This is a genomic window from Antribacter soli (assembly GCF_021568775.1).
Classification (GTDB): domain Bacteria; phylum Actinomycetota; class Actinomycetes; order Actinomycetales; family Cellulomonadaceae; genus Antribacter; species Antribacter soli.
Genome location: NZ_JAKGSG010000011.1, coordinates 57,672 through 114,381, shown reverse-complemented (window position 1 = coordinate 114,381; position 56,710 = coordinate 57,672). Strand labels below are relative to the sequence as shown.

Annotated in this window: 51 protein-coding genes and 1 tRNA gene (2 of these 52 only partly in view); 23 read left to right on the top strand and 29 right to left on the bottom strand. The window is 72.7% G+C overall.

Translation table 11 applies throughout. The annotated features are described in order from the left end of the window. Positions 1 to 330: the 3' end of an MFS transporter gene (locus tag L1785_RS03295; RefSeq protein ID WP_236087707.1), read on the top strand. 930 nt of this gene lie to the left of the window's left edge; the window shows 330 of its 1,260 coding nt (coding positions 931-1,260); the start codon falls outside the window, past its left edge; its stop codon occupies positions 328 to 330. Beyond that, positions 327 to 1,346, top strand: coding sequence for a hypothetical protein (locus L1785_RS03290; RefSeq protein WP_236087706.1), 1,020 nt, complete (start codon positions 327 to 329; stop codon positions 1,344 to 1,346). The genes L1785_RS03295 and L1785_RS03290 overlap by 4 nt, the downstream gene beginning before the upstream one ends. An 823-nt stretch (positions 1,347 to 2,169) precedes the next feature. On the opposite strand, the gene L1785_RS03285 is transcribed toward L1785_RS03290, so the two are convergent. Beyond that, a complete protein-coding gene (locus tag L1785_RS03285) occupies positions 2,170 to 3,519 on the bottom strand; it encodes an O-antigen ligase family protein (RefSeq protein ID WP_236087705.1) in 1,350 nt (449 codons plus the stop codon). After that, positions 3,516 to 4,604 (bottom strand): hypothetical protein, encoded by a 1,089-nt coding sequence (locus tag L1785_RS03280; protein WP_236087704.1) that lies wholly within the window; start codon positions 4,602 to 4,604, stop codon positions 3,516 to 3,518. Before L1785_RS03280 ends, L1785_RS03285 begins: the two co-directional genes overlap by 4 nt. A 177-nt stretch (positions 4,605 to 4,781) precedes the next feature. Between L1785_RS03280 and L1785_RS03275 the strand changes: the two genes are divergently transcribed. The 5 genes from L1785_RS03275 to L1785_RS03255 all read left to right on the top strand — a co-directional run bounded on the left by L1785_RS03275 (position 4,782) and on the right by L1785_RS03255 (position 8,860). Continuing rightward, positions 4,782 to 5,474 (top strand): hypothetical protein, encoded by a 693-nt coding sequence (locus L1785_RS03275; protein ID WP_236087703.1) that lies wholly within the window; start codon positions 4,782 to 4,784, stop codon positions 5,472 to 5,474. A gap of 146 nt (positions 5,475 to 5,620) precedes the next feature. Beyond that, complete coding sequence (locus tag L1785_RS03270) at positions 5,621 to 6,484, top strand: glycosyltransferase family 2 protein (protein WP_236087702.1); 864 nt, start codon at positions 5,621 to 5,623, stop codon at positions 6,482 to 6,484. Next, positions 6,481 to 7,017 (top strand): acyltransferase, encoded by a 537-nt coding sequence (locus tag L1785_RS23045; RefSeq protein ID WP_308113241.1) that lies wholly within the window; start codon positions 6,481 to 6,483, stop codon positions 7,015 to 7,017. The genes L1785_RS03270 and L1785_RS23045 overlap by 4 nt, the downstream gene beginning before the upstream one ends. After that, entirely contained in the window at positions 7,014 to 7,991 is a 978-nt protein-coding gene (locus tag L1785_RS03260; RefSeq protein ID WP_236087701.1) for a glycosyltransferase family 2 protein, read from the top strand. The genes L1785_RS23045 and L1785_RS03260 overlap by 4 nt, the downstream gene beginning before the upstream one ends. After that, complete coding sequence (locus tag L1785_RS03255; protein ID WP_236087700.1) at positions 7,988 to 8,860, top strand: glycosyltransferase; 873 nt, start codon at positions 7,988 to 7,990, stop codon at positions 8,858 to 8,860. The genes L1785_RS03260 and L1785_RS03255 overlap by 4 nt, the downstream gene beginning before the upstream one ends. 56 nt (positions 8,861 to 8,916) lie before the next feature. On the opposite strand, the gene L1785_RS03250 is transcribed toward L1785_RS03255, so the two are convergent. Then, entirely contained in the window at positions 8,917 to 10,062 is a 1,146-nt protein-coding gene (locus L1785_RS03250) for a hypothetical protein (protein ID WP_236087699.1), read from the bottom strand. A gap of 302 nt (positions 10,063 to 10,364) precedes the next feature. Here L1785_RS03250 and asnB point away from each other — a divergent pair, with 302 nt between their 5' ends. Continuing rightward, on the top strand, positions 10,365 to 12,242 hold the full coding sequence (gene asnB, locus L1785_RS03245) for an asparagine synthase (glutamine-hydrolyzing) (protein WP_236087698.1): 1,878 nt from the start codon (positions 10,365 to 10,367) through the stop codon (positions 12,240 to 12,242). Between the two features lies 1 nt (position 12,243). Next, complete coding sequence (locus tag L1785_RS03240) at positions 12,244 to 13,488, top strand: rhamnosyltransferase WsaF family glycosyltransferase (RefSeq protein ID WP_236087697.1); 1,245 nt, start codon at positions 12,244 to 12,246, stop codon at positions 13,486 to 13,488. Here L1785_RS03240 and L1785_RS03235 read toward each other — a convergent pair whose 3' ends face one another. From L1785_RS03235 to L1785_RS03200, 8 genes are read right to left on the bottom strand one after another with little or no spacing between them, the layout of a single operon-like run. After that, a complete protein-coding gene (locus L1785_RS03235) occupies positions 13,489 to 14,964 on the bottom strand; it encodes an oligosaccharide flippase family protein (protein WP_236087696.1) in 1,476 nt (491 codons plus the stop codon). Next, a complete protein-coding gene (locus L1785_RS03230; RefSeq protein ID WP_236087695.1) occupies positions 14,961 to 16,409 on the bottom strand; it encodes a glycosyltransferase in 1,449 nt (482 codons plus the stop codon). Before L1785_RS03230 ends, L1785_RS03235 begins: the two co-directional genes overlap by 4 nt. After that, positions 16,406 to 17,605 carry a glycosyltransferase family 4 protein gene (locus L1785_RS03225; protein WP_236087694.1) on the bottom strand — a complete coding sequence of 400 codons (1,200 nt, stop codon included), beginning with the start codon at positions 17,603 to 17,605 and terminating at the stop codon, positions 16,406 to 16,408. Before L1785_RS03225 ends, L1785_RS03230 begins: the two co-directional genes overlap by 4 nt. Next, a complete protein-coding gene (locus L1785_RS03220) occupies positions 17,602 to 18,735 on the bottom strand; it encodes a DegT/DnrJ/EryC1/StrS family aminotransferase (RefSeq protein ID WP_236087693.1) in 1,134 nt (377 codons plus the stop codon). The genes L1785_RS03225 and L1785_RS03220 overlap by 4 nt, the downstream gene beginning before the upstream one ends. Further along, positions 18,732 to 19,415: a NeuD/PglB/VioB family sugar acetyltransferase gene (locus tag L1785_RS03215; protein WP_236087692.1), complete on the bottom strand. Its 684-nt coding sequence runs from the start codon at positions 19,413 to 19,415 to the stop codon at positions 18,732 to 18,734. Before L1785_RS03215 ends, L1785_RS03220 begins: the two co-directional genes overlap by 4 nt. Position 19,416: 1 nt before the next feature. Further along, positions 19,417 to 20,571 (bottom strand): DegT/DnrJ/EryC1/StrS family aminotransferase, encoded by a 1,155-nt coding sequence (locus L1785_RS03210; RefSeq protein ID WP_236087691.1) that lies wholly within the window; start codon positions 20,569 to 20,571, stop codon positions 19,417 to 19,419. Beyond that, positions 20,568 to 21,578, bottom strand: coding sequence for an NAD-dependent epimerase/dehydratase family protein (locus tag L1785_RS03205; protein WP_236087690.1), 1,011 nt, complete (start codon positions 21,576 to 21,578; stop codon positions 20,568 to 20,570). Before L1785_RS03205 ends, L1785_RS03210 begins: the two co-directional genes overlap by 4 nt. Further along, a complete protein-coding gene (locus L1785_RS03200; RefSeq protein WP_236087689.1) occupies positions 21,575 to 22,645 on the bottom strand; it encodes a Gfo/Idh/MocA family protein in 1,071 nt (356 codons plus the stop codon). The genes L1785_RS03205 and L1785_RS03200 overlap by 4 nt, the downstream gene beginning before the upstream one ends. A gap of 199 nt (positions 22,646 to 22,844) precedes the next feature. Here L1785_RS03200 and L1785_RS03195 point away from each other — a divergent pair, with 199 nt between their 5' ends. After that, the gene (locus L1785_RS03195) at positions 22,845 to 23,483 is read left to right on the top strand and encodes a hypothetical protein (protein ID WP_236087688.1); all 639 of its coding nucleotides are present in this window, start codon (positions 22,845 to 22,847) and stop codon (positions 23,481 to 23,483) included. Positions 23,484 to 23,642: 159 nt separating this feature from the next. On the opposite strand, the gene L1785_RS03190 is transcribed toward L1785_RS03195, so the two are convergent. From L1785_RS03190 to L1785_RS03160, 7 genes are all read right to left on the bottom strand, one after another. Next, positions 23,643 to 28,289: a DUF4082 domain-containing protein gene (locus tag L1785_RS03190; protein WP_236087687.1), complete on the bottom strand. Its 4,647-nt coding sequence runs from the start codon at positions 28,287 to 28,289 to the stop codon at positions 23,643 to 23,645. Positions 28,290 to 28,424: 135 nt separating this feature from the next. After that, the gene (locus L1785_RS03185) at positions 28,425 to 29,696 is read right to left on the bottom strand and encodes a glycosyltransferase family 4 protein (RefSeq protein ID WP_236087686.1); all 1,272 of its coding nucleotides are present in this window, start codon (positions 29,694 to 29,696) and stop codon (positions 28,425 to 28,427) included. A 160-nt stretch (positions 29,697 to 29,856) separates the two neighbouring features. Then, positions 29,857 to 30,462, bottom strand: coding sequence for an aminoacyl-tRNA hydrolase (pth, locus tag L1785_RS03180; protein WP_236087685.1), 606 nt, complete (start codon positions 30,460 to 30,462; stop codon positions 29,857 to 29,859). A 132-nt stretch (positions 30,463 to 30,594) separates the two neighbouring features. After that, a complete protein-coding gene (locus tag L1785_RS03175) occupies positions 30,595 to 31,194 on the bottom strand; it encodes a 50S ribosomal protein L25/general stress protein Ctc (RefSeq protein WP_236087684.1) in 600 nt (199 codons plus the stop codon). 304 nt (positions 31,195 to 31,498) lie between these two features. Further along, entirely contained in the window at positions 31,499 to 32,644 is a 1,146-nt protein-coding gene (locus L1785_RS23130) for a glycosyltransferase (RefSeq protein WP_236087683.1), read from the bottom strand. A 662-nt stretch (positions 32,645 to 33,306) separates the two neighbouring features. Next, positions 33,307 to 33,885: an HD domain-containing protein gene (locus L1785_RS03165; RefSeq protein ID WP_236087682.1), complete on the bottom strand. Its 579-nt coding sequence runs from the start codon at positions 33,883 to 33,885 to the stop codon at positions 33,307 to 33,309. A gap of 16 nt (positions 33,886 to 33,901) precedes the next feature. Continuing rightward, positions 33,902 to 34,993 (bottom strand): helix-turn-helix domain-containing protein, encoded by a 1,092-nt coding sequence (locus L1785_RS03160; RefSeq protein ID WP_236087681.1) that lies wholly within the window; start codon positions 34,991 to 34,993, stop codon positions 33,902 to 33,904. A gap of 196 nt (positions 34,994 to 35,189) precedes the next feature. Between L1785_RS03160 and L1785_RS03155 the strand changes: the two genes are divergently transcribed. The 9 genes from L1785_RS03155 to L1785_RS03115 all read left to right on the top strand — a co-directional run bounded on the left by L1785_RS03155 (position 35,190) and on the right by L1785_RS03115 (position 41,066). Further along, positions 35,190 to 35,462: a hypothetical protein gene (locus L1785_RS03155; RefSeq protein ID WP_236087680.1), complete on the top strand. Its 273-nt coding sequence runs from the start codon at positions 35,190 to 35,192 to the stop codon at positions 35,460 to 35,462. Further along, positions 35,459 to 35,860: a hypothetical protein gene (locus L1785_RS03150; RefSeq protein WP_236087679.1), complete on the top strand. Its 402-nt coding sequence runs from the start codon at positions 35,459 to 35,461 to the stop codon at positions 35,858 to 35,860. Before L1785_RS03155 ends, L1785_RS03150 begins: the two co-directional genes overlap by 4 nt. Then, the gene (locus L1785_RS03145) at positions 35,857 to 36,720 is read left to right on the top strand and encodes an HAD family hydrolase (protein ID WP_236087678.1); all 864 of its coding nucleotides are present in this window, start codon (positions 35,857 to 35,859) and stop codon (positions 36,718 to 36,720) included. The genes L1785_RS03150 and L1785_RS03145 overlap by 4 nt, the downstream gene beginning before the upstream one ends. Then, positions 36,717 to 37,049, top strand: coding sequence for a hypothetical protein (locus L1785_RS03140; RefSeq protein ID WP_236087677.1), 333 nt, complete (start codon positions 36,717 to 36,719; stop codon positions 37,047 to 37,049). Before L1785_RS03145 ends, L1785_RS03140 begins: the two co-directional genes overlap by 4 nt. A 164-nt stretch (positions 37,050 to 37,213) precedes the next feature. Next, complete coding sequence (amcB, locus tag L1785_RS03135) at positions 37,214 to 38,368, top strand: cyclophane-forming radical SAM peptide maturase AmcB (protein ID WP_236087676.1); 1,155 nt, start codon at positions 37,214 to 37,216, stop codon at positions 38,366 to 38,368. Beyond that, positions 38,365 to 38,562 carry a multiple cyclophane-containing RiPP AmcA gene (gene amcA, locus L1785_RS03130; protein WP_236087675.1) on the top strand — a complete coding sequence of 66 codons (198 nt, stop codon included), beginning with the start codon at positions 38,365 to 38,367 and terminating at the stop codon, positions 38,560 to 38,562. The genes amcB and amcA overlap by 4 nt, the downstream gene beginning before the upstream one ends. A gap of 78 nt (positions 38,563 to 38,640) precedes the next feature. Further along, entirely contained in the window at positions 38,641 to 39,312 is a 672-nt protein-coding gene (locus L1785_RS03125) for a pentapeptide repeat-containing protein (RefSeq protein WP_236087674.1), read from the top strand. A gap of 25 nt (positions 39,313 to 39,337) precedes the next feature. After that, the gene (locus tag L1785_RS03120) at positions 39,338 to 40,093 is read left to right on the top strand and encodes a hypothetical protein (protein WP_236087673.1); all 756 of its coding nucleotides are present in this window, start codon (positions 39,338 to 39,340) and stop codon (positions 40,091 to 40,093) included. 106 nt (positions 40,094 to 40,199) lie between these two features. Further along, entirely contained in the window at positions 40,200 to 41,066 is an 867-nt protein-coding gene (locus L1785_RS03115) for a DUF8453 domain-containing protein (RefSeq protein ID WP_236087672.1), read from the top strand. 67 nt (positions 41,067 to 41,133) lie between these two features. On the opposite strand, the gene mobF is transcribed toward L1785_RS03115, so the two are convergent. Both mobF and L1785_RS03105 read right to left on the bottom strand, forming a co-directional pair. Next, on the bottom strand, positions 41,134 to 44,868 hold the full coding sequence (gene mobF / locus L1785_RS23125) for a MobF family relaxase (protein ID WP_308113240.1): 3,735 nt from the start codon (positions 44,866 to 44,868) through the stop codon (positions 41,134 to 41,136). Positions 44,869 to 45,387: 519 nt separating this feature from the next. Beyond that, on the bottom strand, positions 45,388 to 45,576 hold the full coding sequence (locus tag L1785_RS03105; RefSeq protein WP_236087670.1) for a helix-turn-helix transcriptional regulator: 189 nt from the start codon (positions 45,574 to 45,576) through the stop codon (positions 45,388 to 45,390). 200 nt (positions 45,577 to 45,776) lie between these two features. Between L1785_RS03105 and L1785_RS03100 the strand changes: the two genes are divergently transcribed. Further along, positions 45,777 to 46,346, top strand: a complete 570-nt coding sequence (locus tag L1785_RS03100; RefSeq protein ID WP_236087669.1) for a helix-turn-helix domain-containing protein — start codon at positions 45,777 to 45,779, stop codon at positions 46,344 to 46,346. Further along, positions 46,321 to 47,460 (top strand): tyrosine-type recombinase/integrase, encoded by a 1,140-nt coding sequence (locus L1785_RS03095; RefSeq protein WP_236087668.1) that lies wholly within the window; start codon positions 46,321 to 46,323, stop codon positions 47,458 to 47,460. Before L1785_RS03100 ends, L1785_RS03095 begins: the two co-directional genes overlap by 26 nt. A 17-nt stretch (positions 47,461 to 47,477) precedes the next feature. Here L1785_RS03095 and L1785_RS03090 read toward each other — a convergent pair whose 3' ends face one another. The 5 genes from L1785_RS03090 to L1785_RS03070 form a co-directional block, all read right to left on the bottom strand. Next, complete coding sequence (locus tag L1785_RS03090; RefSeq protein ID WP_236087667.1) at positions 47,478 to 48,461, bottom strand: ribose-phosphate diphosphokinase; 984 nt, start codon at positions 48,459 to 48,461, stop codon at positions 47,478 to 47,480. Next, positions 48,461 to 49,978: a bifunctional UDP-N-acetylglucosamine diphosphorylase/glucosamine-1-phosphate N-acetyltransferase GlmU gene (gene glmU, locus L1785_RS03085; protein ID WP_236087745.1), complete on the bottom strand. Its 1,518-nt coding sequence runs from the start codon at positions 49,976 to 49,978 to the stop codon at positions 48,461 to 48,463. The genes L1785_RS03090 and glmU overlap by 1 nt, the downstream gene beginning before the upstream one ends. 116 nt (positions 49,979 to 50,094) lie before the next feature. Then, a tRNA-Gln gene (locus L1785_RS03080) sits at positions 50,095 to 50,166 on the bottom strand. 145 nt (positions 50,167 to 50,311) lie between these two features. Beyond that, positions 50,312 to 50,914 carry a TetR/AcrR family transcriptional regulator gene (locus L1785_RS03075; RefSeq protein ID WP_236087666.1) on the bottom strand — a complete coding sequence of 201 codons (603 nt, stop codon included), beginning with the start codon at positions 50,912 to 50,914 and terminating at the stop codon, positions 50,312 to 50,314. A gap of 69 nt (positions 50,915 to 50,983) precedes the next feature. Then, positions 50,984 to 51,460 (bottom strand): nitroreductase family deazaflavin-dependent oxidoreductase, encoded by a 477-nt coding sequence (locus L1785_RS03070; protein WP_236087665.1) that lies wholly within the window; start codon positions 51,458 to 51,460, stop codon positions 50,984 to 50,986. 72 nt (positions 51,461 to 51,532) lie between these two features. On the opposite strand from L1785_RS03070, the gene L1785_RS03065 reads away from it, so the two are divergent. Both L1785_RS03065 and L1785_RS03060 read left to right on the top strand, forming a co-directional pair. Beyond that, on the top strand, positions 51,533 to 52,099 hold the full coding sequence (locus L1785_RS03065; RefSeq protein ID WP_236087664.1) for a MarR family winged helix-turn-helix transcriptional regulator: 567 nt from the start codon (positions 51,533 to 51,535) through the stop codon (positions 52,097 to 52,099). A gap of 162 nt (positions 52,100 to 52,261) precedes the next feature. Further along, a complete protein-coding gene (locus L1785_RS03060; RefSeq protein ID WP_236087663.1) occupies positions 52,262 to 53,527 on the top strand; it encodes an MFS transporter in 1,266 nt (421 codons plus the stop codon). 30 nt (positions 53,528 to 53,557) lie between these two features. Here the strand turns inward: L1785_RS03060 and L1785_RS03055 are convergent, their stop codons facing one another. The 4 genes from L1785_RS03055 to L1785_RS03040 form a co-directional block, all read right to left on the bottom strand. Then, positions 53,558 to 54,247 (bottom strand): hypothetical protein, encoded by a 690-nt coding sequence (locus L1785_RS03055; RefSeq protein ID WP_236087662.1) that lies wholly within the window; start codon positions 54,245 to 54,247, stop codon positions 53,558 to 53,560. A 1-nt stretch (position 54,248) separates the two neighbouring features. Then, the gene (locus L1785_RS03050) at positions 54,249 to 54,794 is read right to left on the bottom strand and encodes a peptidoglycan-binding domain-containing protein (RefSeq protein WP_236087661.1); all 546 of its coding nucleotides are present in this window, start codon (positions 54,792 to 54,794) and stop codon (positions 54,249 to 54,251) included. 226 nt (positions 54,795 to 55,020) lie between these two features. Continuing rightward, positions 55,021 to 56,346 (bottom strand): L-lysine 6-transaminase, encoded by a 1,326-nt coding sequence (lat, locus tag L1785_RS03045; RefSeq protein WP_236087660.1) that lies wholly within the window; start codon positions 56,344 to 56,346, stop codon positions 55,021 to 55,023. 64 nt (positions 56,347 to 56,410) lie between these two features. Continuing rightward, positions 56,411 to 56,710, bottom strand: the 3' portion of a protein-coding gene (locus L1785_RS03040; protein ID WP_236087659.1) for an Lrp/AsnC family transcriptional regulator. It continues 180 nt past the right edge of the window; the window shows 300 of its 480 coding nt (coding positions 181-480); its start codon lies off the right edge, out of view; its stop codon occupies positions 56,411 to 56,413.

Below are 56,710 nucleotides of genomic sequence, written 5' to 3'. Positions count from 1 at the left end.
GGCGGCGCCGGGACCACGGTGCTCGCGCTCGCGCTGCTCGGCGCCTTCTACGCCACGACCGACGGCGTCCTCGCGGCTCTCGCCGGCACGCTCGTCGCCGTGCCCGTGCGGGCGACGGCGATCGGCACGGCCCAGACGGTCGTGGCGGTGGCCCGGATGGTCGCCTCGGCCGGCTTCGGGGTGCTCTGGTTCGCCGTCGGGCGCGAGGGCGCCCTCCTGGTCGTCGCCGCGGTCCTGGCCGCGGCGGTCCCGGCGGCCTGGACAGCGCTCCGGCACGTCCAGAGCCGGGCCGAGGCTGCCGCGGTGCCCGACGACGGAGGAGCCGCGTGACCGTGCGGGCGAGGGTGGCGGTGTTCGCGGTGCTGGTGATCGTGGTCCTGACGGCGGTCGCGGGGTTCGCGACGGCCGAGCTGCGCCGGTCGCAGGCGGAGCGCTCCGCCCCGAGCGACGTGGCAACCACGATGCCGGACGCGGTCACCGGCCCCCGGCTCGTGTTCCGGAGCACCGCGCCCGGCGACCTGTACGGCCTGGTTGCCGCCGTGCCGCTCGACGACCTGGCCGGCCCGCGGGCCGTCGCGTCCGTGGCGTGCGACCGCGTCGACGCCACGGACGACGCTGCCGTGTGCCTGCGGACGGTCCGGGGCGTGGTCACCACGTTCGAGGCGCAGGTGCTGGACGCGGCCTGGCAGGTCACGGAGTCATGGCCGCTGCCCGGCGTGCCGAGCCGCACCCGGTTCTCGCCGGACGGCACCCTCGTCTCGACGACGTCGTTCGTCACCGGCCACTCGTACGCGACGACGGGCTTCTCGACGGAGACCGTGGTGCGCACGGCGGACGGCGCGGACCCCGTCAACCTCGAGGACTTCGCGCTGTTCGTCGACGGCGCCCCCGCCGCCCCGGTCGACCGGAACGTGTGGGGCGTGACGTTCGTCGACGACACCTCGTTCTACGCGACCGTTCAGTCCCGCTCGCTCGGCAGGACGTGGCTCGTGCGCGGCGACCTCGCCGCGCGCACGCTGACCACGGTGCTCGACGGCGTCGAGTGCCCCTCCCTGTCGCCGGACGGGACTCGCATCGCGTTCAAGCACGACACCGATCCGGGCACGGGCTTCCGCTGGGCACCGGCCGTGCTGGACGTGGCCACGCTCGACGTGACGGTGCTGGAGGCGGAGACGCGAGACGTCGACGACCAGATCGCGTGGCTCGACGACGAGACCCTGCTCTACGGCCTGCCCCGCGCCGACCAGCCCGGTCTGACCGACGTGTGGTCGCTGCCTGCCGACGGTTCGGGGACGCCCGAGGTCGCGGTCCCCGAGGCGTGGTCCCCGGCGGTCGTCCGGGGCTGAGGCACGTCCAGCACCGCCAGGGCCCACAGGATCGCGTCGGCGAGCAGAGCCGACGCGGCGACGGAAGCGGCCACCAGGGCGGCCACCGCCTCCACGGCGGTGACCGGCCGCTGGCTGACGAGGGCCGCGGTCGCCACCACGCACACCACGGCGAGGACGAGCGGCCAGACCCTCGGTGCCGGCACCGGGCGAGCAGCCCCGGCGTGCCGGACCCGCACGGCCGCCGCGAGAGCCCCGAGCACTGCGGCCGCGCACGCCGTCACGACGACGGGCAGCACCGCGTCGGCTGCGTCGTGCCACCGACCGACGACCACGCCCACCTCGGCACCCGTCACCAGGAACGCCCCCACGACGGCGACGCGGCCGCGCAACCGCGACGGGGTGACCGCCAGCACGGCGAGCAGTGCCGACGACGCCGTGGCGGTGTGCCCGCTGAGCGTGCGTCCGCCGTCGGGCCCGTAGGCCGGGAACGGCACGAGGCCGGTCTTCGCGGCCTCGACCAGCAGGAACGAGCCCGCCGTGGCGGCGGCGACCACGAGAGCGCGCACGACGCCGCGCCGCCGGAGCAGGACGACGAGGCAGACCAGGGCGGTGAGGGCGAGCACGGGCGGCATGATCCACTTCAGACCGCCGCGCAGGACCCGCCACGCCCCGTCCGCCAGTGGGGTGACGAGCGTCGTCAGCGTCTGCGACCACTCGTGGGCCGCAGGCCCGGCGAACGCCAGCGCGAACAGCGGCGGGAGCGCCGCGACCACGACGGCGACGGCGACCCACCCGGCCGCCCGGGCGGCGCCCGGCAGCACTTCATGTGGCGCGCCCACGCCTACCACCCCCCGCGGTGCGTCGACAGGCCGCCCTGCGGCACGAACACCGGCTCCCAGGTCGACTCGAGCTTCCGGAGCGCCCCGGCCATGCCGAGCACGAGGAACAGCGCGCCCATCGTCATCGGGAAGGCGAACGCGTCGAAGAAGCTGAGGCTGACGAAGCCGACCGTGACCGACGCGACGAGGGCGAGCGCGAGGTCACGGGTCCGCTCGTCGCTGCTCAGGGCCCGCACGCGCAGGAGGCTGCCGACGGTGACGAGCCACACGGCCAGGAAGAGTGCGGTTCCCACGATGCCGATCGTGACGAGGAGCAGGAGGTACTGGTTGTCGAAGATCCGGTACTTCGGCAGGAACGTGCCGAGTCCGCGACCGAACAGCGGGTTGCGGGCGATGAACTCCTCCGCGAGGCCGAAGCTGTCGGTGCGGGAGGTGATGCTGGGGTCGTCGGAGACGTCGGTGAAGAGGCCGAGGATCGAGTCGGCGACGTTCGGGGCCGCGGCGAACGCGGCGAGCACTCCGACGCCGCCGAGGATTGCCACCACCGCCCGGCGCTTCGCCGGCCAGCCGATCATGACGATGCCGGCGCCGATCGCCGCCCCGATGTACGCGGAGCGCGACCCGGTGAGCGGGATGAGGAGCACCAGGAGAACTGCCGGCGTCCAGCGGACCCTCGGCGATCGCTCCTTGTGGTGGAGCGCGACGTGCAGCGCGATCGGCAGGAGCATCATGACGAGCACGCCGTACTCGAGAGGATGCGCCGCCGTGCCGGCCGGGCGGAAGAGCCCGCCGCGCCACGTGAGGCCGAGGTCCCCCGTGCCCGTGAGGCCGGGGATCGTGAACCGGTCGACGAAGGCCTGCCCGGAGACGACCTGCGCGAGCCCCAGCGCGGCGAGCACGCCGCCGCACAGCGCCATGCGTCGCACCAGGGTGTCGAACCGGGCGCGCGACGGGATGCCGTCGTGCGCCACGAGGAGGGTCCCGGACCAGGCCAGGAGCGAGAGCAGGGCGACATCGGCCGGGCTGACCTCGTCGCCGTTGATCGGGCGGGCCATCACGATGATGTACGTCAGCCCGACGCTGAAGGCGAACAGGCCCAGGGCGGTCCGGACGGGGTGCACCTGCAGCGGACCCGGACGGGACGTCCCGACCCCGAGGAGCAGCCACAGCAGGAAGCTGCCCAGCCCGAAGACCATCGACGGAGCCCCGGCGCTGCCGAGCGGGGCGAGCACCTGCTTTGCGGGGACCGCGAACAGGACCACGAGGTACACGCTGAGCCAGAAGACCGCGTCGAGCCGGAAGCCGCGCTCGGTCCGTAGCCGGAGGGAGAGCGGCCGCGCCGCCGTCGTCATCCGGTCTCCGCGTCGGTCACCTGTGGCTGTTGCTCACCGCCGCGCCCGACGACGTGCCAGCGCGGGTTCTCCGCAGCGTCCGGGCGCTCCTCCGCGTCCGGACGGCGCGGCGGCGCGGTCGGCGGGATCGCCACCGGGCGGGCCGAGGGCTGCTGCCCCGGTACGGTCCGGAGCGGGGTGGGGGGCGCGGCCTGCTGCGGCGTCGCATGGGGCGGTGTGGCCGGTGACGCGGGCGCGGCCTGCGGCGGCGCGACCTGCGACGGCGCGGGCTGCGGCGCCACGTTGCGCGGGGCCGGCTGGGACGGCTGGGACGGCACCGGCTGTGGCCGGCCGTCCGGTGGCGAGGCGACCGGGTGGAGCGGTACGGGCGCGTCCGCGGGACGGCGGGATGCGGCGCCCGGCACCTGCACGACCTGCACGGGACCCCCGGCCGCCGTGGCCCGCGCGGCTGCCCCGTCCGCCCCGGAAGACTTCTGCCGTACGGTGTCACGGCGGCGCAGCGCGAGCCCGTCCGCCCCGAGGGCCATGAGGCCGGTCGTCACGAGTCCGGCGCCCACCGCTGCGATCAGGGCGCGGACGGTGCCGCTGTTGTCGGTCGTCGCTTCCTCGTCCATCGTGAGCTGCATCGACTGGACGACGGACTCCGGTGGTGCGTCGACCTCCTGCTGAAGCCGCCCGAGCTCTCGCGGGATCGAGTCCGCGATGTAGCCGAGCGCGGCGACGGCGGCCTCCGGCGTCTTCTCCTTGACGTCGACGGCGATCACGGGACCGCGGGTCGACTCCTCGATCGCGACGACGTACTCGGCGTCGGGGGCCACCTCGGCGACCTGGTCCTTCGCCACGTCGCTCTCGTAGTAGGCGACGAGGATGCGGGCCGGGAGATCGAGACCGCCCAGCACCAGGAACGGGTTCCCGCCCTCGCCGACCGCCTGGTCCGACGGCAGCAGCAGCAGCAGGCCGCGCGCCGTGTAGACGGGCGGGGTGAGGACCCAGGCGCCGTAGCCCAGCCACCCGGTGAGGAGCAGACCCAGGAGCACCACGTACCAGCGACGCCCAAGTGCCCGGACGATCTCGGAGAACGTCATGCGGGTGAGCTCCTTCCCCGGCCCTCTCGGATGTGGCTCACCAAACGGTATCGTGCCTGCAGAGGGCCCGTGCGCTCCGAGTACCGGTCGTCCGCACGCCGAGCACCGTTTCTCCATCGTAGAGCGGATGAATTTCCGCCACCTCTGTCGTGATGAGCCGGGCTGGAGGGGTGAGACATGACGTTGTGGGACCTGTTCGGTCTCGCCCTGCGCCGCTGGCCGGTCGTGCTCGTCGGTGCCCTCTGCACCGCTGTGGTCGCCTGGGCCGCGATCCAGGACGAGGGCGTCTACTGGACCCGCACGCAGGTCGTGTTCCTCGCGCCGCCGAGCGACCTGTACCCGAACTCCCTGGAGACCCGGTCCGAGTCGCTCGTCATCACGGCCGGCCTCGTCGCCAAGGAGATCAACGGGCCGGGCGCGGTCACCAAGTACGGGTCTTCCGACGTGTCGCTCGTCGGCCTCGGGATCCGCCGAGGCTGGTCCGTCCGTCTGCCCGACTCGGGCGGCCAGTGGGCTCCCAACTTCAGCGAGCAGGTCCTGATCGCCGAGGTCGTCGGCGAGTCGGTCGAGGAGGTCGAGCATGACCAGAAGGCCCTGTTCGAGCTGATCTCCGACGAGTTGTACGACATGCAGCGGGACATGGGGGTCGCCCCGGTCAACGACGTCACGGTCACCGTCGCCCCCGAGTCCACCGTCATCTACCACGTCGCCGGCAGCCGGTCCCGGGCGGTCGGCATGGCCGGGGTGCTCGGTGCCGGCGCGACCGTCGCGGTGCTCTTCACCCTAGAGATCCGCGCACGCCGGCGCTGGCTGCGCGAGCAGCGGGACACACCCACCACGGCGATCCCGATCGTCGCCGCGCGCAGCTGACCGGCTCCGCCCGCACTTTCACCCGCCACCGGGCGCTCCGGGGCGGATGAACTTGCCCGGTGGCGCCCGAACGGCACCCTCCGGCTGGCTAACCTGCCAGAGCGTCCGCCGGGCGCGCGAGCACACCGCCGAGCCGTGGAGGAACGATGGCAGCACTCCCGCCCCGAGCGAGCGTGGTGATCCCCGCCCACGACGAGGCGGCGACGATCGGTGACCTCCTGCGGGTCCTGACGAGCGGCGAGCCTGGCGAGCTGGAGGTCGTGGTGGCGTGCAACGGGTGCACCGACCGGACGGCGGAGGTCGCCGTCGGCTACCCCGGCGTCCGGGTCGTCGAGGTCCCCGTCGCATCGAAGATCGCCGCCCTCGCTGCGGGCGACGATGCGGCGACGGCGTTCCCCCGGGTCTACCTCGACGCAGACGTCTCGGTCTCGCTGCACGACCTGCGGTCCGTCGTCGCGGCCCTCGAAGGCGGCGAGGTCGCCGCCGCCCCCCTGCCGGTGGTCGACACCGCGGGCTGCGGGCCTGCCGTCAAGGCCTACTTCGCGGTGTTCACCCGGCTCGGCTACGTGCGCCGCCACGCCCTGGGCGCAGGCTTCTACGCCGTCTCCGAGGCGGGCCGACGGCGGTTCGGCGCCTTCCCCGACGTCGTGGCCGACGACGGGTTCGTCTACGGCCTGTTCACCGACCAGGAGCGGCACAACCCGCCGGGCGCCACGTTCGTCGTCCGCCCGCCGCGGACCGTGACCGCCCTCTGGCGCCGGCAGGTCCGCATCGCCTACGGGAACCTGCAGCTCGCCGCCCGCGGGCGCTCGCTCGTGTCCCCCGCGCCCGGCTGGTCCGGCGTCGTCCGCGAGCGTCCCTGGCTCGTTGGCGCCGCGTTCGTGTACCTGGCGGTCAACGGCACCGCGCTGCTGCGGGCCCGCAGCCTGCTCCGCTCCGGGGCGGCCGGTGCGTGGAACCGGGACGAGACCTCGCGGGTGGCGCTGGCGGCGCAAGGGAGCGAGCGGTGAGCCCGCGCCGGGGGCCGCTCGCCGCCGCGTCCCGCCTGCTGCGCCCTGGCACGTGGAAGCAGTGGGCGCGGGTCGCGAACTTCCTCGGCTACGACGGCGCGTCGATCCTGGAGGCCAGCCAGGGTGACGGTGCCCGCATCTCGCCCACCGTCTCGGTCCGCAACGGGAGCCGCATCGTCCTGGGCGCCGGCGCCAACGTCGGTCAGTGGTGCTACCTGTGGGCGGGCGACACGTCCGGCCGGATCGAGATCGGCGACCACGCCCTGCTGGCGCCCGAGGTCTTCGTGACCGCGTCGAACTACGACTTCGACTCCGGGGACGGCCCCGTGGCCGGCCTGCCCCGGCGGGAGGCCGACGTGCGGATCGGCGCGCACACCTGGCTCGGCACCCGGGTCGTGGTGCTGCCGGGCGTCACGATCGGTGACGGCACCGTCGTCGCCGCCGGGGCGGTCGTCGCCACCGACCTACCCGCCGGTGTCCTCGCCGCGGGCGTCCCGGCCCGCGTGATCCGCCGCAGAGGGGAACCCCGATGAGACCAGCCGTGGTGAGCATCGTCGTCGTCACGTACGACAGCGCGGAGTGGATCGGCCGCTGCCTCGGCGCGCTCCCCCACGCTCTCGCGGGCCTCGACGCCGAGGTCGTCGTCGTCGACAACGCCTCGGCGGACGGGACGGCGGACCTCGTGGAGCTGGACCACCCCGAGGTCACGCTGGTGCGCAACGCCGTCAACACCGGCTTCGCCGCAGCCGTCAACATGGGGGTCGCGGCGTCCCGCGCGCCGTGGGTCCTGCTGCTGAACCCCGACACGATCGCCCGGCCGGGATCCCTGCGCACCCTGCTGGAGTTCGCCGAGCGGCACCCGGAGCACGGCGTGTACGGCGGCCGCACGCTCACCGTCACGGGAGAGGTCGAACCCTCCTCGTGCTGGGCCCTGCCCACGCTGTGGAGCACGGCCTGCTTCGCGCTCGGGCTGTCCACGCTGTTCCCCCGCTCCCGGCTCTTCGACCCCGAATCGATGGGTCCGTGGCAGCGCGACTCCGTCCGCGAGGTCGGCATGGTGACCGGCTGCCTCCTGCTGGTCCGGCGCGGGACGTGGGACCGGCTGGGCGGCCTCGACGAGCGCTACTTCGTCTACGGGGAGGACGCCGACCTGGGCGCCCGCGCCCGGGCCGCGGGCCTGCGCCCGATCATCACGCCCGACGCCGAGGTGGTCCACGCGATCGGGAAGTCGTCCACCGGCGAGGGTGGCAGCCTCCCGCTCGTGCTGGCCGGGAAGGTGACCTACGCGCGGACGCACTTCCGCGGCGTCGGCGCGACGACGGCCGTAACCCTGCTGCGGCTCGGCGTCCTGCTCCGGGCGACGGGCTCGCGCCTCACCGGGCGCGGGCGCAAGTGGGCCGTCGGCTGGGAGCGCCGGGCGAACTGGTGGAACGGCTTCCCGCCCCGGTCCCAGCACGAGCCGGCCACGGCGTCGGCCACCCCGTACACCTCAGGAGAGCTCGGATGAACCCCGCTGTGAGCCACGTGCTGCTCACCCGCTTCAACCTGCCGTCCAAGGGCGCGGAGGCGACCATCCGGGCGAAGGAGGGCTGGCTCCGGGACCGCGTGGCCCTCTTCGAGCGCTACTGCCTGCCCAGCGTCGCTGCCCAGACCGACCGCGACTTCTCCTGGCTCGTCTATGTGGACCCGCAGAGCCCGGCCTGGTTCCTGTCCTGGGCCGACGAGGCCGGTGCCGGCCTGTTCCGGGCGGTGCGGCGCGCGGAGGTCCCGCGCGAGGACCTCCTGGCCGACGTCGCCGAGGCGGTGGGCGGCGCGCCGGCGCGACTGCTCACGACGAACCTGGACAACGACGACGCCGTGGCGGCCGACTTCGTGGCACGCCTCAAGGCGGGGGCCGCCGCCACGACCCCGCGCACGGCGCTCTACCTGGTCAACGGCCTGATCCGGCAGGGCGACCGGCTCTACGCGCACCGCGACCCGTCGAACGCCTTCTGCTCGGTCGCCGAGCCGTGGGACGGCGCCGTGTCGTGCTGGTCGGACTGGCACAACCGCCTGGACCGGCACATGCCGGCGGTCCGGCTCGGCGGGTCGCCCGGCTGGCTGCAGGTCGTGCACGGGACGAACGTGAGCAACCGCGTCCGCGGCACCCTCACCAGCCCGGTGCCCCATCGCGCGCTGTTCGGGTCCGGCCTGGACGGCCTGCCGGTGCCCGGCGGACGCGAGCTCGCCGCGGACCGGCTGCTCCACTCCCCGTTGCGCACGGGTCGCGAGGCCGCCCGGGCGCTCGCGAAGCGCTCCGTGCTTCTGGTGGGCGGCCCCGACGCCGTCGACCGGATGAACGCGCTCCGGCGCCGGGCGACCGCCGGTGCCTCCTGAGCCCCTGGGCTCTGAGCCCGGAGGCCGGAGCCCGAGGCCCCGGGTGACGCCTCGCCTCAGGGCGCGGCGACGGCGGTGCCCCGAGCGTCACCGGCGCCCGGCGCGTAGAGGTAGTTGTCCGACCACTGGCTCCATCCAGGCCCGCCGGTCATGTACGTGGCGCCCCAGCCGGTGCCCGTGAGCCGGTTGTTCCTCGCCCGGACGTTGCCGTACGGCTCGTTCGTCCGCTCGAGCGCGAGCTGGAACCCCTCGCCCTCGAGCAGGTTCCCCTCGACGAGGACGTTGTCGATCCGGCCGGAGTACGTCTGGATGAAGAGCGCGCCCGTGGCGTTCTGCGAGTCGCAGTCGAACCGGTTGTTGCGCACGACGAGCGACCGGTCGGCCCGCGCCTCGGCCGTGAAGTCGCGCACCGTGAAGGCGTCCGAGTGGTTCCCGTCGGCCGCGGGGTCCCCGACGGCAACGAGGCCGGTCACGTAGTTCCGCTCGATCAGCGCGTCCAGGGCCGACCCCGCGTTCATCACGGCGATGCCGCTGCCGAATCCGTGGACGTAGTTCCCGGTCAGGTTCGCGACGCCGACGAACGCCGTGGCCCAGGCCGCCGACTCGCGGTCGAGCAGCGACCCGTCGATCTCGCTGTCCCGGATCACGACAGGGGAGGACGCGATCGCCCCCGTCAGGTTGCTCGTCGTCGTCAGCACCGGCATGCCGCGGTCCGCGGACCGCGGCTGGACGCAGCTGCGCTCGACGGTGATCCCGCCGGCGGACAGGTCGAGCGCCGTCGTGACCAGCATCCCGGAGATGACGGTCCCGGCGGGCACCCGCCAGTCGCCCGTGTACTCGGGCAGGCCCGCACAGGACAGCCCGTGCGGACGCAGCCCGACGTTCGCGGCGTTCACGGTCCAGCCGGGACCCGACGTGGCGGCCGGCACCTGCGGTGCCGGAGCCGGAGCGGGCGCAGGGGCCGGCGCAGGGGCGGGCGCAGCCTGGGCCGGCGGCGGGGACGTCGAGACGGAGGGCGACGGCGAAGGCGACGGCGAGACCGACGGCGACGGTGAGGCCGACGGCGAACCGCTCGGTCCCGGCGACTGTCGCCCCGCCACGAGCCCGCCGTCGAACCCCCTCTGCCCGGGGGCGACCGCGGTGCCCGCGAAGAGCGGGACGAGAACAGCCGTCGCGAGGAGCGTGAGCAGCAGCGCGGCCACCCTGCGGAGTCCTCGGCGCGTCACCCGGAGACGTCGGTGTCGAGGTTCTTGGTTCATGGACCGTTTTCCTAGGGACTGGGCATCCGGACCGGATGCTCGCACGGGGTACAGGGACCGGCAACGGCCACGGGTGAATTCACCCCACCCCGGGACGAAGGGCCCGGCGCGGGATCTTTTCGCCCGCGGCGTGCCTGGTTTTCGCCCGCGATGTCCCCCCGGCCGCGGTCCCGCCCCCCTACATTAAAAGGCGTGACCGAGCTCGCGGCGGCATCGCCCGCCTCCGACCCGACCCGGGCGACCTGATGTGCGGCATCGCCGGCATCCGGGACCTGCGCGGCGTCCCGGTGCCCGAGACCTCGTTGAAGAGCATGTCGGGCGTGCTCGCGCACCGGGGGCCGGACGAGTCGTCGCACTGGTCCGAGCCCGGCATCGGGCTCGCCCACACGCGGCTCTCGATCATCGACCTCGCCGCGTCGCACCAGCCGATGCACTCGGCCGACGGCGACTGGGTCCTCGTGTTCAACGGCGAGATCTTCAACTACCGCGCCCTGCGCGCGACCCTCGACTACCCGTTCCGCACCGACGGTGACACCGAGGTCCTGCTGGCGGGCCTCGTCCGGCACGGTGTCGGGTTCGTCGCCCGGCTCCGGGGACAGTTCGCCTTCGCCGCGTACCACCGGCCGTCCGGCGTCCTGCACCTCGTGCGCGACCGCCTCGGCGTCCTGCCTCTCTACTACCGGGCCGACGGCGACCAGCTGACGTTCTGCTCCGAGGTCAAGGGCATCAACGCGGTCGCGGACGGCGCGCCCGCCGTCGACCCCCTCAGCCTCGACGCGTACCTGGCGAGCCGCTCCGTCCCGGCTCCCCACACCCTGTTCGACGGCGTGCGCAAGCTGCCCGCCGGGCACCGGGCAGAGGTCCTGCCCGACGGCACGGTGACCGTCCGCCGGTACTGGTCGGCGCCCGCCGTCGACCCGGGCGCCCGCTGGACGGAGACCGAGGCGGTCGACGCGGTGGACCGTGCGGTCCGCGCCGCGGTCGAGGCCGCGCTGGTCGCGGACGTCCCGGTCGGGTCGTACCTCAGCGGCGGCGTGGACAGCAGCCTGATCGTCGCCGTGATGAAGCAGCTGCGCGGCGACGCGCCCGTCGACACGTTCGCCGCCGGCTTCGGCGACCCGCGCCACGACGAGCTGGGCTGGGCACGGATGGTCAGCGACCACGTCGGCACGCGTCACCACGAGGTGCACGTGCGCGCCGCGGACTTCGAGGAGCTGTGGCCCCGCCTGACGTGGCACCGGGACGCCCCCGTGTCCGAGCCCGCCGACATGGCGGTGTTCCGGCTGGCCGAGCTCGCCCGGAAGCACGTCACGGTGGTGCTGTCCGGCGAGGGCGGCGACGAGCTCTTCGGCGGCTACCCGAAGTACCGGCTCGCGCCGTGGCTCGACGCGACGCGGGCGGTGCCGGCCCCTGTGCGCGGCGCCCTGGCCCGGATGACGGAGTCCCGGCTGCCGGGCAGGCTGGCGCGCGCCCGGGTGGCGCTGCGCGCGGTGGCGGCACCCACCGAGCGCGACCAGCTCCAGAGCTGGTTCGCGCCGTTCACGGCCGGCGAGCGACAGGTGCTCCTCGGCGGGGCACCGGCGCCCGACCGCGTGCGGGACCTCCCCGAGGGCGTCGACGCCGTCGACCGCATGCTGCGCTACGACCTGGAGAGCTGGCTCCCCGACAACCTCCTGGAGCGCGGTGACCGGATGAGCATGGCGTCGTCGCTCGAGCTGCGCCCGCCGATGCTCGACCACGAGCTCGTCGAGCTGGCCTTCGGCCTGCCGTCGGCGTTCAAGGTGCGCCACGGCGTCACCAAGTGGGTCCTCAAGGAGGTCGCGCGCCGGTACCTCCCGCAGGCCGTGGTCGACCGGAAGAAGGTCGGCTTCCGCGTGCCGCTCGACGAGTGGTTCCGCTCGGGGCTGCGCGACTCGATGTGGGAGCGGCTGACCGACGACGCCTCGTTCGTCGGGAGCACCCTCGACCGGGCCACGGTCCGCGGGCTGCTCGAGCGTCACGACAGCGGCCGCTTCAACGAGGAGAGCCGGCTCTGGACGCTCCTGTCCCTCGAGGTCTGGCACGACGTGTGCATCCGCGACGCCCGCGTCGCCGGGGCGCGTGGCCCGGGCACCCGGGGCTGACGTGCCTCGCCTCGCCCGGTTCCGCAAGCCGCCCCGTCTCCTCGCCCAGCTCGCCGTGCAGCGGGTGGCGAACGCCCTCGACGTCGGCGAGCTCGACATCCCGATCCTCTTCGAGGACCTCGCGGACTCCCACGCGCTCGGCCTCCGCCGGGCAGCGGAGCTTGCCGACGGCGGCGCCCCCGTACCCGCGGGCCGGTCCGCGGACGGCGGACCGCCCCGGGTCGCCTGGCTCGCCATCCCGCCCGCGGCCGGCTCCGGCGGTCACACGACGCTGTTCCGCATGATGCGGGCGGCGCAGGAGGCCGGGCTGCGCAACACGCTGCTCTTCTACAACCGCTTTCACAGCCCCGTCGAGGAGTACGCGGAGATCGTGCGGGCCGGGTGGCCCTGGCTGGACTGCGACATCGCGGCGGCGGGCCCGGTCGTCGCAGGCTTCGACGCGTCCGTCGCGTCCTCGTGGCCGACGGCGCACGTCCTGGCCGGCCGGGCGGCGCCGGGCACCCGGCTGCTCTACTTCGTGCAGGACTACGAGCCGTACTTCTACCCGCGGGGCGACATCTACGAGTTCGCCGCCGACACCTACCGGTTCGGGTTCCGGAACATCGCGCTGGGGCCGATGGTCCAGGAGGCCCTCGCCGGTGAGCTCGACGTGCCGAGCGACCTCGTCCCGTTCGGCGGCGACACGTCCGAGTACCGGCTTGAGGAGCCGGTCCGCCCGCGCCGCGGCGTCGTCTTCTACGCCAAGCCCGGCAACGACCGGCGCGGGTTCCGGCTCGCCGTCCTCGCGCTGCAGCGGTTCCACGAGCTCCACCCCGACCAGCCGATCCACGCCTACGGCGACCACGTGACCGGTCTCGGTTTCCCGGTGGTGGACCACGGCCGCCTGACGCCGGAGCGCCTGGCCGCGCTGTACCGGACGGCGGCGGCCGGGCTCAGCCTCTCGTTCACGAACATCTCGCTCGTTCCCGAAGAGATGCTCGCGTGCGGCACCATCCCGGTGCTCAACGACACGGGGTTCGCCCGGACGGTGCTGGACAACCCGCACGTCGCCTGGGCGCGGCCCACGCCGTCGGCCCTCGCCGCGGCCCTGTCCGACGCCGTCGGACGGCACGACCCCGACGTGGCGCGGGCCGCGAGCCGCAGCGTGCGGGCCCGGTCCTGGGCCGAGACCGAGCGGGCGGTGGTGCGGATCCTCGCCGACGAGCTGGGCTGCACCGTCGGGGACGGCCGCGTCGTCGTGTCCTGATCAGGACGGGACCTGACCGCCCCCCGCGCCCGTCCTCAGGAACCAGCGCACCCGCGGCACCGCCCACCAGCCGACCAGCACCGCGTACGCGACGGCGGCGACGCCCACGGAGACCCCCAGCGCCGCCACGTCGTGGTCGACGGTCTGCGCCGCCAGGTGCCCGCACCACCCGGCAACCAGGGCACCGAGCGCTGGGCACCACAGCGCGGACACGAGCGAGCCCGGGGACGCCCCGGCCCGCACGACGGCCACGCCGTACATCGGCAGCACCACGAGCAGGCTGACCACGAGGTGGGCGTACGCCGCGCCCATCAGCCCGAGCCCGGCGACGCCCGCGACCAGCGCCGCGACGAGGCCGGCGAACCACACGACCTGGACCACCAGGACGCTGCCCGACCGGCCGTGCGCGTAGAGGTAGGCGGCGAACAGGTCGAAGACGACCCGCAGCCCGCCGAGCGCCAGGAGGGGTACGAGCACGGGAGCAGCGGCGTCCCAGGCGTGCCCGTACACCACGGCGACGAGCGGGTCCGCGCCTGCCCCGATGAGGCACGCCCCGAGCGCGGCGACGGCCCACACCGGGCCGACGACGGAGGCGGGCGCGCGCCGGTCCGTCAGCACCTCGGGCCGCGAGAACAGGGGCAGCGCCACGCCGCGCACGGCTTGCCCGAGGAAGCTCATGGGCCACGACGAGACGTTCGACGCCAGCACGTAGTACCCCAGCGCCGTCGGCCCGGCGAGGCGGCCCAGGATCAGCTTGTCGATGCCGAGCACGGCCCAGGACAGGATGTTCGCGCCCGCGACCGGCACGCCGAAACGGATCACGGACCTGACGAGCGAGCGGTCGAGGCCGAAGACCGGGCGGACCCGCGCCCGGACGAACTGGAGCACCGTCGAGACGAGCTGCGCGGCCACCCGCCCCAGGGCGAGCGAGAGCACGCCCCAGCCCAGCAGGACCAGTCCGACGGTCACGACGGTGCTCACCGCGAAGTCGGCGACGCCGATGACGAACAGGCTGCGCTGGTCGAACTCGCGCTGCAGGCGCGCGTAGGGCACGACGCCGACGCCCGCCAGCAGGATCGTCACCGCGAGGACCACGATGGCCGGGGCGGCGCCCGGTGCGCCGAGCGCCCCCGCGAGCGGCATCGCGGTGGCGGCCGTCGCGACGGCGAGGACGAGGCTGACGACGGCGGACACCGTCGCCACGGTGGGCGCGCGCCGCTCGGGCTCCGCGCTGCGGATGAGGTCGGTGCTCAGCCCCAGGTCGGCCACGGCGACCAGGACCGTCTGCACGGTGAGCGCGACAGCGTAGACGCCGAACTCCTCGGGCGTCAGCAGGCGGGCGATGACGACGCCGACGGCGAGGCCGCCAACCTTGAGCAGCACCGTCGACACCGCGCTCCACGCCAGCCCGCCACGCACGCGCCGCGCGAGCGAGGGCCCCGCCGAGGCCCTCGCCGGGTCCTCCACCGCGGTCATCGCGTACCCGTCCTGCCGGTCACGTCGCGCAGCAGCGCCGCGTGCCGGGCGACCATCTCCTCGGCCGAGAGCACGGCCACCAGGCCCTCGTCGGGGGCCACGGAGCCCACCCGCGCGGGGAGCCCGGCGAGCGCGGCAGCCAGTGCCTCCTCGTTGTCCTGGTGCCGGCGCCGCCGGGCGGCCCGCACGGCGCCGTCCGTGAGCGGCGCGTCGCCGGTGGGCGGCGGCACCACCGTCACCCGGCCGGGCGCGAGCGCCGCGAGCTCGGCCGCCCCGCCGACGTCGGACAGCACCACCGGCAGCCCCGCCACGACCGCCTCCGTGGCCGCCACGGACCAGCCCTCGAAGAAGGACCCGAGCACGAAGGCGTCCGCGGCGGCGAGGAGCGTCGCGCTGTCGGACGGGCCGAGCAGATGGACCCGGGCGGAGGCGCCCGAGGCGACCCGCTCGGCGTCGGCCCACCGGTGCTCGACGACGTCCGCGACGCCGCCCGCCACGACGAGCCGCAGCCGCGGCTCCGCGCGGAGCGCACGGGCGAACGACCGCACCAGGCCGGGCACGTTCTTCTGGGCGTCGTAGCGCGCCAGGCTCACGACCACGAGGTCGCCGGGCTCCAGCGGGACGACGTCGGCGAGCGCCGCGCGGGCCTCGTCCCGCGCCGGGCCGACGGCGAGCTCGCCCACCCCGTTGGGGATCACCGCGGTGTCCCCGCGGTCCGCGCCCGTGTGCCGGGAGTGGTGGCGGGCGACGGCGTCGCTCACCGCGACCACGGCGAGGGCCCGCGCACAGGCCGCCCCGACGACGGCCCACTCGGCCGGACGGCGATGGATCTCGAGGTTGTGCGCCACCCAGACGGCCGGGCCGCCCCAGTCGGCGACCGCCGCGGCGGCGGACGCGTCGTGCACCTGGACGACGTCGGGCGCGAGGTCCGCGAGCAGCCCGGCGAGGCCGGCCGGGCCGGGCAGGTGCACCGTGATCCCCGCGGCGCGCAGGCGGTCGGCGGTGCGCCCTCCGCTCGCACCCACCACGACGGTGCGCACGCCCTGGTCCGGCAGGCCCCGGGCGAGGGTCTCGACGACCGCCTCGACACCGCCGACGTCGAGCCCGCCCGCGAGCAGGACGCACGTCAGGTCGGCGCCGGCCGGGGCCGGGGCGCCGGCCCCCGGGGCGGCCCCTGCCGATGCCCGGGCATCCGGCCCCGCCGGGGCACCGACGGCGGAGCGCGCCCCGGGCGCGGCCAGCCCCGGCACCTCGGCGTGGCCCAGCACGGTGCGAGCCACCGTGCGGGCGTGCCCGTACCGCAGCCGGGGCGGGAGCAGGTCGCACACCGCCGCGAGAGCCCGCAGCCCCCGAACCCGCGCGACGGCGGCGCGCCAGCCGGACGCCCGCTCCGTCGGCGGGGCGGGGGCTGCGGACGGTCCTGCAGCCGCCACCGGCGCGCTCATGTGGCGCTCCGGGTGACGGCCTTGCGCGCCACGCGCGCGGCCTCCTGCGCGAGGTCGGCCGCCCACTCGCGTGCCGTGTACAGGCGCCCCGACTCCTCGTACAGGGCCGCCAGCCGCCCGGCCATCGCGGGCAGCCCGAACCGCTCGACGGCGAACTGCCGGCCGAACCGGCCGAGCTCCGCGCGCCGCGCACGGTCGTCGAGGAGCCGCGAGACGGCGCGGACGAGCCCGCCGACGGCGTCGTCGGACGGCTCCGGGCTCCAGTAGCTCGAGCGCGCCAGGCGCTCCGCGGTCGAGGGCTCGAAGAGGCACGACCACCCCGCCTCTCCCTGCACCACGAGCGGCGTGCCGGACGCGAGCGCCCGGGCGGCGGACCCGCCCATCCCGAGCACGACGTCGGACGCGGCGTAGGCCGGGCGGGGGTCGGCCAGCGGACCCGCGAACCGGACGACCTCGCGCCCCACGTCCCGGTTGACCGTGCCGGCCCGTTCGCGCAGCGCCACCTCCGCGTCGCCGGTCCCCACGACGACGAGCGACGCCCCGCGCGTGCCGAGCACACGCATCGCGTCGATCGCGTGCCCCACGGGGGCGGCCTTCATGTCCGTGTCGAGGCGGCTGACGATCCCGAGCAGGACCTCGTCCGGGCCGATCCCGTGCCGCTCCCGGAAGCCCGCACCGTCGGCCCCGCCGGGCCGGTCCGCGTCGACGTCGACCGGCGGGCTGATCAGGACGGTGTGGCCGGGCCGGTCGTGGGCCTCGTCGAGCAGGTACCCCGTGCCGACCACGAGCGGCACGTTCCGGAGGATCACGGGCGCGACCTGCATCTCGTACACGGTCTGCACCCAGGGCCGCCGGCCGCCGCGCGCCGGGCCCCAGAACACGGGACGGTCGCCGCCCCACGACCCGTAGACGTGCACGACGTCGGCGCGCACGCGGTCCGCCGCCTCGGTGAGCTGGCGTGCGTGCGCGCGCAGGCCGGGCGCCGGGTCGTACGGCTCGACGGTCACGCCCCGCGCCGCCGCGACGTCGAGCAGCGACGGTCCGGGACGCGCCGACGCCCGGGGCCCCACGAGGTGCGACGCGATGCCGTGCCCGCGCAGCTCGGCCGCCAGGTCGACGGCGTTGATCTGCGTCCCGCCGAGCTCGAGGCTGTTCAGCCGGACGAGGACACGGAGCCGGGGCCGGTCCTTGGTCACGCCGGCCGCGCTTCCGGCACGCGGGTGCGGGTCTGGGCCTGGGCGAGCACCCCGGCGACGTGGACCTGCTGCTCCTCGGTCAGGTGCGGGAACATCGGCAGGGACAGCAGCCGCGACGCGGCGGCCTCGGCGACGGGGAACTGCCCCACCCGGTAGCCCAGCGAGGCGTACGCCTCGGTGAGGTGCAACGGCGTCGGATAGTGGATCGCGGCCCCGACGCCCGCCGCGCCCAGCTCGGCGAGCACCCGGTCGCGCTCCTCGACCCGGACCACGTAGAGGTGCCAGACGTCCTCGTTCCCCGGGCGGGTCGACGGCACGCGAAGGCCGGGGACGTCCGCCAGCAGCTCGGCGTACCGGTCGGCGGCGGCTCGGCGGGCCACGTTCCAGACGTCGAGCCGGCGGAGCTTCGCCCGCAGCACGACCGCCTGGACGGCGTCGAGGCGCGAGTTGAACCCGACCACGTCGTGCACGTACTTGACGGTGCTGCCGTGCGCGGCCACCGTGCGGACATGCTCCGCGATGCGCGGGTCGTCGGTGGTCACGGCGCCGGCGTCACCGCCCGCGCCGAGGTTCTTTCCCGGGTAGAAGCTCGTCGCGGCGACGCGGCCCAGGCCGCCCGCCCGCCCGTGCGCCGACGACGCCCCCTGCGACTGCGCCGCGTCCTCGACGATCGCCAGACCGTGGCGCGCCGCGACGGGGTCTAGCGCCTCGACCGGCGCGACCTGCCCGTACAGGTGCACGGGCACGATCGCGCGGGTCCGGCCCGTGACGGCCGCCTCGACCGCCGCGGGGTCGATGAGGAGGTGCTCGTCGTCGACGTCGACCAGCACGGGGACCGCGCCGATCCGGGACACGGCCTCGGCCGTGGCGATGAACGTGTTCACAGGCAGGATCACCTCGTCGCCGGGCCCGACGCCGACGGCGCGCAGCGCGAGCTCGACGGCGTCCGTGCCGTTGGCGACGCCCACGCAGTGGCCGACGCCGGCATACGCGGCGTACTCCTCCTCGAACGCGGCGACGTCGGGGCCGCCGACGAACCCGGCGGAGGCAAGGATCGACTGCCAGGCCGGCAGGACCTCGTGGGCGATCTCGGCCGACTGCGCGGCCAGGTCGAGGAACGGAACCTTCACGGGAGCACTCCAAGCTGTCGTGCGGGCACGCCGGCCCACGTCTGTCCGTCGGGCACGTCCGTCAGCACGACGGCGCCCATGCCCACCGTCGCCCCCGCCCCGACCGTCAGGCCGGGGTGCACGGAGGCGTTCATCCCCACGTAGGCGCCGCGCCGGATGCGCACGCCCCCGCCGAGGGACACGCCCGCGGCGAGCGTGACGAAGTCCTCGACGGCGCAGTCGTGCGTCACGGTCACGCCGGGCATCGCGACGACGTGCCGGCCGACGGCGGCGTCCGCCGTGATCGAGACGCCCGCGAGCAGGATCGAGCCGGCGCCCACCGGGCAGCCGCCCGGGTTCCGGACGGAGGGGTCGACGACGGTGGCGAACCGGTCGTCGTCCACCGCCGCGCCGAGCCGCTCCAGCACCGCCGAGCGGCCGGAGCCGGCCCCGACGCACAGCAGGAAGCGGGCCTCGGGGTAGGCCGCGGCATCCGACACGCCACCCACGACCGGGACTCCGGCCACGGCCGGCGGCAGGTCCGCGTGCCGGTCGTCGAGGATCCCGACCACCTTGCGCCCCGCCTCACGCAGCACAGCCAGGACCTCACGAGCGAGCCCGCTCGCCCCGACGAGCAGCACCGGCCTGTCCGCTCCGCTGTCGGGCCCTGACGAACCGGGCGCCACGCCACCGGCGGCCATGTCAGCGGCTCCCTGCCTCGCGCACCACGGCGACGACGCGGCCGAGCTCGTCGTCGGTCATCTGGTGGAACAGCGGCAGGATCAGCGTCCGGTCGGTCAGCCGCTCCGTCACCGGCAGCGGGACCGAACCCGTGTCCCGTCCCGCGTAGGCCTGCTGGCGATGGGCCGCCATGATGCCGCGCCGCGCGGAGACGCCCGCCTCGGCCAGCGCCACGAGCAGCTCCTCCCGGTCCAGCGGGTACTCCGCCAGCACCTCGAGCCACAGGGACTGGAAGTTGCTCGTGCCCCAGTCCGGGTCGTCGACGAGCCGCACGCCGGCCACGTCGCCCAGCGCGTCCCGGTAGCGGGCAGCGAGCGTCCGGCGTCGGGCCACCACCTCGGCCAGGCGGCCGAGCTGGACCAGGCCGACCGCCGCCTGCAGGTCCGTCATCCGGAAGTTGAAGCCCACCTCGCCGTACTCCTCGGCCGGCGCGACGAGGCTCGCGTGCCGCTCGGCGGCGGACACGCTCATCGCGTGCTCGCGCAGGCGGCGCGCCCGCGCCGCCCACTCGGGACGGCTCGTGGTGATCATGCCGCCCTCGCCGGTGGTGAGGATCTTGCGCGGGTGGAAGGACCATGCCGCGATCTCGGCGCCGGCGCCGACCGGGCGGCCGCGGTACGTCGACCCGGCCCCGCACGCGGCGTCCTCCACCACGACGATCCCGAGCGGGTCGCACAGGGCGCGGACCGCGTGGAGGTCGACGGGCACGCCGCCCTGGTCGACGACGATCACGGCCCGCGTGGCCGGCGTGAGCGCGGCGGCGACGGTCTCGACGGTGAGGTTCCCCGTCACGTCGTCGACGTCGGCGAAGACCGGGCGGGCGCCCACGTAGGTGGGCGCGTTGGCGGTGGCGACGAACGAGAAGGACGGCACGACGACGTCGTCTCCCGGGCCGATCCCCGCGACCACGAGCGCAAGGTGCAGCGCGGTGGTGCAGTTCGAGGTCGCGACGGCGTGGTCGGCCTGCATCGTCGCGGCGAAGGCGGCCTCGAAGGCCGCCACCCGCGGTCCCTGCGCCACCCAGCCGGACTCGATCACCTCCGTGACCGCCGCGACCTCCTCGGCCCCGAGCCACGGCTTCATGACGTTGACGCGCGACGGCGCGGCGGCGGTCATGCGGCACCTGTCCCGGTCGCGGTCAGCACCCGGCCGGAGGCGATCTCCTCGCGCAGCGGCCGCCACCACTCGACGAGCAGGCGCAGGCCGTCCTCGAGCCCGATCGTCGCCTCGAAGCCGAGGTCCTGCCGGGCCGCGGAGACATCGGCGAGTCGCCGGACCACGCCGTTGACGGCCCGCTCCGGCCCGTGCTCGACCGGCAGGTCGGAGTCCATGGCCCGGAGCAGCGCCTCGGCGAGCTCCAGCAGGCTCGTCTCGGTGCCGCTCGCGATGTTGTAGACGCCCTCGGTGATGCCGCTGCCGGCGGCGAGCACGTTGGCGCGGGCGATGTCGGGCACGCAGACGAAGTCCATCGTCTGCTGCCCGTCGCCGAAGATGAGCGGCGGGCGCCCGTCGGCGATCCGCTCCATCCAGCGGACGAGCACCTCCGTGTACAGGCCGTGCACGTCCATGCGGGGGCCGTACACGTTGAAGTACCGCAGCAGCACGTAGTCGAGGCCGTTCATCGCGCGGAAGGAGCGGATCATGCCCTCGTTGAAGGACTTCGCGGCGCCGTAGAACGTGTCGTTGTTGTGGTGGTGGTGCCGCTCCCCTGTCGGGAACGCCTCCGCCATCCCGTACACGGACGCGCTGGACGCCGCGACGAGCTTGTCCACGCGGTGCTCGACGGCGGCCTCCACCACGTTGAAGGTCCCGTCGACGAGCACCTCGAGCGCCAGGCGGGGCTCCTCGGCGCACTGCGTGATGCGGATGGCCGCCTGGTGGAACACCAGGTCCTTCCCGCGCGTCAGGTCGTGGACCAGGTCGCGGTCGCGGACGTCGCCCTCGACGAGCGTGACCCGCCCGTCGGCGAGCGCGCCGTCGAGGTTGGCGCGGCGTCCGCGGACGAGGTTGTCGAGCACGTCGACATGGCCTGCGCCGGCGTCGAGGAGCTGGTCGACGAGCGTGGACCCGATGGTTCCGGCGCCCCCGGTGACGAGGATGTTCGCGCCCTGCAGTGTGGTCATGCTGTGATCTCCAGCTCTCGGTCCTGTTCGGGGGCGACGAGGGCGCCGCCCGCCGCGAGGCTCGCCGACGCGGCCTCGAGCACGCCCAGGACGCGCCGGCCGGCGCGCCCGTCGGTCAGAGGCGCACGGCCTTCGTGGATGGCCGACGCCAGCTCGGCCACCATCTGCCCGAGCGCCTCCCGCTCGGGCAGGGCGGGCGACCACGTGTCGCCCAGGCGGTACGAGACGGTGGCGGCGCGCCGGTCGTCGGCGGGCACGGCCCCGACCTGGTCGAGGTCCACGCCCCGGTCGTACACGCTCAGCCGCTGCTGCGGGTTGAGGTCGTCCCACACGAGGGTCCGCCGGGACCCGCCGATGGCGATCCGCCGGATCTTCGTGGGGCTCAGCCAGTTCACGTGCACGTTCACCACGGCCCCGCCGGCCAGCGGCAGGAAGAGGTAGCCGACGCACGCCTTGCCCGCACCCAGGGGGTCGCCGCCGTGGGCGGCGACCGAGCGGGGCCGAAGGCCGCCGGGCAGCACGAAGTCGATGATCGACAGGTCGTGCGGTGCCAGGTCCCAGAACACGTCGACGTCCGGCTGGACCAGGCCCAGGTTGATGCGGACCGAGTCGACGTAGAGGATCTCCCCCAGCTCGCCGGCCTCGATGAGCTCGCGGATCTTGAGCACCGCGGGGGTGTAGCAGTAGGTGTGGTCCGTCATGAGGACCAGCCCGCGCTCCCGCGCCTCGGCGATCATCTCGTCGGCGGAGGCGGCGTCGGCTGCGAGGGGCTTCTCGACCACGACGTGCTTGCCGGCTCGGAGCGCCGCCATCGCGATGGCGTGGTGGGTGCGGGCCGGGGTCGCGATCGCGACGGCGTCCACGTCGTCCCGGGCGAGCAGCGCGTCGAGCGAGGTCTCGACGTCTGCCCCGCCGCTGGCGCGGGCGACGCGCGCGGCGCGCGCGGCATCGAGGTCGCACACCGCGGCGAGCTCCCAGCGCTCCGACGCGGCGAAGTTGCGCGCCAGGTTCGGACCCCAGTAGCCCGCCCCGACCACGGCTGCACGCAGTACTCTCGGCTCCGGCATGGGTGCCTTCCTTCCGGCTCGGCGGATTCCCGCCACGCTCGTCTGCGAGGGCGGGGCCGCGATCAACATAGCCGCCGGATACCGCTGTCAAGGGCGGTATAAAGCCAGTTCACCCGAGCGCGGCGGGTGAAAGGTCCGGCTCGCGAATTCACCTTGTCGACGCGTCCACGGAGCCCCCGGCCGGAGTTAGCCTCGGGAGATGCGCACCCGTGTCCTGGCCCTTGCGGCGACCGTCGTCCTGACGGCGTCGGCCTGCACGGCGCCCGACTCCGGACCGCGCGCCTCAGGCACGGCCAGCCCCTCCGGCACGGCCGCCCCTTCGGGCTCGGCGGCCCCGTCGGGCACAGCCGGCCCGGGCAGTTCCGGGTCCCTGCCGTCGGGCGCCAGCGGCGGCCAGAGCGGCGGCGAGGGCAGCGAGACCGCGCCGTCGCCCGTCGCGAGCGACGGGCCGCTGAGCTCCCTCGCGGTCGCGCCACCCGCGGCGGGCCGGCGGGACGCCGCACCCGACGCCGGCACCGCTGCCGGCCTCCTGGCGGGGTTCCCCACGGACGTCGTGACGGTCCCCGAGCACCTCGTCGTGTCGTCGAGCTCCGTCTCGGCCGAGGGCGACCGGTACCAGGTGACCCTCGACGGGACCGCCGACGGCGGGTGCGACCTCCTGCTCATCGCCTACCGGGCGTGGTTCACCGGCGGCGGCTTCGCGGAGACCGCCACCGACGCGCGCCCCGGGTCCACGGAGGTGACGTTCGTGCGCGACGACGGTTCGGTCGCGCTCGCCGCGACCGACGACGGCGGGGCATGCGGCCTGTCGCTCTTCGCGACGCTCACGGCCCGCTGACCCGCCGAGCCACCACCCGCTCCACCCCGGGCTCACGCCCACGCCCACGCCCGCGTCCGCGTCCGCGTCCGCGTCCGCGTCGTTGTGGGTATGGCTACGGCGTGAATTCCGGTCGGAACTCACGCCGTAGCCATACCCACAACGCTGACCCGCGGCGCGCTACGAACCCGCGGGGACGAACACCACGTCGACCCAGTAGCTGTGCGACGAGTTCCCGGACGGGAAGCCCGTGCCGTACACGTACGCGCCGCCGGGGACCGGGGTGGACAGCGGGCCCTGGACACGTGGCGCCGCGAGCGCGTCGGCGGTCACCGCGTAGTGGCCGGCCGGAGCGTAGTACGAGGCGACGAGGTCCGTACCGGCCGGCACCGTGACCGGCTGGTCGAAGATCAGCGTCTGCCACCCGGACGTGGACTCGCCGGTGAACGTGCCGGTCGCGAGGAGCTGCCCGCTCGCGGACCACAGGTACCCGGTGTGGGTCCCGGTGTTCTGCGAACCCTTGTAGTACCGGATGCCGTGGACCGCGCCCGCGGCGTCGACCCGGACACGCGTCCCCACCTGGACCGCGTCCGGGTCGGCCCAGCTCGCGACCGCCGGGGTGTCGCTCTCGGACCACAGGCTCACCGAACCCGTGGGCATCGAGATCCGTGTGGAGAACGACCAGGTGGCGATGGTCTCGCTGCCCGCGTCGACCCGGGCCGTCAGGAGGGCGCCACCCGGGAGCGGCCCACCGGGCGTGAACGTGATCGTCCGGGTGCCCGGGTCGAACGTGCTCGTCCCCGGTACGGCACCGGCGGGGCCGGTGACGCTCAGCACCGGATCCACGCCGAGGGGCGCGAACGACAGCCGGGCCGTCACCGTCGACGCCGGGTCGACGCCGGAGGCGCCCGCGGCGGGCGACCTGGTCACCACGCCGAGCTGGCCGCTCGTGAACACCGGATCGACCCAGTAGGCGGAGCCCTGCCACGTGTACTGCGGGAAGCCCCCGCCGCCGTAGACATAGACGCCGGCGCCCGCCGGCGCCGTCAGGGGCCCGTTCGTCCGGGCCTGGTCGAAGTACCCCGTGGTGACCGCGTAGTGCCCCTTCGGGGCCAGGTACGACACGGTGTACGTGGCGCCCGCCGTCACGGGGTACGGCTCCGCGAGCTGGACGGTCTGCCAGCCCTCCTCGGCCGCCGCCGGGGCGGTCGCGGTGGCGAGCGCGGCGCCTGCCGCGGACCACAGGGTCACCTTGTACGGCCCGGTGTTGCCGGCCCCGCGGTAGAACCGCACGGCCGACACGAACCCGTCGTGGTCGGCGCTGAACCGGGTGCCGAGCTCCACGGAGGCGCCGTCGTCGGCCGACTGGATGGCGGGGACCTGGGCGCCGAACAGCGTGCACGGGCACGACCCGGCCGCCGGCTGGGTGGTGAACGTCCAGGTGACCGGTCCGACGGCCGCCCCGTCGTCCGCCGTCTGCCCGGAGAAGGCCGCGGTGTGCACCGCGCCCGGGGCGAGGTCGGCAGTGGGGTCGAACGTCACGGTCGTGCGGTCCTGCGAGAGGGCGACCGTCCCCGCCACACCGGCACCGGCACCGTCCGTCAGCGTGAGGGAGGCCCCGGGCGCGAGCGGCTCGGAGACCGTCACGGACACGGTGGTGCCCACGGGCACCTCGGCGGCACCCGGCACGGGTGACCGGCTCACGATCGAGGGCCCGGCGGGCGTCGGGTCGTAGACGACGTCGACGAGGTAGCTCGTGCTCGTCGTGGTCGTCGGCCGGCCGCCTCCGTAGGTGAACACCCCGGCGTTGGCGGGCGTCGAGAGGTCACCCACCGTCATCGGGGTCGCCAGGCCGCTGTTGGTGACGGAGTATCGGCCGGCGGGTGCGCGGTAGCCGATCGTGTAGGTGACGCCCGCCTGGAGCTCGACAGGGGCGGTGAACGGCACCTCCTGCCAGCCCTGCGTGACAGGGGCGGTGACCTGCCCCTGCGCGAGCACCTGGCCGTCGGGTCCCCACAGCCACGCGGTGTACGGGCCGGTGCCCGACGGGCCCTTGTAGAACTGGGCGCCGGTCACCTTTCCCGCGCGGGCGGCGGAGAACCGCACGCCGAGCGTCACCGCGTCCGGGTCGGGCACATCGACGGTCTGGGGCGTGACCGTCTCGTCGAACAGCCCGCAGGGGCAGGCCGCCGACGGCGGACGCAGGGTACGGAACGACCAGGTGCCGCCCGCAGAGACCGGCAGGCCGTCGGTCCCGGTCGCGGTGACGGTGACCGTGTGTCCCGCGAACCCGGCGAGCGGTGCCGCGGGCACGAAGGTGACGGTGCGCGTCACGGCGTCGTAGGACGTGGTCCCGGCCACCGGCGTGCCCACCTCGTCGGCCACGGCGACCGCCACGGAGGACGCCACGACAGGCTTGGACAGCCGCGCGCTCACCGTGGTGTCGAGCGGCACGCTGACGGAGCCGCCCAGGGGGCGCGCTCCGAACACCGTGAGCGGCGAGTTGTCGGTGTCGCTGAAGACCGGGTCCACGTAGTAGTCGGCGTTGCCGAACGAGGACGCCGGGAACGTGCCCGGGGACCCGAACACGCCGGCCGGCGTCGCGCCGAATCCGCCCTGGACCTGGAGCGGGTCCACGTTCCGCCCGCGGGCGGTGAAGGCGTTCTCCAGCACCGCGTACCGGCCCAGGGGCGCGGTGTAGGAGGCCACGTAGGCCTCTCCTGCGGCCACCGGGACCGGTGTCGTGAAGCTCACGGTCTGCCAGCCCGACGCCGTCTCGGCGGAGAACTGGGCCTGGGCGAGCAGCTGGCCGTCGGAGCCCCAGAGGGTGCCCTTGTGCGTCCCCTTGTTGGCGGTGCCCTTGTAGAACCGCACGCCCGTGATGAACCCGGTCCGGGTCGGGACGAACCGCAGGCCCAGCTCCACCGCCCCGGTGTCGGACACCGACGCCGTAGCCGGCACCTCGTCGCCGTGGACGGTGCACGGGCACGCCACGTCGACGCTGCGCGCGAGCGCCGGGCCGATGTTGGCGCTGTCGTCGACCGCGCGAGCCTTCAGCTCCACGGGCCCCGAGCCGGGCAGGTAACCCGAGTACGACCAGGTACCACGGCCCTGCGCCGGGTGCCAGGAGGCGCCGCCGTCGAGCGAGACCTCGACGCCGGCCACCCGCCCCGCCGCGTCCTGCGCGGTCCCGCTCACCGTGACGAGCGAGCCGTTCGCGAGGTCCGCCCCCGCCGCCGGCGCGCTGATCTGCACCGTGGGCCCCGCGACGTCGGTGGACGCCGGCGTGACGACGATGCCCGCGGCGGGCGTCACAGGCTGGGCGCGCATGTCCGCGAGGAAGTTCGCCGTGGCCTGGCGCATGCGGGGGTCGGCGGGTGCGCCGTCGCCGTCGTGCTCCTGGTCCAGGCCCCACGCCCACTGGACGGAGGCGGACGAGAAGACGAGCGCGCCGCTCGCCGCCCGGTACATCGTCACGTGGTGCGTGGTCGTTCCGGGCGCCACGGTGTTGCCGAAGTCCTGCAGGTACTCGGGCACGGCTCCCGTCGTGGTCGAGAGCCTGATCAGCCCGGCCGGGCGGTGCCCGTTGTCCAGGTCCTCGTTGGACTCGTAGCCGACGGTGTGCGCGGCGAGCGCCTGCGTCTGCCCGGCCGTCATGTTCTGCAGGCTGGTCTGGCGCCACAGCCGCAGCTTGCCCTCCTCCGCCGACACCGTCACCGGCAGGTCGGAGAAGTTCACCATGTACGCCGTGCCGGTGAGGCCGTTCTCCGTCAGCCCGGCCCCGTTCGCGGTGCTCGCGTACCGCGGGTCGCGCCACGTGCCGGTCCACTCCGCGGCCGGATCGATCTTGGCGTTCGACCACGTCTCCTTGTACGAGACGAGGGTCCGGTAGCTCGTCGCGGTGCCTGCGACGGACGCCTCCCAGCGGGTGCGCCAGTACACCTCGTTCCCGGCGAGGAACGCGAGGTTCACACCGGCGTCGCGCGCGGCTTCGACGTTGGTGCGCTGCGCGCCCGACCAGTACTCGTCGTGCCCCACGGAGAGGAAGACGTCGTGGTTGAGCAGCAGCGCGCCGTACCGGTCGGTGTCGACGCCGGCCTGGTAGGCGACGTCGTACCCGTTCTGCTCGAGGAACCGCACCGTCGCGTACTCGGAGCTGAAGTAGAAGTCGCGGCCGCCCGCGTGCCCGCGCGTGGCGAAGGGCCGGTTGTAGCTCACCTTGTAGGACCGGCCGTTCGCGGCGCCCTGGTAGAAGTCCGACCCGCCGTAGGTGTTGTACGCGTGCCACGTCGGATCCGACGTCTGGAACACGATGTCGGAGTGGCTGTCGTCGTCCCGCACCACGAACGTGATGTGGCTCTGACCGCCGGTGTCCGTGCGTGTGAGGAGCGCGACGTAGACCCCCGAGACCGCGTCGGTCGGCACGTTCCAGGAGGCCGAGACGGCCCAGTTCCCGCAGTCGTACAGCTCGGTCGTGAAGTCGCTCACGCACTGGGGCTGCCGCTGGGGCAGCGCCGCCGACGGCGTGACCGCCGTGATAAAGCGCGCCCCCAGCCCCTGGTACCACCCGGTCCGGTACACGTCGATCGTGTAGGCGCGCGCGTCGGTGTCGATCTTGAAGTCGACCCGGTCGCCCCCGTCGACGCTGATGTCGGTGGCGAAGCCCTGGATGTCAGGGTCGCCCGCTCCCGAGATGTCCCACACGGAGGGCGGCGAGCCCGGCTTGGAGTTCTCGCACACGATCGGGTTACCGCCCGTGGTGCACGGGTTGGTCTCGGCCGTGGCCGAGACGGCAGGCACGAACGCCGCGGCGAGGGCGGCGGCCATGACACCGGCGACTACGCGCCTGCGCCGTGGCGACGAGATCAAGGAATTGGGCTGCACGTCCGCAATGTAGGTCCACGGAGCACTCGGCCGGGGCGCCTTCAAGCCCATTCACCCGCGGAGCAGCGGGTGAATGGCTCAGGCGTCGACCGACGCCGAAGGCCGGGCCGGCTCGCCGGAGCGCGCGGGCTCGCCCTCGATCGCGCGGGGTCCGCCCCTGGTCAGCCCGTCGAACACCCCGACGTACACCTCTGCCTGGTGCCGCCACGACAGCTCGCCCTCGATCCGCGCGCGGCCGACGAGCCCCATCTGGCGCGCCCGCACCGGGTCGTCGAGCACCTCGAGGATCGCGTCGCCAAGGTCGGCCGGGTCCTCGCCCGTGACGTAGCGGGCGGCGTCGCCTGCGCTCCGCCGGGTCTCGGTGAGGTCGGTCGCCACCACCGGGAGCTCGTGCGCCATGTACTCGAGGGTCTTGTTCATGGTGGACCGGTCGTTGAACTCGCTCGGCGGGTCGGGCGTGACGCCGACGTCGGCCGACGAGAGCCAGCGGCCGATCTGGGCGTGGTCGACGCGGCCCGTGAACTGCACCCACGGGTCGAGGCCGCGGCGCGTGCACTCCCCGCGGAGGCTCTCGAGCGAGTCGCCGAAGCCCAGCAGCGCGAACCGCACGTCGCGGCGGCCGCGCGCGTGCACGATGTGGTCGGCCGCGGCGAGCAGCCGGTCGACCCCGTCCTGCGGGCCCATGATGCCGACGTAGCAGACGAGGTGCGCGGCGCCACCACGCAGCTCTGGCTCACGCTCGCGGCGGCGCATGAGGTCGGCGTCGGGCGTGCTCATGACCACCACGCTGTGCTCTGCCGGGACGCGGCCGCGGGTGCGGGCGATCTCCTGGTACGACGCGTTGGTCGAGATCACGCGGTCGGCCGTCCGGTACGTCGCGCCCTCGAGGAGGCGCAGGACGCGATGGAGCAGCCCGCGGCGACCGAACTTCGCCTCGAAGATCTCCGGGCACAGGTCGTGCTGGTCGTAGACGAACCGCACGCCGCGGGCGCGCCACAGCTGCGCCAGCGCCCAGTACGTGTCCGGCGGGTTGCACGCCTGCATCACCTGGAACGGTGCGTCACGGTGCACGCGTGCAGCGAGGCGGGCGGTCCGCCACCAGCACAGGAGGAACTCACGCGCGTATCCCAGGGCACCGACGGATTCGGGAGGCGCCGCGTAGGAGTAGACCGTGGTGGCGTCCACCGTGAAGCTTGCTGCTTCGTCGCGGAACTCCTGGGGGCAGATGACGCTGACGCGATAGCCGGCGTCGGTGAGGGCGCGGCACTCGGTGCGCACCCGCCGGTCGAGGCGGAACGGGAGGTTCTGGATGATCACGAGCACGTGTGGTGCCGTCTGAGAAGTGGCCATGCGGGCAGTATTAAGTTGTGAATCGTCCCGAAGAACGCCCGCGAAGGGTGAAAGGGCCAGTTCACCCTATTGCCCTTTTTCACCCTGTTTTTCGCCCACTTTTCGCCCGCAGCCTGGCCGAGTCTCGCGTTCACAGCGCCGTGCCGCGGGGGCTGAACAGTCACGCCTTGGCGACGTGAAACTTCCCCTGCGCGGCGAGCAGACCCTCCGTGAGCAGCAGCTCGACGGCGTCGGCCCCGTCGTCGAGCAGGATCGGCAGATCCTTCTTCTCCGTGGCGGAGAAGTCCTTGAGCACGTGGTCGGCGGTGTCCATGCGCCCGGGCGGACGGCCCACTCCCACGCGCACCCGAAGGTAGTCGCGGGTGCCGAGCGCCTTCGAGATGTCGCGCAGCCCGTTGTGGCCGCCCTCGCCCCCGCCGATCTTGAGCTTGATCGTGTCGAAGGGGATGTCCACCTCGTCGTGCACCACGACCAGGTGGTCCAGGTCGACCCCGAAGTACTTCACGAGGCCGCTCACGGGTCCGCCGGAGACGTTCATGTACGTGGTCGGCTTGGCGAGGACCACGCGTGGTCCGGGCCGACCGCCGGGCAGCATGCCCAGCCGCGCCTCGGCCACCACGGCCTGTGCACGGGAGTGCCGGGCGAACCGCGCACCGGTGCGCTCCGCGAGCAGGTCGAGCACCATCTGGCCGACGTTGTGCCGGTTGCCCGCGTACTGCGGACCGGGGTTGCCGAGCCCGACGACGAGCCAGGGCTGGTCGCTCATGTCACCTCTCCGTCTTCCCGCGATGTAGTACCTGCGTAAGTAGAACCCGCCGAACGAGAACGGGCGGAGCCGGCGGCTCCGCCCGTTCTGCTTCGGCAGGTACTACTTCGGCGACGACGTCAGCCGGAGGTGTCAGGCCTCGGCGGGGGCCTCGGCGGTCTCCGCAGCCTCGGCCTCTTCCTCGGCGGCGGCCTCGCCGCGGGGCTCGGAGATCGCGACGACGAAGTGGTCGCCGTCCGTCAGCAGCGTGGCGCCCTTCGGCAGCTTCACCTCGGCCGCGGTGATGTGCGAGCCGGCCTCGAGGCCGGTGATGTCGACGTCGACCGACTCCGGCAGGTGCGTGGCCTCGGCCTCGACCGACAGGGTCTGCGCCTCGACGAGGTGGATGGTGCCGGGGGCCGACTCGCCCACGATGTTCACCTGGATGTCGACGGTGACCTTCTCGCCCGCGCGCACCACGAGCAGGTCGATGTGCTCGATGACGTTGCGCACCGGGTCACGCTGCACGTCCTTGGCGATGGCCAGCTGGCCCTTGCCCTCGAGCTCGATGGAGAAGAGGGCGTTGCTGTGGCGCAGCGCGAGGGAGGTCTCGTGGCCCGGGAGGGCGACGTGCACCGGCGCGGTGCCGTGGCCGTAGAGGACGGCGGGGATCTTGGCCTCGCGGCGGATGCGGCGGGCGGCGCCCTTGCCGAACTCGGTACGGGCCTCGGCGACGAGCTTGATCTCGGACACGATGATTCACTCCTGAAAGGAAGAAAGCTGTGGAAGCGGGGCGGCTGCGTCGGCGTGGGACGCGTGACGGACGCGAGGCAGCGCGTGCGGGTCCGGCCCGGAGAGCCCGGGCAATCTACCGACGGCCACCCAGTCGATCACGGACGTTGGCGCGAAACGGGTCTTTCGATCCGCCGCGGCCGTCAGACGTCCCTCGCCGAGGCAACCGGAATACTGTACCCGCCCGCCGCCTGCCACCGAAACTCGGGGGCCGTCGGCTGCCCGGTGCATCGTTGTGGGTACACCACGACGCTCTCGCGGCGAACTACTTCGCGGGCTCGCTGCCCGTCTCCGCCTCGAGGTCGGATGCCGCCTCCGGGAGCAGCCCGGCCGGCGTCGTACGCCGCGGCTTGTAGACCACCTGGGCGTGGAAGACGAACCTCAGCAGGAACGCCACGACGAGGGTGACCGCCTGGACCAGCACCGCGTGCAGACCCGTGGCTTCCACGATCCACACCAGGAACGGCAACCGCACCGCCGCCTCGGTGCCGTTGAACGCGAACGAGTGCGCGAACCGGTTCCAGAAGCCGCGGCCTTCGTTGCGCAGGTCGCGGAAGACAAACCGCTCCTGCAGCGCGAAGTTCGTGATGATCGTGACGACGGCCGCGACGACGGCGGCCACCACGTAGTTGACGTGCATCGGGTGCACCAGGAGCCACATGATCGCGAGGTTCGCCACGGCGCCGAAGCCGCCGATGATCGCGAACCGCGACATGCGCCCGAACCGCAGCGACGCGAGCTGCTCGATGTACCGCAGCCCGGTGACGAGCGTCGCCTTCGACGCTCCGGCGAACCGCTCGCCGAAGACGAACGGCTCCTCCCCGACGACCATCCGGTTCCGGGTGAGGATCTCGAGCAGGATCTTGAACCCGCGCGGTCGCAGCGCGTCCAGGTCGAGGGCCGCGCGGCGCACGGCGAAGAACCCGGTCATCGGGTCCGTCACGTTCCGGAGCCGCACCGGGAACATCGACCGGGCGAGCAGCGACGACGCCGTGGAGGCCCACCGGCGCCAGCGCCCGTCCAGGCCGCCCGCATCCCCGCCGTGCAGGTAGCGAGAGGCGACGACCATGTCGAGCGACAGGTCCTGCCCTCGCGCCACGAGCACGGGCACGAGCTCCGGCGGGTGCTGCAGGTCACCGTCCATGACCACGACCCACTCGCCCGTCGCGACGCGCAGACCCTCGACGACGGCGCCGCTCAGGCCGCCCGTGGGCGTGTCGCGGTGGATCATCCGCACCGGGAGGGGCGCGACGGCGGCGGCGCGCTCGATCTCGGCGGGGGTGTCGTCGGACGAGTCGTCGACGAAGAGGATCTCGGCGTCCCGGTTGGCGAGCGCCACGGCGAGACGCCGGACGAGCTCGGCGACGTTCGGCCCCTCGTTGAACGTCGGGACCACGACGGTGATGGTCACAGGGCCTCCCGGATGTTGGGCGTGCTGACACGATCCACCGTATGAGGGTCCCGGGTCAAGTCGCCCTAAACGATTACATGGTCCTTTCGTGACCGAACCGACACCGTGGGTGCGGCCGGCGTCCGCCGGGGTCGTCACCGATCGCCGTTGACGCCAGATGCTTGCGCGACTCCGTCGGAAGGTCCGGGTCGGGGCGCGCCCCGGGCCCTGTCCTGCGGTGAGTCCGCTTCGATCACGGTCCTGCGGTGAGTCCGCTTCGATCACGCGGTTACGCACCGAGGGAGCGACCGCATGGTGCGTAACCGCGTGCTCGAAGGCGACTCTCCGGGACCGAGAGCGCGCGCGGGCTGCGACTTCCGGACGAGCCGACGAGCCGATGTCCGGACGAGCCGACGAGCCGACAGTAGGGTTCCGGCATGACCAAACAGGAGGAACCGGGCGAACGCATCGAACCCTGACCGCTTTCCGGCGCGAACCCCGCTGATACACCGGCTCAGCTGTTGCCGTCGGACTGTGATTCGGGCATACGGCACAGTGTAGCCAGGCACGAAAACGGCCGGGAGCGTTGGAATTCCAACGCTCCCGGCCGTTGGCGTCCGTGGCTTGAGACGGGCTGTCCTGGACGTCTTGCGGACTGTCCGCGGACCAAAGCCGCGCGCCGATCAGGCGCGGTCGTGCCAGCCCATGGTGCTGCCTGCGAGTGCGGCATCGGCCACCCGAGCAGCGAACGACGTGCCCAACCCACCGCGGGAGCTGTCGATCCACTTCTGGACGTGCTGGTAGCCGGCCGCTCGGTACTCCAGGGCCTGGAGGAGGCACTCGAGCTTGTCGGCGTCCTTGGCGCACCGCGCTTCCAGGGTCTCCTGCGCCTCGTACTCGACCACGGCTTCGCTGATGGTCTTGGCGGCGGCGTCGGGCATGTGGGCGACCTGGTCGCGGGTGATCGTCTCGTTGTCGGCCTTGCCGAGATACGGGCGGGCGGAGTGCGGGATGTCGGTGATCCGGGTCTCCTGCGAGTCGTGCCACAGGCCCAGGTACGCCGCGCGGGCCGGGTCGGCACCTTCCTCGGCCGCGATCAAGGCGGCGAGCTGGGCGACCCGGAGGCTGTGCTCCGCGACCGACTCGGGGTCCCGGACACCGACCTGCCACCACCCGGCACGGCGCAGGCGCTTGAGCACGCCCATCTCGTGAGCGAAGTCTGCGACGCTTGCCGCTTCCGGGTCGGTCACATGGTCGGTCATGCGGTTGCCTCCTTGGTCATCGCCCAGCAAGTCGGGTCGCAAAGTACACCTCGGACAGCTCACGGTAGGCGCGCTGGTCGAGGCCATCATGAAGGGCTACCTCAACCTTTGTCGATGCCTCCGACCGGCTCACCGGTCCGGTGTCGAGGAGGTTGGGCCTGGCCAGGACGAGCGACCACAGCGTGTGGGCGTTCAAGTCGGCATGCTTCGGGTCGTCGAGATGGTTGAGCAGGTGCCCCATCAGCCGGTGCCCTGTCCACACCGCTTCACCGCCCAAGAGCATGTCCCCGTCGGACGCATACGCCTCCGGAATCTCGCCGAGCCAGTAGGCCCAGTAGACGAGGTTCGCGGATGCGTGCTGTGGCTCGGTGAGGTCGGTCCCGATGAATCGTCGGATCGGATCGAGGTCACCGTGCCGGGCGAGCCCGAGCGCGGCTGATCTGCCGAGGAGGAAGCCAGCCGGGGTGTGCGTCGCACCGTTCGCCCGGACGATCCGCTGGTATTCCGTCGTGAGCCACGCCATCGTGCCAGGTCGGCTGTCATAGCCGAGGAGGTAGACGGCCTGCCTGCGCAAGAGGGCGGCGTCACCGCTCGTTGCCGAGTCGGCGGCGGTGAGCATGTGGTCGAAGAACCTGTCGCGCATGTCGGCGCTGAGCTGGGGATAGGTCGGCGCAGGTCCACGCCCAAGTGGCGTACCCAGTCCCCGCAACGGAGCCGGTGCGACACCGGTGAACGGCCAGGTGACCAGGGCCAGCAGCGAGCGGCGGAGCACCGCAACGCCTAGCGGATGCGCACCTGCATCAATCACTAAAGAGCCCGCACCGATGACGGTCGAGAGGATCACGTCGGCTTCCACCGCATCGATGAGGACCTTGGCAGCCGAGGCCGGGGCGCCGAGTGCGATCAGGCTGTTCCGCAACCTGAGCAGGTTGGTCGTACTCAGCGCAGATAGCGGACGCCGGCCGCTCTCCCACCCCTGGATCGTGCTGACGTCCACCCGCAGACGCTCGGCGATGTCGGTCTGCCTGCACCCGGTAGCGCTTCGAAGCAGCTTGAACACGAAGGCGGCGACGACGCCGACGTCGTCACGTCGGGCCTCGCCCTGCATCCGAGTCAGTGCTGACGGTCCTGCCACGCGATGTCCCCTGTCGATCGCCCCAGGTCGGGCCCCGAAAACGCGTACTGGCGGTCAGTCCATCTGCGAGGTCGATTCCCCGAAGGTTGAGACCAAGGCGGCGTGACGCCGCTCACACAGTAGGCGGGATGCATCGGCTCCCGCTACCAGTCGCGAGAGGTGGTGCCCGATGGGTATTGGTAACGGACTCCAAGCCGCGTCCCGGATCGTCGATGTCGTCGGGCGCGACCGCATCGAGCTGGTCACCATCAATCGGGATCGGATCTGCCTGCAACCCGCGCGCTTGGCCGACGGCGAGTCGATCGCCAGAGCGCTCGGATGCGACGTCCCGCTCGACCACCGGATGTTCGCCCCGGGGCACACGTTGTGGACCGGTGAGCATGACGGGCTGGAGGTCCAGGTCCGCTCGGTCCTGCGCCGTCCGGTCGGGGTGGTTTCGTGAACTCGCCGAGCCCGGTGGCCGTGGGCTATGTGTGCGCCCCAGAGGGTGCGGGCCTGGACGAGCAGCGTGACGCCGTCACGGAGTACGCCCGCGCGGAGGGTCTGGCTCTGGCGCAGGTGGTCACCGACCGGTTTGACACGTTCACGATCAGCCAGGTCGTCCAGACCGTGCGCTACCACGACGCGAACGTGCTCGTCGTTGCGGCGGGCGCCCGGCTCTCCACGGCGCGCCCCCGCCTGGTCCACGAGCTCGAACCCGACGGCGCCTCGTGCGTGGTCCTCGGTCACACACCGGACGCGACGGCGCGCAGGTCCCGGTTGACCGACACCCTGCCTCGCCGCGCCACACCAACCCACACGGCGACCGAAGAGGTCGCCACGACGGAGACGGTCCGATGAACACCACCGCGGAAAACCTGACGGCCGCGCGTCTGCTGATCGCGCTGGACATCGACGGGACGCTGGTCCCGGACGGCACCACCGACGTCCCCGACGTGACGAGGCAGGCGGTCGCGGACGTCGTCGCGGCAGGGCACGTCGTCGTTCTGGCGACCGGCCGCTCGCTGGTCGGGGCCGTGCCCGTCGCGGAAGCGCTCGGGCTGAACGGCTCATACGTCGTGGCGTCCAACGGGGCGGTGACCGCCCGGCTGGACCGGACGTGGCCGTGCGGGTACCGGGTCGAGTCCTGCCAGACCCTCGACGTCGCCCCGGTCCTGCACCTGGCCCGGCGCCTGTGCCCGGCAGTGCGGGTCGCGGTCGAGGAGGTCGGCTGGGGGTATCACGTCTCCGAGCTGTTCGACCCGGGCGAGGTCAACGGTCGCCAGATCGTCGTGCCCGACGACGACCTCACAGCCGAACCGGCGCCCCGCGTGATCCTGTCCGCGCCGAACGCGACCGCGGTGCTGCTGGAACCCGTCCGGTCGCTCGGGGTGACGGTCAACCCCGCGTCCCCGTCCTGGCTGGACGTGACCCCGGTTGGGCTGTCCAAGGCGTCCGCACTCGACGCGATCCGCCAGCGCCTCGCCGTAGCGCCGGAGCACACGGTGTTCGTGGGCGACGGCATCAACGACCTCGAGGCGATGGCCTGGGCCGCCCGCTCCTTCGCGATGGGGCACGCCCCCATGCTCGTGCAGGACACCGCCGACCATGTGACCGGCACCCTCGCCGAGCACGGCGCCGCCACGGTGCTGCGCAACCTGCTTGCCGAGCAGACCCGCCCCGGTGCGGGAGCGCAGGCGATGGCGGGAGCGGGCTCATGACCGGTTCCCCGCCGCCGGTCGAGCTGCTGCGCGAGGTCCGGGCACTGGCCGAGGACCTGCACCCGAGACTGCACCCCGTCTCGGTGCGTGTGCGGCTGTCCGGCTCGGGCCCGGCGCTCGCCTCGTGCGAGGTCTGGACCGGCGACGGCGACGCCCTCTTGGCGCACCGGGCCGACCTGCCCGCCGCTGTCGGGGCCACGATGCTCGACCTCGAACGTGCGCTCGTCATCGCCGGGTACGTCTACGACCTCACCCCGGACGGACGTCCGAAATACCGGTACGACAACCGCGGCGGCCTCTACACCCTGGACGTCACGCGCCCCTGGTGACCGGCCCTGCCGCCACAAGTCTTGCGGCCGGCCTCACCCCGCCCGGCCGCGAGCCCGCCCCCAGACGGCGGGAACCAGGGCCGGGGCTCTCACGCCCCTGGGAGCCCCGGCCAATGCGACGGAAGCCAAGTCCGCCCGATCGAGAACGACGCCAAGGAGGTGCCATGACCAGGACCAATGCGGGCGAGCGCGACGCCGCGGACCGGTTCGAGCAGTGGGTCGCGCCACGAGCCAGCCTCGTGGTCCTGCAGCCGACGACGCTGTGCAACCTGGACTGCTCGTACTGCTACCTGCCGTTCCGCAGGAAGCGCCAGGAGATGTCGGTCGAGGTCGCGGAGGCGGTCGCCGCATCTCTGGCGGACGTGCCGCCGACCCACACGACCGAGGTGTGCTGGCACGGCGGGGAGCCCCTAGCCGCCGGTCCCGAGAAGCTTGCTGCGTTGATGGAACCGTTCGAAGACCTACGCCGCGCCGGTCGCGTGCGGCACAGCCTGCAGACAAACGCCACCCTGATCAACGACACCTGGTGCGACCTGCTCATCGAGCACGAAGTCAGCGTCGGGGTGAGCATCGACGGACCGGGGGACCTGAACGCCGAGCGCACCGACTGGTCCGGGCGGCCGGCGTTCGACCGGATCGTCGCCGGCATCGGGACGCTCGCCGGGCGGGGCATCGCGTTCTCGCTGATCGCCGTGGTCGGTGCGGGCATCGGCCGGGCTGCGAAGCTGCTGGACTTCCTGTCCTCGCTCGGGCCGACGTCGATCGGGCTGAACATCGAGGAGTTCGAGGGCGTCAATGCCGAACGCACCCAGCCCACCCCGGAGCAGGCCCGAACCTTCTGGACGGACGTGCTCACCTGGTCTGCCGCCCACCCAGGCGTCGAGGTCCGTGAGCTCGACCGGCTCGGCCACTACCTGCGCTCGATCCGCACGGGTGGTCGCCAGTGGTGGGAGTCCCACCGCTTCGACCCGCTACCCACCGTCGCATTCAGCGGCGACGTCGTGCTGCTGTCCCCCGAGCTAGCCGGGATCCGCAACGAGCACTACGGCGACTTCCTCGCGGGCAACGTCCTAGAGCAGTCGTTGGACGACATCCTCGACGGCGCACACCGGCTGCGCTACGTGTCCGAGTTCCTCGACGGTCTGGAGGCGTGCCGCGCGACGTGCGGGTTCTTCGACTTCTGCCGTGGCGCACAGGCCGGGAACCGGTACTTCGAGAACGGCCGGTTCGACACCACCGAGACCAACTTCTGCCGGGTCTCCAAGCAGGAGCTCGTGCACGCCCTGATCGACATCACCCAGAAGGAGCAGAAAACGTGACCCTGACCCTCGACACCGCCGACAACGTCCTCGCCGTGCTCATCGACTCAGACCACGACGCGGTCACCGCCCTCACGGGCACCGACCGTCCCACCGCGGAGTGGGACAACCGGCCCTCGTGGGACAACTGGAAGAAGGACCCCGGCACGTGGGACAACCGCCCGAGCTGGGACAACTGGAAGAAGAACAAGTAGACCGCTCGCGCGGTGCGTCCCGCCCGGGCCGACGGGACGCACCCCCTCCAGCCCATCCCGTCCCTAGGGTGAGGAACCATGGACACCTTGACGATCCGCAACCTCGCGGTCGACCTGCCCGACCTGCACGACGACGAGCTCACGCCCGTCCAATTCCTCGACACCGACGAGGACCGCCTGTCGCTGTTCACCTACGCCGAAGCAAGCCTGCGCACCCTCGCCCTGTCCCGGACCCAGATCTTCGACGCCCGGCTGCGGGGCGTGACGGCCCAGCGCGCGGACCTGGACAACCTGCGGATGTCGTCCGTCGAGCTCACCCGGTGCGACCTGGCATCGCTGACCCTCACCAGCAGCAGACTCTCCCGGGTCCGGTTCACCGACTGCCGACTGCTCGGGGCACGCCTGAACGACCTGACCTTCGAGCACGTCGTGTTCGAACGGTGCCGGTTCGACTACGCCACCTTCACCGACATCACAGCCAAGGGACCGGTCGCGTTCCTCGGCTGCTCCCTGGTCGAGTCCGAGTTCGCCGGCTGCGACCTGTCCGGCGCGGCCTTCGATGACTGCGCCCTGCGCGCCACTTCGTTCCAGCCCGGCACCTACAACGGCACCGACCTGCGCGACAACGACCTGTCCACGATCACCGGCGCGATCAACCTCAAGCGCATCGTCATCGACCATCACCAGCTCACCGACCTCGCCACGGTCCTCGCCGACGAGCTCGAGATCACCTTCGCCGACGACCGATGAAGTCACGATCCCCCGGAGGCCGCACGTGCCGACCAGCATCACCTTCACCGACCCCGAGAAACTGATCGACCGGACCGAGACAACGACCGTCCGGCTGACGGTGGGCGACGACGGCTGGGACGATGGCTGGGACGATGGCGCGATCGTCCCGACCGACCAGTGGCAGCCACTCGGGACAGCCGACGCCGAACTCTCGCGGGCCAACGACGACGCGGCCCCGAGCACGGTCATCGAGCTCGTCAGCGGCCTTCTGGACCACGTCATCGCCCATTCCACGATCGCCGAGACACCCGACGTACTCGACCCGCTCAGCGGACGACACCCGGCCACCTTCGTCGGGTTCACCGACAGCGACCCGGGCAAGCGCACGACCACCACCGACTGGTCGACCGATCGACGCATCGGCGTCCACCTGGACAACTTCGACCGGCTGCCCGTCGCGGACCGAACGCTCGCTCGGCGGCGCCTCGGAATCAACCTCGGTCCCGGCACCCGGTGGCTCCTGGTCGCGACCACCGACGTCCTCGACATCTGCCAAACTCTCGGGACCGACGACCCGGGGCACTACCCACACACCGACGACCTGCGCCGCTACGTCGCTGACGGCCACCCTCTGCGGCTCCTGCGGCTCCTGCGGATCCGACTCGACCCTGGGGACGCCTACATCGCCCCGACAGAACTCCTGCCGCACGACGGATCGACGCTCGGCGCGAGCGATCCGTCCCGCATCGCGTTCTGGCTCGGAGACTGGCCGGTCGGCATTCTGCCGTCGCTGATCTGAGAACTGCCTACCGGGTCAGACGTCCCGGTCTGGAGCCGGCTAGGCCAGGCTGCGCACGAGTCGACGGCGAACAGCGCATGTCGGGCACAAGTGGGACTATCTGTGCATGACCGCCCTTGCCGATCTTGAAGAGCTGGCGAAGCAGTGGACCAACGTAGCTGCGTGGCTCTCGGCCCTGGCGACTCTGCTCACTGCACTCATCGCGGTTGCGGCGGCGGTCTACGCCGCCATCCAGGTACGGCTCGCTCGGCTCGACCGGCTGGACCGCAACCGCCCGTTCGTGACCATCTCACTGCGGCCCAGCCACGGGATCGTTGCCAACATCGTGATCCGGAACGAGGGCACGACGCTCGCACGCAACGTCCAGTTCCACTTCACCCCCGCCTGGGAGTCGAGCAAACCCGCACGCACCGCGGTTCGCGACAGCAAGATCTGGCGCGAGGGCATCCCGAACCTCGTGCCGGGTCAGGAGATTCAGGTGTTCGCCGACATGTTCCCCGACCGCCACAAGACCAACCTCCCAAGGTCATACGACGTCGAAGTGAGCTGCGACGACGTCGCGCGATCGGTGTGGCGTCGCAAGCCTCGTCGACTCGTGGAGCACTACGCGCTCGACTTCGATATGTTCCACGGCTATTCAACGGCGACGTTGTACGGCATCCACGACCTTGCCGATGCCATGCGGGCGATCAAGACGACCATGAGCAAGTGGTCCGAGAGCCCAGCCGGTCGGCTGAGCGTCGTCGCGAGAGACGGCGATCGGCTTGACGACGAAGAACGCGCTGAATACGAGCAGTGGCGCGCCGCACAGGGCGATACAGAGGAGGGTTCTTCGGCAGAGTCCGCGGACGAGTCCGAGGAGACGCACGACGTCTTGCCCGTCGGTGACAAGGCAACGAGCTTCGTCGCTCAGATCCCCATCACAAGGCCCCCGGCTGTTCGCCGCCAGCGCTCGTCTGGCGAAGACCAATAAGTCGCACTCCGGATACATGCGGAGATCGCGGCCAGATTCCGAGAAAACCTATCTGTGACTGGCGGCCTCACATTGCTGGGCCAGATGGCGCTCGTCCTGGCACGGTGCGGCGAACGCTGTCCCGTGAGGCGGCGCTGGAGACGACCCGGAGCCGTGAGGCGACGCGGCGGGCGTCGTGGCGCTGAGCGAGCGTGGTGGGTGCATCGCCGAGCGGGGCGTCACCGGTGACGGCGTAGCGGTCGCGGTAGGCGGCCACGGAGGCAACCAGGGCGCGCCAGTCGTAGTCGGCGGCGCCTCCGGCTGGGCGGGGCGGCAGACCCAGGGTCCAGGGCTCGCGGTCACGGAGCGCTCGCGCGGCCAGGTCGCGCGCCCGTTGCTCGATGAGGTGGGCGCGTGCGTCGAGGGCTTCGCGGACGTCGTCTGGCAGCGGCCCGTGGGCTTCGGGGACCAGGCCAGCGATGAGGCTGGGCCGGTGGACCGCGGGGCGTGCGGTGGCATGCTCGACCCGGCCGTGCAGGACGGCGGCGACATCATCCGCGTCGTAGAGGCTTCTCGCATGTGCGAGGCGCGGAAGGAGGTCATCGACCTGATGTCCGTCGGCTTCGGCGCGGCGCAGCTCCGCGCACAGAGGCCCGAACGTCTCGGCCTCCAGCACCTCAACAACCTCCCGCTCGGTGAAACCCTCGGCCAGGAGCGTGCCCGCGACCAGGCGCCCCCACCGGGGCTTCTGGGCGAGGGTTGCGATGGTGTCGTATTCGGCGGCGAGGCGCGCGATCGACGTGTACGTCTCTTCCTCGGTCCGCCTCGTCTCGTGGGCCGTGGGCTCGGCGCCGGTGCGGGCCAGGATGCCCGCCAGGACCGCGCGAGCCCTGGCCGGGTCGGGGATGCCATGGTCCGCGTTCCCGGCGGCGGGGGCGTGGTCGTGGTTGTGGTCGGTCTGGTCGACGGCCACGAACACGATGTTCGTGTCCCGTCCCCGGGTGAGCGGGACGTACAGGGCTTCGCGGGTCATGTTCGGGGTGGCGACGGTGTAGGCGGTGTCGACGGTGACGCCCTGGGCACGATGGGCGGTGATCGCGTACCCGAGGTCGACATGCTCGGCGAGGTAGGCGGCAGGCAGCCGCACCGTCCCGCCCACGGGCTCGTGGCGGTCGGCAGCGTTTTCGCGGTGTGCGTGCGCGTTTTCCCGTGCGCGATTCGTTCCGTGGGCGTTGCTGCTGGTCAGCGTCTTACGAGCCTCGCCGTCGCGGTCGAGGCGACGGGCGGTGACCGACCCGTCGCGGTGCACCTGGGCGACTTGCCAGAGGTTGCCGTTGCGGACCCACCCGGAGCGGCCGTGGCGTAGGCGGCGGTCGTTGCGGCGGGTGACGATCACGTCCCCGGCCGACGCCTCCACGTCGCCGGCAAGCCGGGCGGCGCGGCCGTCGTCCACGGTCCCGGCCAGGACGCGTTCGGCGCGGGCGCGGCGGTTGAGGTCGGTGACGGTCTGCCCGTCTGCGGCGATCAGGACCGAGACCTTCCCGTCGTCGCTGTCGGTCTTCCACGACTCGTAGGCGGCCTGGGTCACCTCCTCGGTGCTGCCCGCCTGGATGCGCCCGTGCTCCTCGTAGACCGCGAGAACGCTCGTGTAGCCGTCGCGCAGCCGCAGGCTCGCGGCCTTCTCCCACTCGTTCGTGAAGCGGTGGACCTCGGTCAGTTCTGGCACGTCCCCGGTGGTGCGCTTGCGTTCGGTGATCAGGAGGTTGAACGCACCGCCGGTCTCGACGGCGGAGAGCTGGGCGGGGTCGCCGACGAGCAGCACCTTCGCCCCTGCCTCGTGAGCGTGGCGGATGATGTGGTCGAGGGTGTGGGTGCCGGCCAGGGAGGCTTCGTCGACGATGACGAGCTGCCCCGGGCGGAACCGGGTGCGGCCTGGGGTGTGGTCGTGGAGCCACTTGGCGGTGTTCTCAGACCCGATGCCCAGTTCTCCTGCCAGGACTTCCGCGGCGGCCGCGGAGGGGGCGAGGCCGACCACGGACCCGGCGCCGTGCTGGTGCTCCCAGACCGCGCGTAGCAGGCGCATGGTCGTGGTCTTCCCCGTGCCCGCCGGACCCACCAGTACATCGAGGGCCAGGCCGGAGCCGGTGATTGACAGGACGGCGTCGGCCTGGGAGCGGGACACGACGTGCTGGGTGACGGCGTCCTGGACGACCTGGCCAAGCAGGTCCCCGTCGGCCGTCGGGGCGGTGCGGGTGGTGGACAGGTCGAGGAGTCGCCGTTCGGCGGCGAGCACGGCTTCGGAGGTGTAGACGGTGGCGTGCTTCGGCCGCAGGCTGCTCGTCCGGTCCTTCCGCAGCAGGAACGCGGGCGTCGGAGCGAGGTCGGGCGGGGTCAGTGCGACGGACCCGCCCTCGGCCTCGGCGACCACCCGTGCGACGGCTTCGACGCGGTCGGTGTTGGTGTGGAAGCGCCAGGTCATGGTTTGGCGTTCGGCCTCGGCCCAGAGGTTCCAGTGCCGCCAGGTCGCCCGCTTGTCACCCACCACCGTCAGCACCGCTGCCGCAGCGTCCTCGATCTTCTCGACCGGGACGTCCACGGCTGTGTGCATCCGTCCGGGTCGGCGGGCAGCGGTGGCGAGGAGATTGCGGGCCCAGGTTCTCGAGTCCTGTCCGAGGATGCGGGTGGCGCGTTCGTGCCACCACCCGGTCAGGTCCCCCAGGGATCTGAGGGTCTTCGGCGGGCGGGTCGCCAGGGTGGCTTGTGCGCGGAGCTTGACGACCGTGCGGCGGGAAGGCTGGCGGCCGTGCTGTTCGCGGTAGTCGCGGATGAGGGCGTCGGCGCAGTGCTCGATCTCCGCCGACCGCGACGAGAACTCGGCTATCAGGTCGTCCGGGACGCCGTCGATCTCGAACGCCAGGTTGCGGTCCCGGCCACGCTTCCTATGCGACCACGTGACCCCGAGGGTCGAGGTGAGGCGGTCGGCGAGGATCGCGTTGTAGTGCTCGGAGAACGCGACGTTGGAGTTGAACAGGGCGCGGGAGTCCAGGGTCCGCCACTTCCCGTCGACCACGGCGCGGACCTTGTTCGCCACGACGAGGTGGGTGTGCAGCTGGGGGTCGTGGGAGCGGGAGTCCCAGTGGTCGTACGCCATCGCGACCAGTCCCGTGACGTCCACGTGCACGATCGACCCGTCCCCGGCGTCCGTGCCGACCCGGGTGCTCGCGATGTGGTCCTCGAGGAACGCGATCGTCTCGGCCACCGCCTGGTGGTGCGCCGCCAGGATGAGGGCCTGCACCGTGCGGTCCGAGAGCCCCCACAGCACGCTGACGGACTTCGGGACCGAGAAGGTCAGGTCGAACCCGGCCGTGGCGGTCTTGTCCCCGGCCGCCACCTCCTCCACGGTAATCGCGTCGACGGCCGCCTGCCGCTCCTCCGCAGACAGTTCCGTGCCCAGCCCGGCGACTCGCTCGGCGATGCGCTCCCCGACCGGCTTGTATTTCGGGTAGCGGCGTCCCAGCGGCTCCGTCGTGACCGGGTCCACCCCAGCGCCGAGGAGGCGTTGCAGGTGCGTCGCCGTCACCCCGTCCCCGGGCGAGAGCTCGCCGTCGCCGAGATCCTGGACGGCGGCCCCAAGCCAGAACCCCGGTGGGGTGCCGGCCTCGGCGTAGTACGCCACCACCGGATCCACCCACGCCGCGTCCGCAGCCTCAGCGGCCTCCGGAGCCCGGCCGGGCGGGGGTGCGTCGAGGTCGGCGTTGCGCACGGACTTGAGCAGGTACTCGTACCCGTTGCCCGCGCTCATCTTCCGGACCGTGACCGTCACCGCGAACGACCCCCGACCGGCAGAGCCAGCACGCCCGGGTGCGCGGCACGGCTCCCGGGCGCACCCGGACGGGTGCGCTGGCGAGTGCGCGAGGGGGTGCGCACCCGGCCCGCGGGTGCGCACCCGCGCCCCACGGGTGGCGCGTCAAACGCTGCCAATGGTTCCCAACGATCGCGTTCCGCTACTGCCTGAGGTGTGATCTGTGGTGGGTGGTATGGATGAGTGAGTGTGTGGATGTGGATGTGGATGCGGATTTGAGTGTGGTTGGTTGGACGGTTAGTGGATGTGTGGATGGGTATGCGTGTTGTGGTCTGCGGTGATGTGGATGGTGATGTGTCGCTGACGATTGCGTGAGCCCGCATCGCCGTCGCGGCGCTCTCCCGCCGGGCGTCGCGGCGCACCAGCGGGGAGCAGTCGGCCGGGAACGCATGGGGCGCGACGGCGCAGTTGCCGGACAGACGAGCGGGGCCCGGACGCCGTAGCGTCCGAGCCCCGTTCACGCCGGCCAGCCGGGCCGGGTCACACGAGCCGGTGCGCGGCACCGGCTGCCTCCTGGTCGGCCAGCCAGGCCAGCAGGACCGAGCGCCGGTAGACCACCCGGCGCGGGCCCCTACGGAACGACTGCGGGCCGGTCCCGCAGTAGCGCCACCAGCGCAGCGTGTTCTCCGGGACCCCGATCAGCTTGCCCGCCGCCCTGGTTGACAGCATCGGGTCCTCCTCGTCGGTGATGCCCAACGGCCCCGTCGTGAGCCTCGCCCCCATCGCCCCACCCCTTCCCGCCCGGTGCCAGTACGGCACCACCGAAATCGTCACCAACCACGATGCGCCGCACACACGTTCAGTGTCAAGACACCACACAACGAAACAATGACGCGACAATGCACCATCGCCCGGCTACCGTTGGGCGGGTGAGAACCGACGACCGAACCATCGGGCAGAACCTCAAGCGGTACCGCAACGCCGCCGGGCTCTCCCAGTCCCAGCTCGCCCTCCAGCTCCTCCAAGCCGGGTTCGAGGGCATCCACCCCCAGACCGTCCTGAAGATCGAACGCGGCGAACGCCCCCTACGCCTCACAGAGGCGCGCATCGTCGCCGACGTCTTCGACATCCCGCTGAACTACCTCTACGAGACCAACGAAGAAGCAGAGGACGAACTCGACGGCCTACGCCGCGAACGCGCCATCAGCATCGGAGTGCACAACCTGCGCAAGGCCGTCACCGACCTCCAAACAGCCCAGGACGCCGGCCAGGATTGGCTCGACACCCACCCCCGCTCCAAGACCATCGCCGCCTACGGCATCCGCCAGGTCCTCGACCGCAGCGACATCCTCGAAATCGTCAACAAGCACGTCGACCACCACCGCCGCGAGAAGGAGGAGAACCGCACCAAGACCCAGACGCCTCTGCCCGCCTGGGCCAACGACCCCGACCCCGAGGAGGAGAAGGAACCCGATGGCATCGATCAAGAAGCGCCCTGACGGCAAGTGGCGCGCCCGCTACCGCGACGCGAACGGCCACGAACACGCCCGCCACTTCGACCGCAAGCAAGACGCCCAAGCCTGGCTGGATGAAGTCACGGCCACCATCGTCACCGGCACCTACGCCGACCCCCGGCGCGGACGGCTGACGTTCGGCCAGTGGTGGGATGACTGGTCCGTCCGCCAGGTCTGGGTAGGGACCACGGTCACGAGCGCCGGATACACGTATAAGTCCCTCACGTTCACGACCGTCCCGATGCGCTTGGTCCGCCCCTCGCACATCGAACAGTGGATCAAGAAGATGACTGCCGACGGCATCGCGGCGAGCACGATCAAGTCGCGGATGGTCCACATCCGTTCCGCGTTCCGGGCTGCTGTCCGGGACAAGGTCATCGGCGAGGACCCGACGGCGAACGTGACTCTGCCGCGCATCCGGCGCCCGGATCAGGCAATGCAGATCCCGACCGTCGAAGAGGTCGGGGCGGCCCTGGCAATCGCGCCCGATCCCTTCGCGCCGGTCATCGCCATCTGCGCGTTCGCGGGACTACGGATCGGCGAGGTGGCGGGGCTCCAGGTCCGGGACGTCGACTTCCTCCGACGGACGATCAAGGTCGACCGACAGCTCCAGGGCAACAACTCGAAGGACCTGGTCGTCGTGCCGCCCAAGTACGAGTCGTACCGGACGGTTCACGTGCCGGAGGACCTGACCACGCTGCTCGCCCAGCACATCGAGGCCCACGGCACGTACGAGAAGGAAGAGTGGCTGCTCCAGCGGCCCACCGGGGGGAACCTCACGCGTGGCAGCGCCTCCGCTTCCTGGCGGGCGGTGCGTCGCGCGGTTCCGGCGCTCGAACCGTACACGCTCCACGACCTGCGCCACTTCTACGCATCCGGTCTCATCGCGTCCGGGTGCGATGTCGTCACCGTCCAGCGCGCGCTGGGCCATGCCACGGCCAGCATGACGCTCGACACCTACTCCCACCTCTGGCCGAAGTCCGAGGACCGCACCCGCAAGGCGTCCGCGGATCTGATGACGGCCGCGCTCACGGCGGCCGCCACCCACGACTCAGCGGGAAATCCTGCGGACTCGTTGCGGACCGCAGGCCAGAAATAGCCTGCTGACCTGCGTGTTCAGCTGTTCCCGTCGAACAGCGACGTCACCGATCCGTCGTTGAAGACCTCCTTGATCGCCGTCGCGATGAGCGGGGCGATGGACAGCACCTTCAGCGTGCTGAACCGCTTGGACTCCTCGATCGGGAGCGTGTCGGTCACGACGACCTCGGTCGCGCCGCACTCCGCCAGGCGCTGCGGCGCGGGGCCGGAGAGCACGCCGTGCGTCGCGGCGACGATCACCGAGCGGGCACCCGCCGACAGGATGACCTTGACCGCCTCGGCGATCGTGCCGCCGGTGTCGATGAGGTCGTCGACGAGGACGCAGTCGCGGCCCTCGACGTCGCCGACGACACGGTTCGCCACCGACCGGTTCGGCCGCGTGACATCGCGCGTCTTGTGCACGAACGCGAGCGGGCCACCGCCCAGCTTCGCCGCCCACAGCTCGGCGACGCGGATGCGGCCGGCGTCGGGCGACACGACGGTCACGTTGTCCAGGTCCAGGCGCGTGCGCACGTAGTCCACGAGGATCGGCATCGCCCACAGGTGGTCCACGGGGCCGTCGAAGAAGCCCTGGATCTGCGGCGTGTGCAGGTCGACGCTCATGATGCGGTCGGCGCCTGCCGCGGTCAGCAGGTCGGTCACGAGGCGGGCCGAGATCGGCTCGCGGCCCCGGCTCTTCTTGTCCTGGCGGGCGTACCCGAAGAACGGCGTGACGGCGGTGATGGCGTGCGCCGAGGCGCGCTTGGCCGCGTCGACCATGAGGAGCTGCTCGAAGATCCACTGGTTGATCGGCGAGGTGTGGCTCTGCAGCAGGAAGATGTCCGCGCCACGCACCGACTCGCCGAAGCGGACGTACGTCTCGCTGTTCGCGAAGTCGTACGCGGTGACCGGGAGCAGGTCGACGCCCAGCTCCTTGGCCACGTCCTTCGCCAGCTCGGGGTGGGCCCGGCCGGTGGCGAGCACGAGGGGGTGGCCGCTCGGGCCGACGATGGTGCTGGGCATTACACAGTTCCTTCCTGGTCGGCCGCGGTCGCGGCCTCGGGCTGGCCGTCCCGGGGTCCCCGCGAAGTACCGGAGCGAAGCGAGGACACTTCGTGGGGTGGGGCGGCGGCCGGGTCGCCCTGGTCGTCCACCGCACCGGGGGCGGAGCCCGCCCGTGCGGCGAGAGCGGCCTCGGCGGCGGCCGTGCCCGGCCGGCGGCGGACCACCCAGTCCTCGATGTTGCGCTGCTGCGCGCGGCTGACGCCGAGCGCGCCCGCGGGGACGTCGCTCACGATCACGGAGCCGGCCGCGGTGTAGGCGCCGTCGCCCACCGTCACGGGAGCGACGAACATGTTGTCGGCGCCGGTGCGAGCGTGCGCCCCGATCACCGTGCGGTGCTTGTTCACGCCGTCGTAGTTCACCGTCACCGAGGCGGCGCCGATGTTGGTGTGCTCGCCGATCGTCGCGTCGCCCACGTACGACAGGTGCGGCACCTTGGCGCCCTCACCGATGTCGGCGTTCTTCGTCTCGACGAACGTGCCGATCTTGCCCTTACGGCCCAGGACCGTCCCGGGACGCAGGTAGGCGAACGGGCCCACCGACGACCCCTCGCCGATCACCGAGAGCGACCCGTGCGTGCGGACCACGGTGGCGTCCCGGCCGACCTCGACGTCGGTCAGGGTCGTGTCCGGGCCGATCGTCGCGCCCTCGGCGACCACAGTGGCGCCGTGGAGCTGCACGCCCGGCAGGATCGTCACGTCCTGCGCGAGCTCGACGTCGAGGTCGATCCACGTGGAACCCGGGTCGACGATCGTCACGCCGGCGCGCATCCAGCCGTCCAGCGTGCGGCGGTTCATCTCCGCGCCGAGGACGGCGAGCGCCACGCGGTCGTTGACGCCCTCGACGCCGAGCGGGTCGTCGCTCATCAGGGCGCGTACCGCGCCGCCGCTCTCGCGGGCGTGGGCGACCACGTCCGTCAGGTAGACCTCGCCCTGCGCGTTGTCGCGGCCGAGGCTCGCCAGCCCGCTGCGCAGCGTCGCGGCGTCGAAGACGAAGACCGACGCGTTGATCTCGTGGATCTCGAGCTGGTCGGCAGAGGCGTCCTTGTGCTCGACGATGGCCAACACGTCGCCGGAGTCCTTGTCGCGCACGATGCGGCCGTACCCGGTGGCATCCGCGACCTCGGTCGTGAGCATCGTGACCGCGTTCGCGTCGGCGTGGTGGGCCGCGAGGAGCTGGCCCAGCGTGGCGCCGTCGAGCAGCGGCACGTCGCCGGCGAGGACCACGACGGGGCCCTCGATCTCCGGCAGGGCGGCCATGGCGCACTGGACGGCGCGGCCGGTGCCGGGAATCTCGTCCTGGTCGACGACCAGCGCGTCCGGGTCGATCTCCGCCACTGCCGCCGCGACGAGGTCGCGCTCGTGCCGCACGACGACCGCCACGTGCTGCGGCTCGAGCTCGCGGGCCGCGACCAGGGCGTGACCCACCATGGTGCGGCCGCCGACGCGGTGCAGCACCTTCGGCAGCCGGGACTTCATGCGCGTGCCCTGGCCGGCGGCCAGGACGACGACGGCGGCCGGTTGCGGCAGGTGCTGCACGGACACGAGCGGTTCGGTCACGGTGGCTCCGGGTGGTCGGCGGGGTGGGCGACGAGCTCCGCCCCCAGGACTCGAACCTGGACCAAAGGCACCAAAAACCCTTGTGCTGCCGATTACACCAAGGCGGAAGGGGTCGAGCGCGGGGTTCCGAACGGAGTCAGGAGCACCGTCGCACGTCCGCCCCCAGTCTGCCAGGTCGCACCGGGTGCCTCCGCACGCCCGCCTGAGTCGTCAGCCACATCAGTTCCGTCGGAACCGGCCGGCGTCGGGCCGCTACCGCGACTCCTTCGTGAGCGACGGCTTCTTCTCCAGGCCCGACAGGCCGTTCCAGGCGAGGTTCACCAGGTGCGCCGCCACCTCCGCCTTGCGGGGGCTGCGCGCGTCGAGCCAGTACTGCCCGGTGAGCGCGATCATGCCGACCAGCATCTGCGCGTAGAGGGGTGCCGTGCTCGGCACCAGGCCGTTCGCCTTGAACTGGTCGACGAGGATCTGCTCCACCTGCGTCGCCACGTCGCCGATGAGGCTGGAGAACGTGCCGGTCGCCTGCGCGACGGGAGAGTCGCGCACCAGGATGCGGAACCCGTCCTCGGAGGTCTCGATGTAGTCGAGGAGCGCGAGGGCAGTGCGCTCCAGCAGCACCTTCGGGTGCCCGCTGGTCTCCAGCGCAGCCGACAGCGCGGCCGTCAGCGCCTGCACCTCGCGGTCGACGACGACGGCGTACACGCCCTCCTTGCCCCCGAAGTGCTCGTACACGACCGGCTTGGAGACCTCGGCGCGCGCCGCGATCTCCTCCACGCTCGTGCCCTCGAACCCCTTCTCCGCGAAGAGGCCCCGGCTGACGGTCAGCAGCTGCTCGCGCCGCTGGCTGGCCGTCATGCGAGGGCGTGGGGTACGTCGGGGGTCGGCCATAAGGACATTCTGCCCCGCGGCCGTCTCGGGGCCGTGTCAGGGCTGTTTCACGTGCAGCCGGAAGACCCGCAGCTCGCGCCCGGCGAGCCGCTCGTAGTCGCGGAAGCCGGGCATACCGCCTTCGAGCGCCTCCAGAGCAGCCTCCCGCTCGGCGCCGGCAAGCAGCTCGGCCCGGACCGGGACCCGGCGTCCGCGCACCGTGACGGCCGCGCCGGGGTGGGCCAGCAGATTGGCGGTCCACGCAGGGTGGTCCGGCCGCCCGAAGTTCGACCCCGCCACCAGGTACCCGCCCCGCTCCGGGGCGCACATGAGGACGGTGTCGCGTGCCAGGCCGGAGCGCGCTCCCGTGGTGTGCAGCACCAGGGACGGGAGCACCAGGCTGCTGGCCTGGAGCCTCCCGCCGGACAGCGCGGCCACGGCCCGCTCGAGCGGCGGCATCATCACCGGCCCGAGCCGGCGGAACACGGGGGTGCGGGAGACCCACGCGACCGCGGAACGCACTGGACGAGGCACGGGCTCACGCTAGCGGCGCGCCGCCCGGTCATCAAGAGTCTTGACGTCGAGATATTCCGGTACGCTCGCGTCATGGAGCAGGCTCACCCGCAGGTCGGCGTGCCGGCGGTCGGTGCGCTTCCTGCGGCCGCGGGCGCCGGCGGGGCGACCCCCGCCGACGAGGTAGACCGCATCGTCGCCGCGTGGCAGCACGTGCGGCCGGACCTCGACGTCGAACCGCTCACGGTCTTCAGTCGCGTGTCCCGCCTGGCCCGCCACCTCGACCTCGCACGGCGCGGCGCGTTCGCCCGGCACAGCCTGGAGACGTGGGAGTTCGACGTGCTCTCGGCGCTGCGCCGCTCGGGCGACCCGTACCAGCTGTCGCCCGGCGCGCTCGTCACGCAGACGCTCGTCACGAGCGGCACCATGACCAACCGGATCGACCGGCTCGAGGAGCGCGGCCTGGTCGGTCGGCACCGCGCGCCCGACGACCGCCGCGGCGTCCTTGTTCGCCTCACGCCCGCCGGACTGCGTCGGGTCGACGCGGCGATGAGCGACCTGCTGGACGTCGAGGCCGACGTGCTCGCCGCGCTCTCCCCCGCTGAGCGCCCGCAGCTGGCGGCGCTGCTGCGCACGGTGGCCGCCCAGTTCGACGACTGAGCCGACCGCCCCCTCGCGGGGGGGGGGGGGGGGGGGGGGGGGTGGGGGGGGGGGGGGGGGGGGCGGCGCGCCCCCCCCCCCCCCCCCCCCCCCCCCCCCCCCGACACGGAGGGGCGGACCGTTGCGCGAGGCACCCACTCGCCGATGGACAATGGCGCCATCGTGAGCACCAACAAGGCCGGCTCGGCCGCGCTACTCGTCGCCCTTCTCGTCTTCGCACTCAACCTCCGCGCTGCCATCACGGCCGTACCGCCGATCGTCACCGACGTCGCCGACGGCCTGGGTCTGGACCCCACCACCGCGGGCCTCCTGACCGGCCTTCCCGTCCTGTGCTTCGCCGTCGTCGCACCCGCCGCGTCGGCGCTCATCGCGCGGATCGGCCCGTACCGGGCGGTGACGGTCGCCCTGTCCGGCGTGATCGCCGGCTCGCTGCTGCGGTCCCTCGGCGAGGGCACCGTCGGCGTGGCCGCGGCGTTCGCCGGCACGGTCGTCATCGGCTCGGCGATCACGGTGGGCAACGTCGTCGTCCCCGTGATCGTCGCGCGCGACTTCGCCCCCCGGGCCGCGACGGCGACCGGCCTGTACACGTCGGCACTGAACGTGGGCACCGTCCTCACCACGACGCTCACGGTCCCGTTCGCGGCAAGCCTGGGCTGGCAGGGCGCCCTCGCGTCGTGGTCGCTGATGGCAGTGGTCGCCCTGGCGGTCTGGCTGTGGGTCACGCGCCCCGTGTCCGACGTCGGACGCCCGCCCCGGGCGGTCGCCTCGCCCCTCGCGGCACCCGCCGTGGCACGCGCCGTGGCGAGCCTCGCCCCGGGCGAGGCGCTGCACCCGGGCGCGCTACCGGCGTCGGGCAGCGTGCTGCGCCGACCGGTGACCTGGCTGCTCGCAGGCGCGTTCGTCGGCCAGTCGTTCTCCTACTTCGCAGTGACGGGGTGGCTCCCCGAGCTGCTCGGCGACCTGCTGGGGGCGGCGCCCGCGACCGCGGGCGGTGCGGCGTCGCTCTTCCAGCTCCTGGCCATCGCGGGTGGCGTGGCGGTGCCGGCCGCGCTGGCGACCCGCATGCCGATGCGCTGGGTCGCGGCGACGATGGCCGCGCTGTGGCTGTCGCTGCCCGTCGGCCTGCTGCTCGCGCCGGACGCGTGGGCGCTGTGGTGCTCCCTGGCGGGCGTGGCGCAGGGCGGGAACTTCGCGGTGATCTTCACGGTGGTCGCGCAGCGGACCGAGACCATCACGCAGACGCGGCAGACGGCGGCCGCCGTACAGGCGATCGGTTACACGTGCGCGGCGACGGGCCCGTCCGTCCTGGGAGCGGTGCACGTGGCAACCGGCGGCTGGGACGCGCCGCTTCTCGTGGTGCTCGGCGCGCTCACGCTCATGACGGTGTCGATCCTCGCGGCGACCCGGCGTCCGGCGCTGCCCCGCTAGCACGGACCTCCCGCTGGCACAGGTCTCCCGCTAGCCCTGGGGCGCGACGCTCGAGGCCATCCGGATCAGCTCGTCCACCGTGGGGCCCGCGCGGCCGGCGGGGGTCCGGCCCACGACGGTGAGCAGGAGGTACGAGCCGTCGTCGTCGGTCCACTCGAGGCGGACCGGCCCGTAGCCGTTGTTGTCCACGCGGGTGAGGCGGGCCTTCGGACCGTCCTCCAGGTCGACCGAGTCGACGGTGACGTTGGCACCGTGCAGCTCCTCGGAGATCTCGTCGGCCCCCGGGTAGGCGACGAACACGATCGACGCGGCAGGGTGGATCCCGCCGCCGTCGGTGTCGGCCCGCTTCCACGTCTCCGGCGCCGAACCGGGCAGCGCCTCCGCGTTGGCGTCGCCGGACAGCGAGTACACGACCCACGTGCCGATGTGGTCGGTGGAGGCGAGGTACCCGATCCGGCCGGAGATGGCCTCGGGGCACTCGACCGCGGCGCCCGTGACGCCGTCGGGCACCCAGGTGGGCTGCGGCAGGTCGGCCGCGCAGGTCCCGGCTGTGAGGTCGCTCGCGTCGGGGGCGGCCGACGGCGGTTCCTCGGAGCCGAGCAGGCCGCTGATCCAGCCGACGAGCGCCACGAGCGCCACGATGACCAGGGCCGCTATCCCGCCGACGGCGAGGGCGGGCGGGACGTCGATCCGCCGGGAGTCCGGCAGGTTGGTGACCATCTCAGTCCTTGCAGCCGAGGGGTTCGAGCTCGTCCTCGCGGAAGGCGTAGGTCTGCCCCGACGACACGGGGCTCCGCGCGACGCCCGGGAGCACGTACGTGCCCCAGTCGCAGTCGGCCGCCGCGAACCAGGCCTCGCGTGGCTCGACGGGGCTTGCGAGGGCGATCCGGTGGTCCGGCCCGCCGCAGTCGTGACCGGGGGCGCAGATCGAGACGGCGAGCGCACGCATCGTCACCCAGGTGGGGTCGGCGACGCAGCCGTCGGCAGGCAACCCGGCGTACGACTGGAACGCCCGCGTCGCGTTCTCCGTCCCGCGGTCCCACTTGCTGTCGACGGGCTCGTACCCTTCGACGGCCCACAGAACGCTCTGGACCGCGAGCACCTCGCCGCCGGCGGTGTCGCCGGCGATGTTGTCGCACGCGCCGACCCTGTCCCGGTCCGTCCACCCGTTCCGCGCCTGGTCACCGAACGAGACCATGTAGGCCACGAGCGCGACGCCGACGACGATGCCGGCGATGTGCACCAAGCCCGTGCTGCGTTCGGCCATCAGCCCTCCCCGTGCCGGGGGCGAGCGTAACAATCCGTCTCTACTACGCGGAAGCGGCGCTTCGGGCTTTCAACCCAAAACTGCTGTCAGTGACTCGCGAGGTAGTCACTCCGCCGGACGAAGTCACTATCTCGACACACACATCCCGCCGAGATAGTCGGTCCGTCCGACAGAGTCACAATCTCGGCAGACCCATCCCGCCGAGGTAGTGGGTGCGTCCGAGGAGTCAGAGCGCGGCCAGCGTCTCGTCCAGGGCCGTCACCCCGCGGTCCAGCGTGGCGTGGTCCACCGTGAGCGCCGGCCGGAACCGCAGCGACCGCTCGCCGCAGCCGAGCACGAGGACCCCGCGCTCGGCCAGCCCGGCGAGCACCCGGTCCCGGACCTCCCGCGACGGCAGCGAGAGCGCGCACATGAGCCCGCGGCCGCGCACGTCGGTCACCACGGAGTACCGCGACCCGAGCTCGCCCAGCAGCTCCAGGAGCCGCGCTCCGAGGGCCGCGGCGCGGTCGATCAGCCCCTCGGCCTCGTACACCTCGAGGATCCGGCGGGAGCGCACCATGTCGGCGAGGTTGCCGCCCCACGTGGAGTTGATCCGCGACGACACGCGGAACACGTTGTCGGGCACCTCGTCGACGCGGCCGCCCGCCATGATCCCGCAGACCTGCGTCTTCTTGCCGAACGCGACGACGTCGGGCTGCACGCCGAGCTGCTGGTACGCCCACGCGGTGCCGGTGAGGCCTGCGCCCGTCTGCACCTCGTCCATGATGAACAGCGCGTCGAACTCCCGGCACAGCGCCTGCATGCCCTGCAGGAAGGACGGCCGGAAGTGGTGGTCCCCGCCCTCGCCCTGGATCGGCTCCATGATGAAGCACGCGATGTCGTGCGGGTGGGCCTCGAACGCCGCGCGGGCCGCGGCGAGCGCGGCGGCCTCCAGCGCCTCGACGTCGCGCGGCGTGCCGTCCGCGTCGGTCCCGGTGTACGGCGCAGGGATGCGCGGCCAGTCGAACTTCGGGTACCGGGCGACCTTGCCGGGCTCCGTGTTGGTCAGGGACATCGTGTATCCGGAGCGCCCGTGGAACGCGTGCTCGAGGTGCAGCACCTTCGTCCCGAGCTCCGGCGAGATGCCGTGCGCCTCGTTCCAGCGGGACTTCCAGTCGAACGCCACCTTGAGGGCGTTCTCGACGGCGAGCGCCCCGCCGTCGACGAAGAACAGGTGCGGCAGCGCGGGGTCGCCGAGCACCCGGGAGAAGGTGGCGACGAAGCGCGCCATCTCGACGGAGTAGATGTCCGAGTTCGACGGCTTGTTGAGGGCTGCGGTCAGCAGCTCCTCACGGAAGGTCGCATCCTCGGCGAGCGCGGGGTGGTTCATCCCGAGCGGGGAGGACGCGAAGAACGTGAACAGGTCCGTCCACTCGCGCCCGTCGCGCGCGTCGACCAGGACAGACCCGCGGGACTTCTCCAGGTCCAGCACGAGGTCGTACCCGTCGACGAGGAGGTGTGCCCGGAGGGTGTTGAGCACCTCGGCGGGCTCAACAGAAAAGGTATCGGCCATAGCGCGACAGTAGGGGAAGTCTTTCGGTAGGAGCAAGACTCCCAAGAACTTCTCCCGTGGCACACTAGGAGCCGTCGGCACCGGCCCTCGGGTCGGGCGGGGTCACCGACCGCCCCTCGAAGTACGTCTGGAGCACGATCGTGGACCGTGTGGCCACCTGCGCCTCGCGCCGGATCATGCCGAGCAGCTCCTCCAGGGCCCGCGGGGAGGCAACCCGCGCCAGCAGCAGGTAGTTCGAGGCACCGGCCACGGAGTAGCAGGCCTCGATCCCCGGCAGGTCACGCAGCCGCTCGGGCGCGTCGTCCTCCTGCGACTGGTCGAACGGCGTCACCTCCACGAACGCGGTCAGCGGCAGCCCGATCCG

Excerpts from the sequence above, each read along its gene's own strand:
- glmU (WP_236087745.1), bottom strand. The coding sequence starts at position 49,978 with ATGAAGTCCCGGCTGCCGAAGGTGCTGCACCGCGTCGGCGGCCGCACC.
- L1785_RS03270 (WP_236087702.1), top strand. The coding sequence starts at position 5,621 with ATGGCAGCACTCCCGCCCCGAGCGAGCGTGGTGATCCCCGCCCACGAC.
- L1785_RS03090 (WP_236087667.1), bottom strand. The coding sequence starts at position 48,461 with ATGCCCAGCACCATCGTCGGCCCGAGCGGCCACCCCCTCGTGCTCGCC.
- asnB (WP_236087698.1), top strand. The coding sequence starts at position 10,365 with ATGTGCGGCATCGCCGGCATCCGGGACCTGCGCGGCGTCCCGGTGCCC.
- L1785_RS03235 (WP_236087696.1), bottom strand. The coding sequence starts at position 14,964 with ATGACCGCGGTGGAGGACCCGGCGAGGGCCTCGGCGGGGCCCTCGCTC.
- L1785_RS03195 (WP_236087688.1), top strand. The coding sequence starts at position 22,845 with ATGCGCACCCGTGTCCTGGCCCTTGCGGCGACCGTCGTCCTGACGGCG.
- L1785_RS03105 (WP_236087670.1), bottom strand. The coding sequence starts at position 45,576 with ATGCTGTCAACCAGGGCGGCGGGCAAGCTGATCGGGGTCCCGGAGAAC.
- L1785_RS03200 (WP_236087689.1), bottom strand. The coding sequence starts at position 22,645 with ATGCCGGAGCCGAGAGTACTGCGTGCAGCCGTGGTCGGGGCGGGCTAC.
- L1785_RS03145 (WP_236087678.1), top strand. The coding sequence starts at position 35,857 with ATGAACACCACCGCGGAAAACCTGACGGCCGCGCGTCTGCTGATCGCG.
- L1785_RS03275 (WP_236087703.1), top strand. The coding sequence starts at position 4,782 with ATGACGTTGTGGGACCTGTTCGGTCTCGCCCTGCGCCGCTGGCCGGTC.
- L1785_RS03205 (WP_236087690.1), bottom strand. The coding sequence starts at position 21,578 with ATGACCACACTGCAGGGCGCGAACATCCTCGTCACCGGGGGCGCCGGA.
- L1785_RS03050 (WP_236087661.1), bottom strand. The coding sequence starts at position 54,794 with ATGGCCGAACGCAGCACGGGCTTGGTGCACATCGCCGGCATCGTCGTC.
- L1785_RS03065 (WP_236087664.1), top strand. The coding sequence starts at position 51,533 with ATGGAGCAGGCTCACCCGCAGGTCGGCGTGCCGGCGGTCGGTGCGCTT.
- L1785_RS03215 (WP_236087692.1), bottom strand. The coding sequence starts at position 19,415 with ATGGCCGCCGGTGGCGTGGCGCCCGGTTCGTCAGGGCCCGACAGCGGA.
- L1785_RS03210 (WP_236087691.1), bottom strand. The coding sequence starts at position 20,571 with ATGACCGCCGCCGCGCCGTCGCGCGTCAACGTCATGAAGCCGTGGCTC.
- lat (WP_236087660.1), bottom strand. The coding sequence starts at position 56,346 with ATGGCCGATACCTTTTCTGTTGAGCCCGCCGAGGTGCTCAACACCCTC.
- L1785_RS03140 (WP_236087677.1), top strand. The coding sequence starts at position 36,717 with ATGACCGGTTCCCCGCCGCCGGTCGAGCTGCTGCGCGAGGTCCGGGCA.
- L1785_RS03260 (WP_236087701.1), top strand. The coding sequence starts at position 7,014 with ATGAGACCAGCCGTGGTGAGCATCGTCGTCGTCACGTACGACAGCGCG.
- L1785_RS03095 (WP_236087668.1), top strand. The coding sequence starts at position 46,321 with ATGGCATCGATCAAGAAGCGCCCTGACGGCAAGTGGCGCGCCCGCTAC.
- L1785_RS03280 (WP_236087704.1), bottom strand. The coding sequence starts at position 4,604 with ATGACGTTCTCCGAGATCGTCCGGGCACTTGGGCGTCGCTGGTACGTG.
- L1785_RS03075 (WP_236087666.1), bottom strand. The coding sequence starts at position 50,914 with ATGACGGCCAGCCAGCGGCGCGAGCAGCTGCTGACCGTCAGCCGGGGC.
- L1785_RS03285 (WP_236087705.1), bottom strand. The coding sequence starts at position 3,519 with ATGACGACGGCGGCGCGGCCGCTCTCCCTCCGGCTACGGACCGAGCGC.
- L1785_RS03255 (WP_236087700.1), top strand. The coding sequence starts at position 7,988 with ATGAACCCCGCTGTGAGCCACGTGCTGCTCACCCGCTTCAACCTGCCG.
- pth (WP_236087685.1), bottom strand. The coding sequence starts at position 30,462 with ATGAGCGACCAGCCCTGGCTCGTCGTCGGGCTCGGCAACCCCGGTCCG.
- L1785_RS03155 (WP_236087680.1), top strand. The coding sequence starts at position 35,190 with ATGGGTATTGGTAACGGACTCCAAGCCGCGTCCCGGATCGTCGATGTC.
- L1785_RS03190 (WP_236087687.1), bottom strand. The coding sequence starts at position 28,289 with ATGGCCGCCGCCCTCGCCGCGGCGTTCGTGCCTGCCGTCTCGGCCACG.
- L1785_RS03055 (WP_236087662.1), bottom strand. The coding sequence starts at position 54,247 with ATGGTCACCAACCTGCCGGACTCCCGGCGGATCGACGTCCCGCCCGCC.
- L1785_RS03125 (WP_236087674.1), top strand. The coding sequence starts at position 38,641 with ATGGACACCTTGACGATCCGCAACCTCGCGGTCGACCTGCCCGACCTG.
- amcB (WP_236087676.1), top strand. The coding sequence starts at position 37,214 with ATGACCAGGACCAATGCGGGCGAGCGCGACGCCGCGGACCGGTTCGAG.
- L1785_RS03115 (WP_236087672.1), top strand. The coding sequence starts at position 40,200 with ATGACCGCCCTTGCCGATCTTGAAGAGCTGGCGAAGCAGTGGACCAAC.
- L1785_RS03165 (WP_236087682.1), bottom strand. The coding sequence starts at position 33,885 with ATGACCGACCATGTGACCGACCCGGAAGCGGCAAGCGTCGCAGACTTC.
- L1785_RS03230 (WP_236087695.1), bottom strand. The coding sequence starts at position 16,409 with ATGAGCGCGCCGGTGGCGGCTGCAGGACCGTCCGCAGCCCCCGCCCCG.
- L1785_RS03160 (WP_236087681.1), bottom strand. The coding sequence starts at position 34,993 with ATGCAGGGCGAGGCCCGACGTGACGACGTCGGCGTCGTCGCCGCCTTC.
- L1785_RS03185 (WP_236087686.1), bottom strand. The coding sequence starts at position 29,696 with ATGGCCACTTCTCAGACGGCACCACACGTGCTCGTGATCATCCAGAAC.